The sequence below is a fragment of the Gibbsiella greigii genome, from assembly GCF_039540155.1.
Classification (GTDB): Bacteria; Pseudomonadota; Gammaproteobacteria; order Enterobacterales; family Enterobacteriaceae; genus Gibbsiella; species Gibbsiella quercinecans.
Genome location: NZ_BAABEM010000020.1, coordinates 1 through 57149, shown reverse-complemented (window position 1 = coordinate 57149; position 57149 = coordinate 1). Strand labels below are relative to the sequence as shown.

53 protein-coding genes are annotated in these 57149 nt (G+C 58.0%); 41 read left to right on the top strand and 12 right to left on the bottom strand.

Annotation, left to right across the window (positions count from 1 at the left end; genetic code table 11):
* The first annotated feature begins 94 nt into the window (after nt 1–94).
* The 4 genes from AC559G_RS13270 (at nt 95) to AC559G_RS13255 (ending at nt 4369) form a co-directional block, all read left to right on the top strand.
* Nucleotides 95–865 (top strand): IclR family transcriptional regulator, encoded by a 771-nt coding sequence (locus AC559G_RS13270; RefSeq protein WP_498912842.1) that lies wholly within the window; start codon nt 95–97, stop codon nt 863–865.
* Nucleotides 866–872: 7 nt separating this feature from the next.
* Entirely contained in the window at nt 873–1778 is a 906-nt protein-coding gene (locus tag AC559G_RS13265; protein WP_498912841.1) for a dihydrodipicolinate synthase family protein, read from the top strand.
* Nucleotides 1779–1793: 15 nt separating this feature from the next.
* Nucleotides 1794–3011, top strand: coding sequence for an L-rhamnonate dehydratase (gene rhmD / locus AC559G_RS13260; RefSeq protein ID WP_498912840.1), 1218 nt, complete (start codon nt 1794–1796; stop codon nt 3009–3011).
* A 65-nt stretch (nt 3012–3076) separates the two neighbouring features.
* Nucleotides 3077–4369, top strand: coding sequence for an MFS transporter (locus AC559G_RS13255; RefSeq protein ID WP_498912839.1), 1293 nt, complete (start codon nt 3077–3079; stop codon nt 4367–4369).
* A gap of 87 nt (nt 4370–4456) precedes the next feature.
* On the opposite strand, the gene panM is transcribed toward AC559G_RS13255, so the two are convergent.
* On the bottom strand, nt 4457–4849 hold the full coding sequence (gene panM, locus AC559G_RS13250) for a PanM family protein (protein WP_498912838.1): 393 nt from the start codon (nt 4847–4849) through the stop codon (nt 4457–4459).
* A gap of 464 nt (nt 4850–5313) precedes the next feature.
* On the opposite strand from panM, the gene AC559G_RS13245 reads away from it, so the two are divergent.
* The 11 genes from AC559G_RS13245 (at nt 5314) to ugpQ (ending at nt 16678) form a co-directional block, all read left to right on the top strand.
* Entirely contained in the window at nt 5314–6426 is a 1113-nt protein-coding gene (locus AC559G_RS13245) for a branched-chain amino acid ABC transporter substrate-binding protein (RefSeq protein ID WP_498912837.1), read from the top strand.
* 115 nt (nt 6427–6541) lie between these two features.
* On the top strand, nt 6542–7468 hold the full coding sequence (gene livH / locus AC559G_RS13240) for a high-affinity branched-chain amino acid ABC transporter permease LivH (protein ID WP_095846319.1): 927 nt from the start codon (nt 6542–6544) through the stop codon (nt 7466–7468).
* On the top strand, nt 7465–8739 hold the full coding sequence (locus tag AC559G_RS13235) for a high-affinity branched-chain amino acid ABC transporter permease LivM (RefSeq protein WP_346082617.1): 1275 nt from the start codon (nt 7465–7467) through the stop codon (nt 8737–8739). Before livH ends, AC559G_RS13235 begins: the two co-directional genes overlap by 4 nt.
* Nucleotides 8736–9506: a high-affinity branched-chain amino acid ABC transporter ATP-binding protein LivG gene (livG, locus tag AC559G_RS13230; RefSeq protein WP_279026065.1), complete on the top strand. Its 771-nt coding sequence runs from the start codon at nt 8736–8738 to the stop codon at nt 9504–9506. The genes AC559G_RS13235 and livG overlap by 4 nt, the downstream gene beginning before the upstream one ends.
* A gap of 6 nt (nt 9507–9512) precedes the next feature.
* The gene (gene livF, locus AC559G_RS13225) at nt 9513–10214 is read left to right on the top strand and encodes a high-affinity branched-chain amino acid ABC transporter ATP-binding protein LivF (RefSeq protein WP_279026064.1); all 702 of its coding nucleotides are present in this window, start codon (nt 9513–9515) and stop codon (nt 10212–10214) included.
* A 92-nt stretch (nt 10215–10306) separates the two neighbouring features.
* Nucleotides 10307–11494, top strand: coding sequence for an aminotransferase-like domain-containing protein (locus AC559G_RS13220; RefSeq protein WP_279026062.1), 1188 nt, complete (start codon nt 10307–10309; stop codon nt 11492–11494).
* A gap of 193 nt (nt 11495–11687) precedes the next feature.
* Nucleotides 11688–13007 carry an ABC transporter substrate-binding protein gene (gene ugpB, locus AC559G_RS13215; protein ID WP_498912836.1) on the top strand — a complete coding sequence of 440 codons (1320 nt, stop codon included), beginning with the start codon at nt 11688–11690 and terminating at the stop codon, nt 13005–13007.
* A 114-nt stretch (nt 13008–13121) separates the two neighbouring features.
* Nucleotides 13122–14009: a sn-glycerol-3-phosphate ABC transporter permease UgpA gene (gene ugpA, locus AC559G_RS13210; protein WP_095846313.1), complete on the top strand. Its 888-nt coding sequence runs from the start codon at nt 13122–13124 to the stop codon at nt 14007–14009.
* Entirely contained in the window at nt 14006–14851 is an 846-nt protein-coding gene (gene ugpE / locus AC559G_RS13205; protein WP_121552771.1) for a sn-glycerol-3-phosphate ABC transporter permease UgpE, read from the top strand. Before ugpA ends, ugpE begins: the two co-directional genes overlap by 4 nt.
* 13 nt (nt 14852–14864) lie before the next feature.
* Nucleotides 14865–15938: a sn-glycerol-3-phosphate import ATP-binding protein UgpC gene (locus AC559G_RS13200; RefSeq protein WP_279026059.1), complete on the top strand. Its 1074-nt coding sequence runs from the start codon at nt 14865–14867 to the stop codon at nt 15936–15938.
* Nucleotides 15938–16678, top strand: coding sequence for a glycerophosphoryl diester phosphodiesterase (gene ugpQ, locus AC559G_RS13195; RefSeq protein WP_498912835.1), 741 nt, complete (start codon nt 15938–15940; stop codon nt 16676–16678). Before AC559G_RS13200 ends, ugpQ begins: the two co-directional genes overlap by 1 nt.
* Here the strand turns inward: ugpQ and AC559G_RS13190 are convergent, their stop codons facing one another.
* Entirely contained in the window at nt 16679–16996 is a 318-nt protein-coding gene (locus AC559G_RS13190; RefSeq protein WP_498912834.1) for a hypothetical protein, read from the bottom strand. It lies immediately after the preceding gene.
* Nucleotides 16997–17279: 283 nt separating this feature from the next.
* Here AC559G_RS13190 and AC559G_RS13185 point away from each other — a divergent pair, with 283 nt between their 5' ends.
* Nucleotides 17280–18140, top strand: a complete 861-nt coding sequence (locus AC559G_RS13185) for a carboxylate/amino acid/amine transporter (RefSeq protein ID WP_121552768.1) — start codon at nt 17280–17282, stop codon at nt 18138–18140.
* Between the two features lie 323 nt (nt 18141–18463).
* Here AC559G_RS13185 and metR read toward each other — a convergent pair whose 3' ends face one another.
* On the bottom strand, nt 18464–19408 hold the full coding sequence (metR, locus tag AC559G_RS13180; protein WP_498912833.1) for a LysR family transcriptional regulator: 945 nt from the start codon (nt 19406–19408) through the stop codon (nt 18464–18466).
* Between the two features lie 104 nt (nt 19409–19512).
* Here metR and metE point away from each other — a divergent pair, with 104 nt between their 5' ends.
* From metE to AC559G_RS13165, 3 genes are read left to right on the top strand one after another with little or no spacing between them, the layout of a single operon-like run.
* Nucleotides 19513–21786, top strand: coding sequence for a 5-methyltetrahydropteroyltriglutamate--homocysteine S-methyltransferase (gene metE / locus AC559G_RS13175; RefSeq protein ID WP_498912832.1), 2274 nt, complete (start codon nt 19513–19515; stop codon nt 21784–21786).
* A 53-nt stretch (nt 21787–21839) separates the two neighbouring features.
* Nucleotides 21840–22058, top strand: a complete 219-nt coding sequence (locus tag AC559G_RS13170; RefSeq protein WP_498912831.1) for a hypothetical protein — start codon at nt 21840–21842, stop codon at nt 22056–22058.
* Between the two features lie 12 nt (nt 22059–22070).
* A complete protein-coding gene (locus AC559G_RS13165) occupies nt 22071–22931 on the top strand; it encodes a helix-turn-helix domain-containing protein (protein WP_438598177.1) in 861 nt (286 codons plus the stop codon).
* A gap of 4 nt (nt 22932–22935) precedes the next feature.
* On the opposite strand, the gene AC559G_RS13160 is transcribed toward AC559G_RS13165, so the two are convergent.
* From AC559G_RS13160 to AC559G_RS13140, 5 genes are all read right to left on the bottom strand, one after another.
* A complete protein-coding gene (locus tag AC559G_RS13160; RefSeq protein WP_095846305.1) occupies nt 22936–23280 on the bottom strand; it encodes a PTS fructose-like transporter subunit IIB in 345 nt (114 codons plus the stop codon).
* A 15-nt stretch (nt 23281–23295) separates the two neighbouring features.
* Entirely contained in the window at nt 23296–24189 is an 894-nt protein-coding gene (locus tag AC559G_RS13155; protein ID WP_498912830.1) for a radical SAM family protein, read from the bottom strand.
* Complete coding sequence (locus AC559G_RS13150) at nt 24155–26452, bottom strand: glycyl radical protein (RefSeq protein ID WP_498912829.1); 2298 nt, start codon at nt 26450–26452, stop codon at nt 24155–24157. Before AC559G_RS13150 ends, AC559G_RS13155 begins: the two co-directional genes overlap by 35 nt.
* 65 nt (nt 26453–26517) lie before the next feature.
* Nucleotides 26518–26838 (bottom strand): PTS fructose-like transporter subunit IIB, encoded by a 321-nt coding sequence (locus AC559G_RS13145; protein WP_095846302.1) that lies wholly within the window; start codon nt 26836–26838, stop codon nt 26518–26520.
* 62 nt (nt 26839–26900) lie between these two features.
* A complete protein-coding gene (locus AC559G_RS13140; RefSeq protein ID WP_095848991.1) occupies nt 26901–27977 on the bottom strand; it encodes a PTS fructose transporter subunit EIIC in 1077 nt (358 codons plus the stop codon).
* 364 nt (nt 27978–28341) lie between these two features.
* On the opposite strand from AC559G_RS13140, the gene ptsP reads away from it, so the two are divergent.
* The gene (gene ptsP, locus AC559G_RS13135) at nt 28342–30846 is read left to right on the top strand and encodes a phosphoenolpyruvate--protein phosphotransferase (RefSeq protein WP_498912828.1); all 2505 of its coding nucleotides are present in this window, start codon (nt 28342–28344) and stop codon (nt 30844–30846) included.
* 49 nt (nt 30847–30895) lie between these two features.
* Entirely contained in the window at nt 30896–31558 is a 663-nt protein-coding gene (fsa, locus tag AC559G_RS13130) for a fructose-6-phosphate aldolase (RefSeq protein ID WP_498912827.1), read from the top strand.
* Nucleotides 31559–31574: 16 nt separating this feature from the next.
* On the opposite strand, the gene AC559G_RS13125 is transcribed toward fsa, so the two are convergent.
* Nucleotides 31575–32417 (bottom strand): dienelactone hydrolase family protein, encoded by an 843-nt coding sequence (locus AC559G_RS13125; protein ID WP_498912826.1) that lies wholly within the window; start codon nt 32415–32417, stop codon nt 31575–31577.
* Between the two features lie 335 nt (nt 32418–32752).
* Here AC559G_RS13125 and udp point away from each other — a divergent pair, with 335 nt between their 5' ends.
* From udp to hemB, 14 genes are all read left to right on the top strand, one after another.
* Nucleotides 32753–33514 (top strand): uridine phosphorylase, encoded by a 762-nt coding sequence (udp, locus tag AC559G_RS13120; RefSeq protein WP_498912825.1) that lies wholly within the window; start codon nt 32753–32755, stop codon nt 33512–33514.
* Between the two features lie 166 nt (nt 33515–33680).
* Nucleotides 33681–34472 (top strand): tyrosine-protein phosphatase, encoded by a 792-nt coding sequence (locus AC559G_RS13115; protein ID WP_498912824.1) that lies wholly within the window; start codon nt 33681–33683, stop codon nt 34470–34472.
* 101 nt (nt 34473–34573) lie between these two features.
* The gene (locus AC559G_RS13110; protein WP_498912823.1) at nt 34574–35104 is read left to right on the top strand and encodes a DedA family protein; all 531 of its coding nucleotides are present in this window, start codon (nt 34574–34576) and stop codon (nt 35102–35104) included.
* A gap of 349 nt (nt 35105–35453) precedes the next feature.
* On the top strand, nt 35454–36236 hold the full coding sequence (locus tag AC559G_RS13105) for a histidine phosphatase family protein (protein ID WP_498912964.1): 783 nt from the start codon (nt 35454–35456) through the stop codon (nt 36234–36236).
* 95 nt (nt 36237–36331) lie between these two features.
* Nucleotides 36332–37657 (top strand): OprD family porin, encoded by a 1326-nt coding sequence (locus tag AC559G_RS13100; RefSeq protein ID WP_498912822.1) that lies wholly within the window; start codon nt 36332–36334, stop codon nt 37655–37657.
* Nucleotides 37658–37809: 152 nt separating this feature from the next.
* Nucleotides 37810–39354 carry a DNA recombination protein RmuC gene (gene rmuC, locus AC559G_RS13095; RefSeq protein WP_498912821.1) on the top strand — a complete coding sequence of 515 codons (1545 nt, stop codon included), beginning with the start codon at nt 37810–37812 and terminating at the stop codon, nt 39352–39354.
* Between the two features lie 75 nt (nt 39355–39429).
* On the top strand, nt 39430–40185 hold the full coding sequence (ubiE, locus tag AC559G_RS13090) for a bifunctional demethylmenaquinone methyltransferase/2-methoxy-6-polyprenyl-1,4-benzoquinol methylase UbiE (protein WP_462614927.1): 756 nt from the start codon (nt 39430–39432) through the stop codon (nt 40183–40185).
* Nucleotides 40186–40198: 13 nt separating this feature from the next.
* Nucleotides 40199–40807: a ubiquinone biosynthesis accessory factor UbiJ gene (ubiJ, locus tag AC559G_RS13085; RefSeq protein WP_498912820.1), complete on the top strand. Its 609-nt coding sequence runs from the start codon at nt 40199–40201 to the stop codon at nt 40805–40807.
* Entirely contained in the window at nt 40804–42435 is a 1632-nt protein-coding gene (gene ubiB, locus AC559G_RS13080; RefSeq protein ID WP_498912819.1) for a ubiquinone biosynthesis protein UbiB, read from the top strand. The genes ubiJ and ubiB overlap by 4 nt, the downstream gene beginning before the upstream one ends.
* 79 nt (nt 42436–42514) lie before the next feature.
* A complete protein-coding gene (tatA, locus tag AC559G_RS13075; RefSeq protein WP_279024605.1) occupies nt 42515–42775 on the top strand; it encodes a Sec-independent protein translocase subunit TatA in 261 nt (86 codons plus the stop codon).
* Nucleotides 42776–42778: 3 nt separating this feature from the next.
* Nucleotides 42779–43351: a Sec-independent protein translocase subunit TatB gene (tatB, locus tag AC559G_RS13070; protein ID WP_498912818.1), complete on the top strand. Its 573-nt coding sequence runs from the start codon at nt 42779–42781 to the stop codon at nt 43349–43351.
* Nucleotides 43352–43354: 3 nt separating this feature from the next.
* A complete protein-coding gene (gene tatC / locus AC559G_RS13065; protein WP_438597038.1) occupies nt 43355–44125 on the top strand; it encodes a Sec-independent protein translocase subunit TatC in 771 nt (256 codons plus the stop codon).
* Nucleotides 44126–44172: 47 nt separating this feature from the next.
* Nucleotides 44173–44955: an amidohydrolase family protein gene (tatD, locus tag AC559G_RS13060; RefSeq protein ID WP_498912817.1), complete on the top strand. Its 783-nt coding sequence runs from the start codon at nt 44173–44175 to the stop codon at nt 44953–44955.
* Nucleotides 44956–44969: 14 nt separating this feature from the next.
* Nucleotides 44970–45992, top strand: a complete 1023-nt coding sequence (gene hemB, locus AC559G_RS13055) for a porphobilinogen synthase (RefSeq protein ID WP_498912816.1) — start codon at nt 44970–44972, stop codon at nt 45990–45992.
* 71 nt (nt 45993–46063) lie between these two features.
* Here hemB and rfaH read toward each other — a convergent pair whose 3' ends face one another.
* Nucleotides 46064–46552, bottom strand: a complete 489-nt coding sequence (gene rfaH, locus AC559G_RS13050) for a transcriptional activator RfaH (RefSeq protein ID WP_498912815.1) — start codon at nt 46550–46552, stop codon at nt 46064–46066.
* 399 nt (nt 46553–46951) lie between these two features.
* On the opposite strand from rfaH, the gene ubiD reads away from it, so the two are divergent.
* Nucleotides 46952–48448: a 4-hydroxy-3-polyprenylbenzoate decarboxylase gene (ubiD, locus tag AC559G_RS13045; RefSeq protein WP_095848988.1), complete on the top strand. Its 1497-nt coding sequence runs from the start codon at nt 46952–46954 to the stop codon at nt 48446–48448.
* A gap of 50 nt (nt 48449–48498) precedes the next feature.
* Entirely contained in the window at nt 48499–49200 is a 702-nt protein-coding gene (gene fre, locus AC559G_RS13040) for an NAD(P)H-flavin reductase (RefSeq protein ID WP_095846284.1), read from the top strand.
* A 118-nt stretch (nt 49201–49318) separates the two neighbouring features.
* On the opposite strand, the gene fadA is transcribed toward fre, so the two are convergent.
* Nucleotides 49319–50482 carry an acetyl-CoA C-acyltransferase FadA gene (gene fadA / locus AC559G_RS13035; RefSeq protein ID WP_498912814.1) on the bottom strand — a complete coding sequence of 388 codons (1164 nt, stop codon included), beginning with the start codon at nt 50480–50482 and terminating at the stop codon, nt 49319–49321.
* A 10-nt stretch (nt 50483–50492) separates the two neighbouring features.
* Complete coding sequence (gene fadB / locus AC559G_RS13030; protein ID WP_498912813.1) at nt 50493–52682, bottom strand: fatty acid oxidation complex subunit alpha FadB; 2190 nt, start codon at nt 52680–52682, stop codon at nt 50493–50495.
* 318 nt (nt 52683–53000) lie between these two features.
* Between fadB and pepQ the strand changes: the two genes are divergently transcribed.
* From pepQ to hemG, 4 genes are read left to right on the top strand one after another with little or no spacing between them, the layout of a single operon-like run.
* Nucleotides 53001–54332 (top strand): aminopeptidase P family protein, encoded by a 1332-nt coding sequence (gene pepQ / locus AC559G_RS13025; RefSeq protein ID WP_498912812.1) that lies wholly within the window; start codon nt 53001–53003, stop codon nt 54330–54332.
* A complete protein-coding gene (locus AC559G_RS13020; RefSeq protein ID WP_498912811.1) occupies nt 54332–54946 on the top strand; it encodes an IMPACT family protein in 615 nt (204 codons plus the stop codon). Before pepQ ends, AC559G_RS13020 begins: the two co-directional genes overlap by 1 nt.
* Nucleotides 54947–54981: 35 nt before the next feature.
* Nucleotides 54982–56433 carry a Trk system potassium transporter TrkH gene (gene trkH / locus AC559G_RS13015; protein WP_095846279.1) on the top strand — a complete coding sequence of 484 codons (1452 nt, stop codon included), beginning with the start codon at nt 54982–54984 and terminating at the stop codon, nt 56431–56433.
* A 14-nt stretch (nt 56434–56447) separates the two neighbouring features.
* Nucleotides 56448–56981 (top strand): protoporphyrinogen oxidase, encoded by a 534-nt coding sequence (gene hemG, locus AC559G_RS13010; RefSeq protein WP_498912810.1) that lies wholly within the window; start codon nt 56448–56450, stop codon nt 56979–56981.
* The last annotated feature ends 168 nt before the right edge of the window (nt 56982–57149 follow it).

Here is a 57149-nt window from a genome sequence, read left to right as displayed (position 1 = left end):
TTAAGAGAGCTGTATCACAGCCAGGCATTCTGGTGCTTTAACCTGCTCAATATTCGTTCTATACATTGTCCATCACTCCAGAATGGATTCCAATATGATGGAATTAGCGATGAAGTCTAAAGTCCCGGCGTTATGCCGCGCCATGGCAATTCTCAATCTGGTGTCTGAGCACGGACACTGTTCCGCCAACCATATCGTTAGCACGCTGGCGTTGCCGAAAAGCACCGTTTATTTACTGCTGGAAGAGCTTAAACACCTGCGCTTGTTGGCTCAAGGCAAGGATGGCAGCTACCGGCTGGGGTTGAAACTGCTGGAACTGGGCAGCCAGGTAGCCCACCAGTTGGATCTACGCGCTATTGCCCTGCCGCATCTAACGGTTTTGATGAACAGCACCGGCCACCTTTGCCATCTGGGGGTGCTGGATGACGATGCGCCTATCTATCTGATCAAAGTTGAAAGCCAATCCAGCATTCAAGTCCGTACCTGGGAGGGTAAACGTCTTTCTTTATGCCGTTCATCGTTGGGCAAGTGCCTGTTGGCCTGGTGTGACAGAGAGCGGCAGGACATGTTGATCCGCAGCATCGTTTTCACCGATGGCTTACCGAATACCATTACCCATGAAGCCCAACTGCGCGCAGAGTTACAGAAAATTCGCCAGGCCGGCTGGGCTTACGATAACGAAGAAGACGTGGCCAATATCCGTTGCATCAGTGCGCCGGTTTTCAATGCCGCCGGGGATGTAACGGCCGCCATTTCCATCGTTGGCACTATCTTGCAGATCGGCGAAAGCAATCTGGCCGCGCTGGCGGAGAAAGTTAAAGAGAGCGCGTGGGAAATTTCCCAAGCGTTGGGCTACAGAGGATAAGGTGAATATGATAAAGCGACCACGCGGTGTGATCAGTGCCATGTTAACGCCATGGCAAGCAGCCGCCCCCAATCTGAACGAGTTACGGTCTATTGTTGATTTCCAGATCAACGGCGGATTAACTGCGCTTTTCCCCGTCAGTTCGGTCGGTGAGGCCGGTTATATGACGTTTGAGCACAAATGCGCGGTGGTTAAAACCGTGGTGGAACAGGCTGCCGGGCGTGTGCCCGTATGGGCCGGCATTCCGGCAACCACGCCGCAGGAAAGCATTGAGTTGGCGGATGCGGCGTACCGTGCCGGCGCCAGCGGCGTGGTGCTGATGCCGGCGGCGTTCTACCACTATGAACCCGAACGCCATACGCTTTATTTTGCCCAGATAGCCAGTGCCGTGGCGCTGCCGCTCTGCCTGTATAACATCCCCTTTTTCGCCGATCCGCTGAGTGCCGAACTGGTTGCCGGTTTGGCTGCGCATCCGAATATCGTTGGCATCAAGGACTCCAGCGGCGATGCGGTGGGCTTTATGAAAATGCTGGCGTTGTGCCCTGAAGCGGATAAGGATTTTAGTGTGATGACCGGGCGTGAAGAGTTTTTCTTTGCCGCGCTTTGTGCCGGCGCCCAAGGATGTGTGACCGGTACGGCGGGGGTAATGCCGGAGTTGATGCGCCGCATCTACGATCTTTTCCAGCAGGGGGATTTGGCCGCCGCACGTCAATTACAGATGATGGCGATACCTTTAATGAATCAAATGGCCAGTTTGCCTTTCCCATTGGGATATAAGCTGGCGATGGAGATACGCGGTTTTAATATGGGTGAACTGCAGGTACCTTTAACATCGCGTCAGCAAGAAAATCTGCAGAAATTAAAGCAATCGATCAATAAAGAAATGAACCATTTGTTATCCTACATTCAATAATACGAGGTTAATATTATGTTTCAGTCTACATGTTTACCAAAAATAAAACATATACGCGCCTATTTTATGGGTGGCGCAACAGCAGAAAAGGGATCGGGTGGTGCAGATTATCATGATCAACAAGGGAAACACTGGATCGACGATAAAATATGCACGCCGATGAGTAAATATAAAGAATATGAACAATCACGGCAGTCATTCGGTATTAATGTATTAGGCACGCTGGTCGTCGAAGTTGAGGCGGATAATGGTATCACTGGCTTTGCCGTTTCAACGGCGGGTGAAATGGGCTGTTTTATTGTAGAAAAGCATTTAAACCGCTTTATTGAAGGGCGTTGTGTCTCTGATATTAAATTGATCCACGATCAGATGCTGCGTTCTACCATGTTTTATTCCGGTGGCGGCGGGATGGTGATGAACACAATTTCCTGTGTTGATCTGGCGCTGTGGGATCTGTTTGGTAAATGTACCGATCTGCCGGTTTTCAAGCTGTTAGGCGGTGCGGTACGCGATGAGATCCAATTCTACGCCACGGGTTCACGCCCGGATTTGGCGAAGGAGATGGGGTTTATCGGCGGAAAAATGCCGACCCATTTTGGGCCGCATGATGGCGATATCGGCGTACGGGAAACGGCAAAAATGGTGGCCGATATGCGCGAGAAATGCGGCCCTGATTTCTGGTTGATGCTGGATTGCTGGATGTCGATGGACGTCAACTATGCCACCAAAGTCGCGCACGCCTGTGCGCCTTATAATCTGAAATGGATCGAAGAGTGCCTGCCGCCGCAACAGTATGAAGGCTATCGTCAGTTAAAACGGAATGCCCCATCAGGGATGTTGGTCACGACGGGCGAACATCATGGCACGCTGGAATCGTTCCAGACCCTATCAGACACGGGTATAGATATTATGCAGCCTGATGTTGGCTGGTGTGGCGGGTTAACCACGCTGTTGGAAGTGGCGGCAATTGCCAAAGCAAAAGGGCAGTGGGTAGTGCCGCATGGTTCTTCAGTATATTCCCACCATGCGGTTATTACTTTTACCAATACGCCATTCAGTGAGTTTTTAATGACATCGCCACAGGCGGATTCTATGCGCCCGCAGTTCGATCCCATTTTATTGGACGAACCGGTGCCAATTAAAGGGCGCATGCATAAGTCGGTATTGGATAAACCAGGATTTGGCGTTGAGTTGAATCCGGCATGCCAGTTAACCCGCCCTTATACTCATTAAGTCTGTTTCGAAAATTTCTGGTTTTTACTATCCGTATTAACCGGCGAAATAACGAGGCTTGAATTATGACCACTCAATTAATAACGGCGGTGGCAAAAACGCGTTGGCGTTTAATTCCATTTATGCTTTCTCTTTATATTCTGGCATTTTTGGATCGCGCAAATATCGGCTTTGCTAAAGAATCTTATCAGTTGGATACCGGGCTAAGTAATGAAGCCTATGCATTAGGGGCCGGGATATTTTTTGCCGCTTATGCGTTATTAGGCACGCCGGCAAATTTATTAATGCGTAAATTTGGCGCCAAAACCTGGATTGGCTGTACGACACTGGCCTGGGGCGTATTATCGTCGGCCATGGCCTTAGCCGATACGGAAGCCAAGTTTCTGCTGGTGCGCACCTTGCTGGGCGCGGCCGAGGCGGGGTTCTTCCCCGGCATGATTTACCTGACCTCGCTGTGGTTCCCGCAAAGTAATCGCGCTTCGGTCATGGGGTTGTTTTATATGGGCGCGCCGCTGGCGCTGACGTTGGGCAGCCCGCTTTCCGGAGCATTGCTGGAAATGCATGGTTTTGCCGGGCATGCGGGTTGGTTTTGGATGTTTATCATCGAAGGGATGTTGGCGGTGGCCGCCGGGATCTGGACTTTCTTCTACCTGGACGATGAGCCGGCCACAGCGCGTTTCTTAACGACTACGGAAAGGCAGGCGTTGATGGATGAATTATCGGCGGAAGAGAGTAAGAAAGGGGTTTCACGTATTCTTGATGGGGTGCGTATTCCGGCGATCTGGCATCTGGGGGTGATCTACCTGATTATCCAGATCAGCGTCTATGGCCTGATTTTCTTCCTGCCCACGCAGGTGGCTGGGCTGCTGGGCACCAAGGTGGGGTTTACCGCATCGTTGGTTACGGCGATTCCCTGGGTCGCCGCGATGTTTGGTACCTACTATATTCCCCGCTACGCGGATAAAACGGGGGCATTACGCAATATCGCGGCAATCACGCTACTGGTCGCCGCTTTAGGGATTGGTGCGTCGGCGCTGGTAGCCAGCCCGGCGTTGGCCATGGTTGCGCTGTGTTTTGCGGCCGTTGGTTTTATTGCCGTACAGCCGGTTTTCTGGACGATACCAACCATGTTGCTGAGCGGAAGCGCGTTGGCCGCAGGCGTGGGGTTTATCAACATGTTTGGCGCGATAGGCGGTTTTCTGGCGCCGATTATCCGTGTTACTGGCGATCGATGGTTTGGTAATGAGATTGCCGGGCTGTTGACGCTGTGCGGCATCACGCTGGTGGGGGTTGTCGCCATTATGTTGTTGAAACAAAAACGCCCTGATGTGGCAACGGGCGTGGCGGCGGTGAAATAGTGTGTGGCTAGCTAGCCTGAAGTGGCTATGTGCTGCTTAGGACGTTGCCGTGAGGTTGTGCTCCCCGCCCTTAAGGGCGGGGATTGCTCATTTCTGCCAGTCTTCACCTTGCTGCGTAAAATCGCAGGCGCGCATAAACGCCCCCAGCGCATCACGCGCCTCGGGTGGCAACTCCGCCGCAGACAGCCGCCAGTGCTTAACCGCCGGCATCTGGCGCTGCACATCCTCAATCAGATACAGCCCTACGCCGCGCCGGCGGGTCAACTCACGCACCTGCAGATCGTGCAACCGGGCATTGTCGCCATCAAGTTCGACTTTCACCGCTCCCAGCAGGCGTTCATTGAAACGCGCGCCAAACAGCGCCCGCCCCTCGCTGAGCCAGCGTTGCCAATCGCCCGGTTGCTGCTGCGGCCAAATTTTGCCCAAATCGATCAGATCTTGCGGCGATAGCGCCGCCAGGCGCTCTATGGTGAGTTTCATGCACAATTCCAGTCAGTTAGACGATCTTCCGCTATTGTACGTGGCGCCGCCCACCGGGCCAAGGATCGGGTAAAAAACGTGCATTTCCCGGGCGATTATCCTGCCCAGCGTATTGTGTAAGTTTTTCTGTACGTTTACTGTGGGAAATGTTTTTACTAAGCCTTATTTTTAGAGCAATGTGTTAGTTAACTGACAAAAGCCAAGAACAATTAACTATTAATTGCTGGTATCGTCACCAATTTAGTCCGAATTAAATCCTGTTTACACCGCTTGTTTCTGAGTATGTCAGTTGATTTGCAGCATAAAATTCCTGTTTAATAGCATGAAAAGTAAAGTTTTATTAAAAAATTTTACCCCAAAAACGCCTAAGCTATTATTACTTATGAATAAAAAAACGTAACTAACGATAATGGGCGACAAACACAACAGGTATGTTCACTACACGACAGATGGGGATTACGCGGATGAAATTAACAAAGGGTAAAGCACTGTTGGCCGGTTGTATCGCGATGGCGATGAGCCATGCCGCACTGGCTAAAGACATTAAAATCGCCATCGTTGGGGCGATGTCTGGGCCGGTTGCTCAATATGGCGATATGGAGTTCACCGGCGCGCGGCAGGCTATTGCCGACATTAATGCCAAGGGCGGCATCAAAGGCGATAAGCTGGTTGGCGTGGAATACGACGACGCTTGCGATCCGAAACAGGCCGTGGCGGTCGCCAACAAAGTGATCAATGACGGTATCCGCTACGTTATCGGCCACTTGTGTTCTTCCTCTACCCAGCCGGCTTCCGATATTTACGAAGATGAAGGCGTGATCATGATTACCCCGGCGGCCACCAATGCCGATCTGACCACACGCGGTTATCAGATGATCATGCGCACCACCGGCCTGGATTCCGATCAGGCCCCAACCGCTGCCAAATACATTCTGAACACGATTAAACCAAAACGCATCGCCGTTGTGCACGACAAGCAGCAATACGGTGAAGGCCTGGCGCGTTCCGTACGCGACAGCCTGAAAAAGCAAGGGACCGACGTGGTGCTGTTTGAAGGTATCACCGCGGGCGATAAAGATTTCTCCACGCTGGTGGCGCGTCTGAAGAAAGAGAACGTTGATTTCGTCTACTTCGGCGGTTATTACCCAGAGATGGGCCAGATCCTGCGTCAGGCTAAACAGGCCGGCCTGAACGCCCGCTTCATGGGGCCGGAAGGGGTCGGTAACTCGTCGCTGTCCAACATTGCCGGCGCCGCCTCTGAAGGCATGCTGGTGACCTTGCCGAAACGCTATGATCAGGTTCCGGCCAACAAACCGGTGGTCGATGCGTTGAAAGCCAAGAAACTGGATCCGACCGGGCCGTTCGTCTGGACCACCTATGCAGCGATTCAGTCCCTGGCTACGGGGATGGAACGCAGCGGCGCGGAACCGGCGGATATCGTCAAGGCGCTGAAAACCGGCGAACCGGTGGCTACCGTGATGGGGCCGCTGAGCTGGGATGAAAAAGGCGATCTGAAAGGCTTTGAGTTCGGGGTGTTCGAGTGGCATGCCGACGGCACATCAACCCCGGTGAACTAAATCACCAATAAGCAGTTTGCCTGATGGGGCAGGGGCGCGGCATTCGCGTTCTCTGCCCCTTGGGCCGTTGGGCCGGGCCGTTTTGGCCGCAACAACACCTCAAAAAGGTCAGAGTATGTCAGAGCAGTTTCTCTATTTCCTGCAGCAAATGTTCAATGGCGTGACCCTTGGCAGTACCTATGCCTTGATCGCCATTGGCTACACCATGGTGTATGGCATTATCGGCATGATCAACTTCGCCCACGGCGAGGTGTACATGATCGGTAGCTATGTGTCGTTTATTGTGATCGCCGCGCTGATGATGATGGGCATTGATGTCGGCTGGTTGCTGATCGGCAGTGCGTTTCTGGTCTCGATCGTCATCGCCAGCGCCTATGGCTGGAGCATCGAACGCGTGGCCTACAAGCCGGTGCGCAACTCCAAGCGCCTGATTGCGCTGATTTCCGCCATCGGTATGTCCATCTTCTTGCAAAACTACGTTAGCCTGACCCAGGGCTCGCGCGATCTGGCGCTGCCAAGTCTGGTCAGCGGCGGCTGGGTGCTGGGCGAAAGCAACGGCTTTGCCGCCACCATCAGCACCATGCAATTGACGATCTGGATCGTCACCTTCCTGGCGATGCTGGCGCTGACGATGTTTATTCGCTATTCGCGCATGGGCCGCGCTTGCCGCGCCTGTGCGGAAGATTTGAAAATGGCCGGCCTGTTGGGCATCAACACTGACCGGGTTATTTCGCTGACCTTCGTTATCGGCGCCGTGATGGCGGCGGTGGCGGGCGTGCTGCTAGGCCAGTTCTACGGGGTGATTAACCCGTATATCGGTTTTATGGCCGGGATGAAGGCCTTTACCGCCGCAGTGCTGGGCGGTATCGGCAGCATTCCGGGGGCGATGATCGGCGGCCTGATCCTGGGCGTGGCCGAAGCGCTGACGTCGGCCTATTTGAGCGCCGAGTATAAAGACGTGGTGTCCTTCGCCTTGTTGATCGTGGTGCTGTTGGTGATGCCGACCGGCATCCTTGGCCGTCCGGAGGTTGAGAAAGTATGAAACTCAATCTGCTTGGCGCTATCTTCGCCACGGTGGTGCTGTTTGTCATGGCGTCGTTCCTGATGGGGATGCAACTGAGCCTGGACGGCACCAAACTGGTGGTGCATGGCGCGGCGCAAGTGCGTTGGATGTGGATCGGCATTGCCTGCGTCGTGGTGTTTTTCTTCCAACTGCTGCGCCCGTTGGTGCAACAAGGGATGAAAAAAGTCTCTGGCCCGTCTTTCGTGCTGCCGAGCTTCGACGGCACCACGCCGCGCCAGAAACTGCTGGCCGCCGTCTTGATCGCCGCCGCCGTCGCCTGGCCGTTTCTGGTTTCGCGCGGCACGGTGGATATCGCCACCCTGACGCTGATCTATGTGATGCTCGGCCTTGGCCTGAACGTGGTGGTGGGGCTGTCTGGCCTGCTGGTGTTGGGCTACGGCGGGTTCTATGCCATCGGCGCCTATACCTACGCGTTGCTGAATCACTATTACGGCCTGGGCTTCTGGGAAAGCCTGCCGTTGGCAGGGATCGTGACCGCGATGTTTGGTTTCCTGCTCGGTTTTCCGGTGCTGCGCCTGCGCGGCGACTATCTGGCGATCGTCACGCTGGGCTTTGGCGAGATCGTGCGTATTCTGTTGCTGAACAACACGGAAATCACCGGCGGCCCGAACGGCATCAGCCAAATCCCGAAACCGACTTTCTTCGGCCTGGAGTTTAACCGCAGCGCGCGCGACGGCGGTTGGGATACGTTCCACAACTTCTTTGGCCTGCAATACGATCCGGGCGATCGCATTATCTTCCTGTATCTGGTGGCGTTGCTGTTGGTGGTGCTGACGCTGTTTGTTATCAACCGCCTGTTGCGCATGCCGCTGGGCCGCGCCTGGGAAGCCCTGCGCGAAGATGAGATCGCCTGCCGTTCGCTTGGCCTGAGCCCAACCAAAATCAAGCTGACCGCCTTTACCATCAGCGCCGCGTTTGCCGGCTTTGCCGGGACGTTGTTCGCGGCGCGCCAGGGCTTTGTCAGCCCGGAATCCTTCACCTTCGTGGAATCGGCCTTCGTGTTGGCGATTGTGGTGCTGGGCGGTATGGGCTCGCAGTTTGCGGTGATTCTGGCGGCGATCCTGCTGGTGGTGTCCCGTGAGCTGATGCGCGATCTGAACGAATACAGCATGCTGCTGCTGGGTGCACTGATGGTCTTGATGATGATCTGGCGGCCGCAGGGGCTGCTGCCGATGAAACGCCCGCAGTTGAAAGCGGTTATCCATTCCGGTAAGGGGGAACAGGCATGAGTGCGCAACCTTTACTGGCGGTGGAAGGGCTGTCGATGCGTTTTGGCGGCCTGTTGGCGGTCAACAACGTGGCGTTGGAACTGCATGAAGGCGAGATCGTCTCGCTGATCGGCCCGAACGGCGCGGGCAAAACCACGGTGTTCAACTGCCTGACCGGTTTCTACCGCCCCTCCGGCGGAACGATATTGCTGCGCGATCGGCACCTGGAAGGGTTATCCGGCCAGGCGATAGCCCGCATGGGCGTGGTGCGCACCTTCCAGCATGTGCGGTTGTTCCGTGAAATGACGGTGATTGAAAACCTGTTGGTGGCGCAACACCAGCACCTGAAAAGCGGTATTTTCGCCGGGCTGCTGAAAACCCCGGCGTTTCGCCGGGCGGAAGCGGACGCGCTGGATCGCGCCGCCGTGTGGCTGGAGCGCGTCGGCCTGCTTGAGATGGCCAACCGTTCGGCCGGCAACCTGGCCTATGGCCAGCAGCGCCGGCTGGAGATTGCCCGCTGTATGGTCACGCGGCCGGAGTTGCTGATGCTGGATGAGCCCGCGGCGGGCCTGAACCCGAAAGAAACCGACGAGCTGAATCACCTGATCGTCGAGCTGCGTGGCCAGCACAAGGTCTCCGTGCTGCTGATCGAGCACGATATGAAGCTGGTGATGGAGATTTCCGATCGCATCTACGTGGTGAATCAGGGAACGCCGTTGGCACACGGCACGCCGGAAGAAATTCGTAATAACCCGGATGTGATCCGGGCCTATCTGGGCGAGGCTTAACGCGTTATGTTGTCATTTAATCAAGTATCCGCCCATTATGGCAAAATTCAGGCGCTGCATCAGGTTAGTCTGAACATCCAGCAGGGTGAGATCGTCACCCTGATTGGCGCTAACGGTGCCGGCAAAACCACCTTGCTGGGCACGCTGTGCGGTGAACCGCGCGCCACCGAAGGCACCATCACCTTTTTAGGGCAGGACATCACCCAATGGCAAACCTCGCGCATTATGCGTGAAGCGGTAGCCATTGTGCCGGAAGGGCGGCGGGTGTTTTCCCGCATGACGGTAGAAGAGAACCTGGCGATGGGCGGTTTCTTTGCCGATCGCCAGCAGTATCAGCAGCGCATTGAACGGGTGTTCAGCCTGTTCCCGCGCCTGTTGGAGCGCCGTAGCCAACGTTCCGGCACCATGTCCGGCGGCGAGCAGCAGATGTTGGCGATCGGCCGGGCGCTGATGAGCCAGCCGAAGCTGTTGTTGCTGGATGAGCCTTCGCTGGGCCTGGCGCCAATCATTATCCAGCAGATTTTCGACATCATTCAGCAACTGCGCGAAGAAGGCATGACCATCTTCCTGGTCGAGCAAAACGCCAATCAGGCGCTGAAATTGGCGGATCGCGGATATGTGCTGGAAAACGGCCGCGTGGTGTTGGAAGATACCGGTGCCGCATTGTTGGCCAATGAAGCAGTGAGATCGGCTTATCTGGGGGGGTAACGAGATAACCCTTGCCAGACAACCAGGGTATACAAGAGAAGGGCGCAATGTATTGCGCCCGTTTTTGTTCATGATTACGAGAAAAGAGAACAATGAGTACCGAAGGACTCCTCGCGCAACGTATCGTTAATGTTAAAAGTTCGGCAATTCGCGAATTGCTTAAACACAGTAAAATGCCGCACGTTATCTCACTGGCCGGCGGCATTCCTTCTGACGCACTGTTCGATTTTGAAGGCCTGAGCATTGCCACCCAGCAGGCTATCACCGAGCAGCCGAAAAGCGCATTCCAGTATGGCCTGACCGAAGGCAGCCCGGTGCTGCGTGAGCGTATCTGCACGCTGTGCGCCGCACGCGGCATTACGGCGCGCCCAGAGGATGTGATGGTCACCGCCGGCTCGCAGCAGGCGTTGGATCTGGTGATGCGCGCGGTGGTGAACCCCGGCGATGTGTTTGTGGTAGAACGCCCGACCTACCTGGCAGCGCTGCAAACGCTGGAACTGGCGGAAGCCAACGTGATGTCGGTATCTTCCGACAGCGACGGCATGGTGGTTGATGAACTGGCCGAACTGCTGAAAACCCGCAAAATCAAGGGGGTGTATGTGGTGCCGAACTTTGGCAACCCCAGCGGCCTGACGCTGAGCGCGCCGCGCCGCGAGCAGTTGGTGAAACTGGCGGCCGAGCACCATTTCCTGATTATTGAAGACGATCCCTACGGCGAACTGCGTTTTACGCAAGAGCGCCACGCCACGCTGTTCCAGGTTGCGCAGCAGGTGTTGGGCCATACCGACAACATCATCTACACCTCGACCTTTTCGAAAATCCTGGCGCCGGGCCTGCGCCTGGGCTGGGCGATCATGCCGCCGGCGCTGTTGCACAAGGTGGCGATCATCAAGCAGGCGGCCGATCTGCACGCCAGCGCGTTATCGCAGAGCATCGTCGAATGTTATTTGGGGCTGGATCGCCTGCCGGGGCAGATCGACAAAATCCGCGCCGCCTATAAAGAAAAAGGCGAACTGCTGGCCGGGCTGATGGAGCAAGAGCTGGGCGATTACATCAGCTTCGTCCGGCCGAAGGGCGGGATGTTCCTGTGGGCGCGCTTCCGCCAGCCGTTCAACGCCACCGAGTGGTTGGCCACCACGCTGGAGCAGGGCGTGGTGTTTGTGCCGGGGGAATATTTCTTTGCGGATAACCCGGATCGCGCGACGTTCCGCCTGTCGTTCGCCACCGCTTCCGAGCAACAGATGCAGGAAGCGGTCGCCCGCCTGCGCCGTTCGCTGTAATGCCTGCGGCGGCAAGGGGCGCTTCCCTTGCCGCCGACATCAAATCGCAATCTGCACTTCACCCTGCTGTCACGCCGCTGTCATCTTTTGGTTATTTTTCTGTCATGCGCGCATGGCATGTTAGCTCCCGAACAAAAACTGATTCTTTTCGCTCACGCGCATATTGCCCCACCAGATTCTTCAGGAGTTAGGCATGCTCACCTACGCTATTCGTAAAACCACGCTGTGCGTTACGCTGGCCCTGGCGGTCAGTTCCCAGGCACTGGCGGCGACCGAGATCCCCTTCTGGCATTCGATGGAAGGCCAATTGGGCAAAGAAGTGGACTCCCTGGCGGAACGCTTCAACCAGGCGCACAGTGATTACAAAGTGGTGCCGGTCTACAAAGGCAACTATGAACAGAGCCTGGCGGCGGGGATTGCCGCTTATCGTTCAGGCAAATCGCCAGCTATCCTGCAGGTGTATGAAGTGGGCACGGCGACCATGATGGCGAGCAAGGCTATCAAGCCGGTGTACCAGGTATTCAGCGATGCCGGCATCAAGTTTGATGAGTCGGTTTTTGTGCCGACCGTCTCCGGCTACTACACCGACAATAAGAGCGGCCATTTGCTTTCGCAGCCGTTTAACAGCTCAACGCCGGTGCTGTATTACAACAAAGATGCGTTCAAAAAAGCCGGATTGGATCCTGAGCAGCCGCCAAAAACCTGGCAGGCTCTGGCTTCCGCCACCGCTAAGCTGCGGGCTGCCGGCGTGAAATGCGGCTATGCCAGCGGCTGGCAGGGCTGGATCCAACTGGAGAACTTCAGCGCCTGGCACGGCGTGCCGTTTGCTACGGAAAATAACGGCTTTGGCGGCACCAGCGCCCGGTTGGAATTCAACAAACCGCTGCAGGTGAAGCACATCGCTATGCTGGAAGCGATGAACAAGAAAGGGGATTTCACCTATTTTGGCCGCAAGGATGAATCGACCGAGAAGTTCTATAACGGCGACTGCGCCATTACCACCGCGTCTTCCGGCTCGTTGGCGGATATCAAACACTACGCCAAGTTCAACTTCGGCGTGGGCATGATGCCTTACGACGCTGACGTCAAAGAAGCGCCGCAGAATGCCATTATCGGCGGCGCCAGCCTGTGGGTGATGAACGGCAAAGATGCCGCAACCTACAAAGGCGTTGCTGAATTCCTGCAGTTCCTGGCGCAGCCGGAAATCGCCGCCGAATGGCACCAGAAAACCGGCTACCTGCCGATTACCACTGCCGCTTATGAACTGAGCAAGCAGCAGGGCTTCTACGGTAAGAACCCCGGCGCCGATGTGGCGACGCGCCAGATGCTGAATAAACCACCGTTGCCGTTCACCAAGGGCCTGCGTCTGGGCAATATGCCGCAGATCCGTACCGTGGTGGACGAAGAACTGGAAAGCGTCTGGACCGGCAAGAAAACCCCACAGCAAGCGCTGGATGCCGCCGTTCAGCGCGGCGATGCTTTGCTGAGCCGCTTTGAGGCCTCAACCAAGTAATGCGTTTGCCGGTTTATTTGCGGCAAATACGATCGATCCCCCTCCTCTCTCCTGCGGGAAGAGGGGGCAGTGCGGGCGGCGGCAACGCGGCCCAACTAACTAACGGTTAACTCTATGTCCTCGTCCCGCCCTGGTTTCGGCTGTAGCTGGCTGCCTTATCTGTTGGTGCTGCCGCAGTTGCTGATAACCGCCGTCTTTTTCTTATGGCCCGCCGGTGAAGCGCTGTGGTACTCGGTACAAACTCTCGATCCGTTCGGCATTTCCAGCCAGTTCGTCGGCCTGGAGAATTTCCGCCAACTGTTCAGCGATCCGCTGTACCTGGATTCGTTTTACACCACGCTGGTATTCAGCTTTCTGGTTGCGGGCATTGGGCTGGTGGTTTCCCTGTTTTTGGCGGCGCTGGTGGACTATGTGATCCGCGGCAGCCGCATCTACCGCACGTTGCTGATCCTGCCTTACGCGGTGGCGCCAGCGGTGGCGGCGGTGCTGTGGATCTTCCTGTTCAACCCCGGCCTGGGGCTGATTACCTATGTGCTGCATGGGCTGGGCTATGACTGGAACCATGCGCAAAACAGCGGGCAGGCGATGTTCCTGGTGGTGCTGGCTTCGGTATGGCAGCAGATCAGCTACAACTTCCTGTTTTTCCTGGCGGCGTTGCAGTCTATCCCACGCTCGCTGGTGGAAGCGGCGGCGATCGACGGTGCCGGCCCGGTGCGGCGTTTTTTCAACCTGGTGCTGCCGCTGATTACCCCGGTGAGCTTCTTCTTGCTGGTGGTGAACCTGGTTTACGCCTTCTTTGATACTTTCCCGGTGATCGATGCCGCCACCGGCGGTGGCCCGGTGCAGTCCACCACCACGCTGATCTACAAGATTTATCGCGAAGGCTTTGCCGGCCTGGATCTGGCCAGTTCGGCGGCCCAGTCGGTGATCCTGATGCTGCTGGTGATTGGCCTGACAGTGATCCAGTTCCGCTTTGTTGAGCGTAAGGTGCGTTACCAATGATTGAGAACCGACGCGGGCTGGATATCTTCAGCCATGTGGTGCTGATTATCGGCGTGCTGCTGGTGCTGTTCCCGTTGTACGTAGCCTTCGTGGCCGCCACGCTGGACGATCAGCAGGTGTTTCAGGTGCCGATGACGCTGGTGCCCGGCGGCCATCTGTGGGACAACATCAGCTATATCTGGCAAAACGGCGTGGGCAACCTCAAGGCGCCGTTCTGGTTGCTGCTGCTTAACAGCCTGATTATGGCGCTGGGCATTACCGTCGGCAAAATCGTCGTCTCGGTGCTTTCCGCCTACGCCATCGTTTATTTCCGCTTCCCGCTGCGCAGCCTGTTCTTCTGGCTGATTTTCCTCACCCTGATGTTGCCGGTGGAGGTGCGTATTTTCCCGACGGTCGAGGTGATATCCAACCTTAACCTGATGGACAGCTACACCGGGCTGACGCTGCCGATGGTGGCCTCGGCGACCGCTACCTTCCTGCTGCGCCAGTTCTTCATGACGCTGCCGGATGAGCTGTTGGAAGCGGCGCGTATCGACGGCGCCGGCCCGATGCGCTTTTTCTGGGACATTGTGCTGCCGCTGTCGAAGACCCATCTGGCCGCGCTGTTTGTCATCACTTTCATTTACGGCTGGAACCAATACTTGTGGCCGCTGCTGATCACCAGCGATGCGGAGATGGGCACCGCCGTGGCCGGTATCAAAAGCATGATTTCCACCTCCGGCGCGCCGACGCAGTGGAACCAGGTGATGACGGCGATGTTCCTGACTTTATTGCCACCGCTGGCGGTGGTGCTTCTGATGCAGCGCTGGTTTGTGCGCGGCCTGGTTGATAGTGAGAAATAAGGGTATACCCGCAATGGCAGGTTTAAAATTACAGGCAGTCACCAAATCTTATGACGGCAAAACCGCGGTGATTCAGCCTTTTGATCTCGATGTGGCCGACGGCGAGTTTATTGTGATGGTCGGCCCATCCGGCTGCGGCAAATCCACTCTGCTGCGTATGGTGGCCGGCCTGGAGCGCGTCAGCAGTGGCGATATCTATATTGATACCGAGCGGGTAACCAACCTGGAGCCCAAGGACCGCGGCATCGCCATGGTGTTCCAGAACTATGCGCTGTACCCGCACATGAGCGTGTACGACAACATGGCCTACGGCCTGAAGATCCGCGGCTTTGGCAAAGCGCACATTCGCCAGCGGGTGGAGGAAGCGGCGCGCATTCTGGAACTGGGGCCGCTGCTGTTGCGCAAACCGCGCGAGCTGTCCGGCGGCCAGCGCCAGCGCGTGGCGATGGGGCGCGCGATCGTGCGCGAACCCGCGGTGTTCCTGTTTGATGAGCCTTTGTCCAACCTGGACGCCAAGCTACGCGTGCAGATGCGCCTGGAATTGCAGCAACTGCACCGGCGGCTGAAGACCACCAGCCTGTACGTGACGCACGATCAGGTGGAGGCGATGACGCTGGCGCAGCGGGTGATCGTGATGAACAAAGGCGTGGCCGAGCAGATTGGCACGCCGAGCGAAGTGTACCAACGCCCGGCTTCGCTGTTCGTCGCCAGCTTTATCGGTTCGCCGGCGATGAACCTGTTGCCGGGGACCGTCAGCATCAACGGCCAGCAGTTGCAACTGGCGGATGGCACGCTGCTGCCGTTGCCGCAGGCCCGGCCGGAATGGAGCGGGCGCCAGTTGACGTTGGGCATTCGGCCGGAGCATATTCAACTGACTACGCATGAGCAGGGCGGCCTTCCGCTGGTGATGCAAACGTTGGAACTGCTCGGCGCCGATAATCTGGCGCACGGGCAGTGGGGCGGCAACGGTGTGATCGCGCGTCTGAGCCATGAAACCATGCCGTCTGTCGGCAGCACACTCTATGTGCAGCTGCCCGCGCAGGCGCTGCACTTTTTTGATACCCATAGCGGGTTACGGATTGAATAATGACGACTGCCTGGCCTTATCCTCACATCGTCGCCCACCGCGGTGGTGGTTCTCTGGCGCCGGAAAATACGCTGGCGGCGATCGATGTCGGCGCCCGCCACGGACACCGGATGATCGAATTTGACGCCAAGTTGGCCCAGGATGGGCAAATTTTCCTATTGCACGACGATACCCTGGAGCGCACCAGCAACGGCTGGGGCGTGGCGGGCGAGCTGCCCTGGGAAAAGCTGGTGCAACTGGACGCCGGCAACTGGTATAGCGCTGCGTTTAAAGGCGAAGCCCTGCCGCTGCTGACGCAGGTGGCCGAACGTTGCCGGCAACACGGCATGATGGCTAATATCGAGATTAAACCGACCACCGGCGCGGAAGAGGTGACCGGCCGCACGGTGGCGCAGGCGGCGCGTTTATTGTGGCAAGGGCAGGCCGATCCGTTGCTGTCATCCTTTTCCGTTGAGGCGTTGGCGGCGGCACAGGCGGCGGTGCCTGAATTACCACGTGGCCTGCTGCTGGATGCCTGGGACGACTGCTGGCGCGCATTGACCGAACGGTTGGGCTGCGTGTCGCTGCACATCAACCATCGTGAACTAACGGCGGAGCGGGTTAATGCGCTAAAAGCCGCCGGGCTGCGGATCCTGGTTTATACCGTCAATAGCCCGGAACGTGCGCGCCAATTGCTGGGCTGGGGCGTTGATTGCATCTGTACCGACCGGATCGATTTGATCGGCCCTGACTTTGCGTGATTAACCGGCGGGGGCGGTAGGCAGCGGCGCCTGCGGCACGGACGGCGCGCTGCGATCAAACGGGGAGCGCGGTTGATTGTTGTTAGGGATCAACCGGCTATTACCGGGGGATGTTTGCTGCAGCCGCTGTTGGTTAGCGTCAAACTGGCGTTGCTGCTGCAAACGGCGCTGTTCCCGCTGTTGGTTATCCAACATACGCTGCTGTTGTACGCTGTCCTGATTTAACGGTTGCATGCCGGCAGCGGCATTCAGATTTTGTGCTCCGGCCTGCCAGGCCAGCAGTAGCAAAGCGATAAAGAGTGCTGGTGTTTTCATCATGTTCTCCCTGCCTTAAGCATAACCCAACGCGCTAAATTTGCGATAAGAGTAATTTTCAAACAGACGTCAACCGCCTTTGTGCCACATGGCCGCCCGCCTTCCGTTACAATCGCCTTTTCTGACTCATACTCTAAATAATTCGAGTTGCAGGACAAAAACGAAAAAGCGTTTTTGAACAGCGCTAGCGCTGGCCCCAAAGGGGTGAGGCCCAGGGATGGGCCGAGTAACCAAGCCAACGTACCTGCAACTTGAAGTATGAAGGGTATATTAGGGTGAAACTGACGTGTTTCTTCTAGTTATTACCACCATTTTATGGGCGTTCTCGTTTAGCCTGATTGGCGAATATCTGGCGGGGCAGGTGGATAGCTGGTTTTCGGTGCTGATACGCATCGGGCTGGCGGCGCTGGTGTTTCTGCCGTTCTTGCGCTGGCGCAACATCCGGCCGCGCGTGATCCTGCTGTACATGATCGTCGGCGCTTTCCAGCTTGGCATTATGTATTTGTTCAGCTTCCGCGCTTACATGTACCTGACGGTGCCGGAATTCCTGCTGTTTACCGTGCTGACGCCGCTGTATGTCACGCTGATTTACGATGTGATTAGCCGCCGGCGCCCACGCTGGAGCTATGTGTTGAGCGCGCTGCTGGCGGTGCTGGGCGCGGCGATTATCCGTTATCACCAGGTGAGCGAGCATTTCTGGTGGGGGCTGCTGCTGGTGCAGGCGGCGAATATCTGCTTTGCTATCGGCATGGTGGGCTATAAGCGCCTGATGGAAGTGCATCCGTTGCCGCAGCATACCGCCTTTTCCTGGTTCTACCTGGGGGCGCTGATCGTGGCGGTATTCGCCTGGTGCCTGTGGGGCAACCCGCAGCAACTGCCGACCACCGGCCTGCAGTGGGGGGTGTTGATCTGGCTGGGCGTCGTGGCCTCTGGGTTGGGCTACTTCATGTGGAACTACGGCGCTACCCAGGTGGATGCCGGTACGCTGGGCATCATGAATAATATGCATGTGCCCGCCGGGCTGCTGGTTAACCTGGCGATCTGGCAGCAGCAGCCGCATTGGCCGAGCTTCCTGATCGGCGGCGCGGTGATTGTCGCTTCGTTATGGGTGCACCGCCGCTGGGTGGCGCCGAACAGCAAAAGCTGAGTCGCGCTTCCCTCACCCCAACCCTCTCCCACAGGGAGAGGGAGTAAAGCCGTCCGGTGCTCAAAAGGGAAGCCGCGTTTGCTGTAATACGCACTGCAATGGCCAAACCCAACGCCAAACAGTCCCCTGAAGGCCACGGTGAGGGCCACCACTCAACACCGAACGGTTCCCTCTCCCTTTGGGAGAGGCCAGGGTGAGGGCCACAATCGATGCCGAACGATTCCCTCTCCCTTTGGGAGAGGGCCAGGGTGAGGGCCACAACCGACGCCGGACGATCCCCTCTCCCTGTGGGAGAGGGTTAGGGTGAGGGGTATCGAAGAAAGCTAAGGTGAGGCCTGTAGCGTGGTCAGCGCCGGTGCCCCTGGGCGGCCGGCGTCGCGTACGAACGGCAGGTGCTGGCACGCATGCTGGCGCGCCGAGCGAATAAAGGCCTCGGTTACCGCCTGGCGCTGTTCGCCGTCGCGCACCGCCGCATACAGCCGGCTCCACAGACCGTCGCCCAAGGTTTTGGTGACGATCAGCCCCTGGCGCTCGAAGCTTTCCACCACCCAGTGCGGCAGGGCGGCAATGCCCATGCGGGCGGACACCATCTGAATCAGCAACAGCGTATTATCGACGTTTTTCAGCGCCGGGCTGATGCCCGCCGGCTGCAAAAAGTGGCGCCAGATGTCCAGCCGTTGGCGCTGCACCGGGTAAATCATCAGCGTTTCATCCGCCAGATCCTCCGGTTCAATCCGCGCCTTGGCCGCCAAAGGATGGTCCGGCGCCAGCACCAGCCGAACTTCAAAATCGAACATAGGCGAATAGTGCAGCCCGCTGCGCGGCAGAATGTCGGATGTCATCACCAGATCCAGCTCGCCCTGCTGCAGCGCCGGCTGTGGATCAAACGTCACGCCGGATTTAAAATCCATGACCACCTGCGGCCAGCTCTGGCGGAAATTGTCCAGCGCCGGCGTGAGCCACTGGATACAGCTGTGGCACTCAATGGCGATGCGCAGCGTTGCCTGATGCGGCTCGCGGCAGTCCTGCAGCGCCTGCTGGATCTGCGGTAAAACCTGTTCTGCCAACTGCAGCAGGATCTCGCCCTGGGCGGTAAAACGCAGGGGGTGGCTTTTACGAACGAACAGTTTGAACCCCAGGCGCTGCTCCAGATCGCTGAACTGGTGCGAAAGCGCCGATTGGGTTTGATGGAGTTGTGCAGCGGCAGCGGCCAGCGAACCAGTATTGCGCAGTGCCTGCAATGTCCTTAAGTGTTTCAGTTCGATCATGAGAGTCCTTCACAGTGACAGTGAATAAATTGCGCTTGTGGTTAATACAGTACCTGCTGATTATAGATGTGTAAACATCTGGACGGCTAAATGGGAATATGACGATGGCAATTTTGAATCACACACTGGGTTTTCCACGCGTTGGTCTGCGTCGTGAACTGAAAAAAGCGCAGGAAAGCTACTGGGCAGGTAACTCAACGCAGGAAGAACTGTTAGCGGTTGGCCGCGAGCTGCGCGCTCGCCACTGGCAACAGCAGCAGCAAGCCGGGGTGGATCTGGTGCCGGTCGGCGATTTCGCCTGGTACGATCACGTATTGACCACCAGCCTGCTGCTGGGCAACGTGCCTGCCCGCCACCAAAACAAAGAGGGCTCTATCGATCTGGATACGCTGTTCCGCATCGGCCGTGGCCGTGCGCCAACCGGCGAACCTGCCGCCGCAGCGGAAATGACCAAGTGGTTTAACACCAACTACCACTACATGGTGCCTGAATTCCAAAAAGGCCAGCAGTTCAAACTGGGCTGGACCCAACTGCTGGACGAAGTTGACGAAGCGCTGGCGCTGGGCCACAAAATCAAGCCTGTGCTGCTGGGGCCGGTAACCTACCTGTGGCTGGGCAAAGTGAAAGGCGAGCAGTTCGATCGCCTGTCATTACTGAAAGACATCCTGCCGGTTTATCAGCAAGTGCTGGCCGAACTGGCGAAACGCGGCGTTGAGTGGGTGCAGATTGATGAGCCTGCGCTGGTGCTGGAGCTGCCGCAGGAATGGCTGAACGCCTTCAAACCGGCGTATGAAGCGCTGCAAGGCCAGGTAAAACTGCTGTTGACCACCTACTTCGACAGCATCGGCCATAACCTGGACACCATCCGTGCGCTGCCGGTACAAGGGCTGCATGTGGATCTGGTTGCCGGCCACGACGACGTTGCCGCGCTTAACCAAGCGCTGCCACAAGATTGGCTGCTGTCCCTGGGCGTGATCAACGGCCGCAACGTTTGGCGTGCCGATCTGAGCAACTGGTCTGATCGTCTGCAACCGCTGGTGGGTAGCCGCCCGCTGTGGATCGGCACTTCCTGCTCATTGCTGCACAGCCCTATCGATCTGAGCGTGGAAACCCGCCTGGACGATGAAGTGAAGAGCTGGTTTGCCTTCGCACTGCAAAAATGTGCCGAGCTGGCGCTGCTGACCCAGGCGTTGAATGCGCCGGATGCCGATAAACAGAAACAACTGGATGCCTACAGCGCGCCAATCCGTGCACGCCGTGAATCCACCCGTGTGCACAATGCGCAGGTGGAAAACCGCCTGGCCGCCATTACCGCCCGCGATATCGAACGCCAGCATGCGTATGTTGAACGTGCGAAAGCGCAGCGTGCGCGTTTCAATCTGCCGGCCTGGCCGACCACCACCATCGGCTCTTTCCCGCAGACCACTGAAATCCGCGGCCTGCGCCTGGACTTCAAACAGGGCCGCCTGGACGGCAACAACTACCGCACCAGCATTGGCGAGCACATCAAGCAAGCGGTCGCCGAGCAGGAACGCCTGGGGCTGGACGTGCTGGTGCACGGCGAAGCCGAGCGTAACGACATGGTGGAATACTTCGGTGAAAACCTGGACGGCTTCGTCTTTACCCAGAACGGCTGGGTGCAAAGCTACGGTTCCCGCTGCGTGAAGCCACCGATCATCATCGGTGATATCAGCCGCCCGCAGCCGATCACCGTCGAATGGGCCAAGTTTGCCCAGTCGCTGACCGACAAACCGGTGAAAGGGATGCTGACCGGGCCGGTAACCATCCTGTGCTGGTCGTTCCCGCGTGAAGACGTCAGCCGCGAAGTGATCGCCAAGCAGATCGCCTTGGCGCTGCGTGACGAAGTGGCGGATCTGGAGAAAGCCGGTATCGGCATCATCCAGATCGATGAACCTGCACTGCGCGAAGGCCTGCCTCTGCGCCAATCTGATTGGGCGGCTTACCTGCGCTGGGCGGTGGATGCCTTCAAGCTCAACGCAGCGGTTGCACAAGATGATACGCAGATCCACACCCATATGTGTTACTGCGAGTTCAACGACATCATGGACTCTATCGCGGCGCTGGATGCAGACGTGATCACCATCGAAACCTCACGTTCTGATATGGATCTGCTGGAAGCGTTCAAAGAGTTTGAATACCCGAACGAAATCGGCCCAGGCGTTTACGATATTCACTCACCGAACGTGCCAAGCGTGGAATGGATCGAAGCGTTGCTGCGCAAAGCGGCGCAGAACATCCCGGCTGAGCGCCTGTGGGTGAACCCGGACTGCGGCCTGAAAACCCGCGGCTGGCCGGAAACCCGGCTGTCGCTGGAAAACATGGTGCTGGCGGCCAAACGCCTGCGCGAACAGGCATAAGTACCGCGCTACGGCCGCTGGGCCGTAGCGTATTGTCATTTGATGGATACACGATGTTGGGCGCTTCGGCGCCCTTTTTTGTGCCTGTGGTTCTGACCGGCTATCGCGCCACAGAAAACGACGGCGTTATGACGACGACATTATCGCCGCGTCAGCTAAAAGCCATGCTTAAAGTGCCGCTACTTGCACCATTATTGCTCAAATTGTTGCTCTGCCCCCACTTTTTGCTCGCCGCTATCCGTTATCATCTGGCGTTATCTTTTCTGGGATGAAAGGTGTGACACATGAAACATCCGCTTGAAGCGGTGCTGACGCCGTTGCTTGACGATCCGTCGGGGGTTCGGCAGGTCTATTTTGCGGGTAACCAGCAGCCGGCGCCAGCGCTGGCCTACCAGGTAAACTTTCCCCGCCTGGAGCTGGTGCTGAGTGGGGAACTGGATATGACGTGGCAAGGCAGCCAGGGTGATGGGCAGCAACAGCGGCTGTTGCCGGGGGATGTGCTGTTTGTGCCGGCGCGCGGCTGGAACAACCCCAACTGGCAGCGGCCGGTCACGACGCTGAGCCTGCTTTTCGGCAAACAACAGTTGGGCTACAGCCTATTACAATGGGATGGGCAGAACACGGTGCCGCTGGGGAAAGGCAACGTCGGGCGCCGTGGGCCACGCGTCGGTTCATTTATGCTGCAGGCGTTGACCGAACTGGCCTGGCACCAGAGCGATCAGCCCACCGCGCGTTTTCTGGTCAAAGGGTTGCTGAGCCATGCGCTGGATCTGTTCAGCTCTTCGGTACAAACCGCCTCGCGCAGCCAGGCATTGTTTGGCGCGGTGCGCGACTATCTGGAAGAACACTACCGCGAGCCGCTAACTCGTGAATCGGTGGCGCAGGCGTTTTATATCTCCCCGAACTACCTCTCCCACCTGTTCCAAAAATCCGGCGGCGTCGGGTTCAATGAATACCTGAACCATGTGCGCCTGGAGCAGGCCAAACACCTGCTCAAGCGTTACGATATGAAGGTGAAGGAAGTGGCGCACGCCTGCGGCTTTGTCGACAGCAACTATTTCTGCCGCATCTTCCGCAAAAACACCGAACGTTCGCCATCGGAATACCGCGGGCAATACCGCAGCGAACTGAGCGAACGGGAATAGGCGGCTATTCCACCAGAATATGGGTTTCCTGCGGTGAGGTAGCCGCTTTACGCACCGCGCTGAAAGCTTTTTCCGGTTGGCACAGGAAGGTGTTGATGGCGGTTTGCACGCAGCGGCGGTGGGTGAAGCGCTCGCTGCCTTCCAGTTGGATATCGGTGATCAGCAGCACCACATCGGCCTGTGCCAGATCCTGCTCCGTCAGGGGGTTTTCAATCCCCAGCGCCCCCTGGGTTTCGACCTTCAGCGGCCATTTTTCCTGCGCGCACAGCTTTTCCAGCTTTTCGGCCGCCATATAAGTGTGCGCAACGCCACTGACGCAGGCGGTTACCGCCACCAACTTAATCGACATGCCAACCCCCTTGCGTTAACCCCCGGTCACCACCCGGTATCCTGCCGCTTCGGCCATGGCGCGCAACGGCGCAATGTCCCGCTCGGTTGGCGGCGCCACGTCGCGCAGCGGGTAATCGCGCCCCAGCAGTTCATACTTGGCCGCGCCGTATTGGTGGAACGGCAGCAGATGGATCTCTTTTAACGCGAAAGGGGCCAGAAAAGCCAGTATCTGCGCGACATTTTCCTGGCAGAGGGTGTAGCCGGGGATCAGGGGAACGCGAGGGGTGAGGGCCACGCCGCGTGCAGCCAGGGCGGCGAAGTTGGCCAGCACCCGCGGTTGGTTGATGTTCAATACGCGCCTTGCGGTGCTGGCGTCCATGATTTTCAGATCGAACAGCACCTGATCGCAATGTTCCGTCAGCAGCAACAGCCTGGGCAGCGGCGCGTCGCCGGCGGTCTCTATCGCCGTGTGGATGCCGTACCGGCGCAGGCGCTGGAGCAGTTGCCCGGCGAAGGGCGCCTGCATCAGCACTTCGCCGCCGGAGAGCGTTACGCCCCCGCCGGAGGTGCGGTAAAACACCTCGTCTTTCAGTAACTGTTTCAGCAGGGCCTCCAGCCCGATGAATTGCCCGATGCGCTCCAGCGCCCCGCTTGGGCATTCGTCCGGATCGTTCAAACAGGGCTGGCAGTGCAGGCATTTGGCCATGCGCCGCACGATGTGCTGGCGCGGCGACATGGATTCCGGGTTGGCGCACCACGGGCAGGTGTGCGGGCATCCTTTGAAGAACACTACGCTGCGGATGCCGTGGCCATCATTCAGCGAATAGCGCTGAATGTTGAAGATATGGCCCTGCGGCCCGCTGGGTGCCCGGTCTGCACCGGGCGCAATCAGGCTACAGTTGATGCGCTGTACGGCGGATGATGTCATCCTGGATCTCCTTCGACAGCTCAACGAAGAATGCGCTGTAACCGGCGACGCGCACCACCAGCCCGGCGTAGTCCTGCGGCCTGGCCTGGGCGGCGCGCAGCGTCTCGGCGTTCACCACGTTGAACTGGATATGCTGCAGTTTGAGCTTAGTGAAGGCGCCGAGGAAATCCGCCAGCTTGTTCAACCCGGCCTGGCCTTCCAGCGTGCTGGGGGTGAACTTCACGTTCAGCAGGGTGCCGTTGGACAGCAGGTAGTTGTCCAGCTTACTGACCGATTTGAGCACCGCCGTTGGCCCCTGCGCGTCTTGGCCCAGCATCGGTGAAAGCCCGCCGTCCGCCAACTGCTCGCCCGCCAGCCGCCCGTCCGGCGTCGCGCCGACCACCGCCCCCAGCGGGACGTGGGCGGAAACGGTATACGAACCCGGTGTGAACTGGCCGCCGCGCGGGTTACGGTATTGTTCCACCTCTTTGCAGTAAAAACGCAGCAGTTCGGCGCTGATCAGGTCAACTTCGTCAATATCATTGCCATATTTATCAAAGCGGTTGATCAGCCGCGCGCGGATTTTCTGCCCTTCCTGGCTGGCAAAGTTATCTTTCAGCGTGGCCAACAACTGATCGAAGCTCAGGCGCTGTTGATCAAACACCAGTCCCTTAAGGGCATACAGTGAGTCGCTTAGGTTGGCGATACCGATACCCTGCACGCCGGAGAAGTTATAGCGGGCGCCGCCGGCGGTAATGTCTTTGCCGTTTTGCAGGCAATCCTCCACGAACGACGACAGCAGCGGCACCGGTGCCCAGTCGCGGTGGCCGATATCGCAGACGTTGCTGCCTTCGGCCATCAGCCTGACATAGTGGCGGATTTTTTCCCGGATCTGGCTGAGTAACTGCGGATAGGTCAGCGCGGCGTTGCCTTCGTTTTCCAGCAGCGCCAGCTCCATCACCTTCAGCAGGTTGAACATCGCAATATCATGCAGGCCGTAGGTGCGGCCGGGGATCGACAGCTCCACGCAGCCCACCACCGAGTAATCGCGCGCGTCTTCCAGCGTGACGCCGCGGTTGAGAAATGCCGGCACCACCACCTCATCGTTGAACACCTGCGGGATACCGGTGCCCAGGCGGATGGTTTCGGCGGTTTTCAGCAGGAACGGCCGATCGATAAATTCATTCACCCGCACGCCAAGGTTCGGTTGCGGCAGGCGGATGCTTTGGTAGGCGTCCAGGCACAGGAACGACAGCACGTTGACTGCGCTGCGCCCGGTTTCCGTCAGGCCGCCCAGCAAAATGGTGTAGCCGGTAGGGAAGCCGGCGAAGTAGCGTGCGCTGGCGGTGGAACGCAGCAGCACGATGTCGTTGCACTTCACCCACAGGCTTTCCAGCAGTTCGCGCAGGAAGGCCGGATCGTCACCCTGGTTGAGCGAAGCCTGGTAGAACGGCAGCATGTACTGATCGAAGCGGCCGAGCGACAGCGAACTGGCGTTGGATTCATACTGCAGGATGATGTTCATGTACCAGAACAGCTGGCAGGCCTGATAAAAATCCTGCGGCCGTTGATGGGCCACCCGTTCAGAAACGTCGGCGATTCGCAGCAGTTCCGCCTTGCGCGCGGTGTTTTCGCACGCCGCCGCCATCTGCTGCGCCAGGCAGGCGTAGCGCAGGATATGGCGCTGTGACGCTTGCAACAGCAGCAGCGCCGCCTGGTAAAAGGCGTTGTCCGGCTGCTGCGCCACATAGTGCTGCAGTTCGGCCAGCAGGGCATCCAGGCCGTTATTCAATAAACGCGGGTAATCAATGATGATATGCCCCTGGCCTTTATCGGTCTGGTTGATACTGAAAATTTGGGTCTGGGTGGCGGCCTTGACCGCCGCCGGCATCTGGTCGTTGATGAAATCCTTCATGGAGCGCTGTGCCCAGTAAGGGTAGAGCTGTTCGCGGTATACGCGCTTATCCTGTTCAGAAATGGCGAAGCGATCCTGTGGGCGGGTAGGGAAGGTATCAAGCTCCTGCAGCAGCCAGTAGGGGTCCATCTCCGGCGACACAATGCCGGCGCGCGGTTTGACGGTACGGTTGCCGGCGATCAGTTCATCATCACGGATGCCGATCGCCACGTGATCGAGGATATGCGCCGTGGCTCTGGCCCGCCGCAGCAGGGTGGGTTGCCCTTCGGTCTGGCGGTGGCTGGCGGTGTACAGCAGCGCCCGCTCCAGCGAGATTTCGCGCGGGGCGGAAAACAGGGCGGCTTTCAGGCGTTCGATACGGGATGTCATGAGGGTAATCCTTCTTCCTACGGAACGGGCAAACAACCCCGGCGCAGGCGCACCGGGGCTGGCGGTCAGGCGGTTTGCGCCAGGTGTGCGGCGATCTTGTCCATGATGGCGTCGGCACGTTTCACCGCGTCGCTGATCGCCACGCGCACCACGGTTTTGCCTTTGAAGCGTTCTTCAAGCTTGATGCCGATGTCTTTGGTCAGGATCACCAGATCGGCAGCGGCCACGTCTTGCGGCGTGAGTTCGTTTTCCAGCCCGATGGAACCCTGGGTTTCTACCTTGCATTGCCAGCCCTTGGCCTTCGCCGCGCGTTCAATGGCTTCGGCGGCCATGTAGGTGTGGGCGACGCCGGATGGGCAAGCGGTTACAGCAATAATGTTAGCCATGATTATCTCCTTCGTATGCAAAGCGCCGTCTTATCGGCGTTTGCCGCCCGCACGGGCGCGGTTTAGTTGATTTCAAAATCCAGATCCAGATCGCTCTCTTTTGCCGCCGCCGCCTGTTTTTTGGCAGCGAAACTTTTGAGCAGGTTAACCAGCAGTGCCGTTACCGTCATACCGACCAGCAGCGCGATGATGAAGCCCAGCTTGCCTTCCACCACCGGCAGCACGATAAGCCCGCCCCAGCCGGCATAGCACTGTGCGCCCAGCAGGGCCGCAGTGGTGGCCGCGCTGGCGGCGCCGATCATAATCGCCGGGATCACGCGCAGCGGATCGGCGGCGGCGAACGGGATTGCCCCTTCGGTGACGCCGACACAGCCCATCAAAATGGCGGCCTTACCGGCTTCGCGTTCTTCTACGGTGTAATATTTCCGGCCGATCAGGGTGGCGAACCCCAGCCCGAGCGGTGGGGTGGCGATCGCCACGGCGGCGATGGCGACCACGGTGTAAACCCCCTGCGCCACGCAGATCAGCATGAAGGCATAGGCCACTTTGTTCACCGGGCCGCCCATATCGAAGGCCAGCATCAGCCCCATAATGATCGCCAACACCACGATGCTGCCTTGCTGCATGCCCTGCAGCCATTCCGTCAGGCCGGTGGTCAGCGCGCCGATTGGCGCACCCAGCCCCCACATCATGATGCCGGCCGTCAGCAGCGTGCCGATGATGGGGATCACGAAGATCGGCATCACCGAACGCAGGATCTTCGGCACCGGGATCTTCTTCAGGTAAAACACGATCGTCCCGCCCAGCAGGCCGGCGATAATGGCGCCAAAGAAGCCGGCGCCGAAGGACGCGCCCACCCAGGCGCCGATGGCTGCCGGGGCCAACGCGGAGCGATCGGCGATGGAGTAGCCGATGTAAGCCGCCAGGAAAGGCACCATCAGCGTCAGGCCGGCGACGCCGATATCAAACAGCTTTTTCAGGTTGGGATCGGTTGCGGCGTCCGGCACCGCCCCTTTGCCGTACAGCATGACGGAAACCGCCAGTAAAATGCCGCCGGCCACCACAAACGGGATCATGTGGGATACGCCGGTCATCAGGTGCTGGCGCGTATTTTTTAGGATGTTTATCAGCTCTTTCATCATTCATTCCCCCGGTGTTAACCAGCGTGCTCTGAGTACAGAAACCATCAGGAACAATAACCCTTGCTGGAGAAAGGTTGTTGCCTAACACAATAGGCAAGCGCCCTGTGCGCCAACAGTGGATAAAGTTGCCATTTACTGGATTTTTGTAATGTCAGGGGAAAAGTGAGATCCAACGCAAATTGTGCGGCGGGATAAAAATCCGCCTGTGTGAACCGCTTTGTGAGCCAGTTCGCATTTATGCCGATATCTTACATTTGTCCAGTTTTTGGCATTTTTGTCCGCTAGCCGTTGCCGGGCGGCGGCTCTTATCCTTGTGGCAAACCGGTGCTTTCCGGCACTGCTTTGATATGAGGAAATATCAATGGCCAAAATCGTGACGTTTACCTGCTCGCTGCCCAATGGCATCCATGCCCGCCCGGCCAGCCACATTGAAAGCCTGTGCAACGGGTTTAGCTCGCACTTTCACTGGCATAACCCGCGTACCGGCATCACGGGGGATGGTAAAAGCGTGCTGTCGCTGATCGGTGCCGATATCCTGCTCGGTGACCAATGCCAGGTGACGATTGAAGGGGAAGATGAGCAGGGTGCCTTTGAGCGCCTGAGCCACTTCATTACCCATGAATTCCCGCATTGCGACGAACCGCTGCCGCAGGAAGCGGGGGCTGATGAACTGGAGCTGGTGCCGGCCGCGCTGGCCAACCTGCAACCCACCTTGCTGCGCGCTAAAGCGGTGAGCCAGGGATCGGCGCTCGGCAAACTGGTGCATTTGGCGCGGGTCGATCTCAGCGCGCTGGGCGAGCTGCCGGCGTCGGCCGGGGTTGAGCAGGAACAGCAACGGCTGGCCGACGGCCTGGCCTGTTTAAGCAAAGCGTTGGAGCTGCAACTGATGGCCGGCGCTGGCACCGCCACGGCCGTGCTGGAGGCGCACCGTTCACTGCTGCGCGATGCGGCCTTCCGCCAGCACCTGCTGGACGGCGTGCTGCAAGGCGCCAGCTGCGCCGCGGCTATCGTCGCCACCGCCGCCCACTTTAGCCAGCAGTTGGCGCAGTCCGCCAGCGCCTACCTGCGCGAGCGCGAACTGGACATCCGCGATCTGTGCTTCCAACTGCTGCAGCAGATTTACGGCGAGCAGCGTTTCCCCTGCCAGCAGGCGCTGCATGAAGACAGCATCTGCCTGACTGACGATCTGACGCCGAGCCAGTTTCTGGAGCTGGACAAACGCTATCTGAAAGGGCTGCTGTTGGGCAGCGGCGGCAGCACCTCGCATACCGTAATTTTGGCACGCTCGTTCAATATCCCGACGCTGGTGGGCGCTGACGCCGCCGCGTTGCAGCCCTACCTGAATCAACAGGTACAGATCGACGGCGATCTGGGGCTGGTCGCCTGCGATCTTAACGAACCGGTACGGCGCTATTACCTCCAGGAACAATGGCTGCGTGAACAGCTGCGCCAGCAGCAAAGCGCCTATCTGGCCGCACCGGCCCACACCGCCGACGGCGTGCGGATGGAAGTGGCGGCCAACATCGCCCATGCGGTGGAGGCCAAAGCCGCGTTTGCCAACGGCGCCGAATCGATAGGCCTGTTCCGCACGGAAATGCTGTATATGGACCGCACCACGGCGCCGACGGAAGACGAGCTGTACAACATTTATTGCCAGGCGGTGGAAGCGGCCGCCGGCAAACCGATTATCGTGCGCACCATGGATATCGGCGGCGACAAACCGGTGGATTACCTCAACATTCCGGCGGAAAACAACCCGTTCCTCGGCTATCGCGCAGTGCGCATCTATCAGGAATTCTTGCCGCTGTTTCGCACCCAGCTGCGTGCCATCCTGCGCGCTTCCGCCCACGGCCCGCTGAAGGTGATGATCCCGATGATCTCTTCGATGGAAGAGATCCTGTGGGTGAAGGATCAACTGGCCGAAGTAAAACAGGCGCTGCGCGGCGGGCAGGTGCCGTTTGATGAAAAGATCCCGCTCGGCATCATGTTGGAAGTGCCTTCCGTGCTGTTCATCATTGAACAGTGCTGCGAAGAAATAGATTTCTTTAGCATCGGCAGCAACGATCTGACGCAGTACCTGCTGGCGGTGGACCGCGATAACGCCAAGGTGACCAAGCATTACAACAGCCTCAACCCGGCGTTTTTGCGCAGCCTGGATTATGCGGTGCGCGAAGTGCATCGGCAGGGCAAATGGATTGGCCTGTGCGGCGAACTGGGGGCAAAAGGCTCGGTGCTGCCGCTGCTGGTGGGGATGGGGCTGGACGAAATCAGCATGAGCGCCCCGGCGATCCCGGCCACCAAGGCGCGGCTGGCGAAGCTCGACAGCCGCGAGTGCCGCCTGTTGCTCAACCGCGCCATGGCCTGCCGCACGTCGCTGGCGGTGGAACACCTGCTGGCGCAGTTCCGTATGGAACAAAGCGATGCGCCGTTGATCACCCCTCAATGCATTGCCCTTGATGCCGATTGGCGCAGCAAGGAGGAAGTGATCAAAGGCATGGTGGATAACCTGCTGTTGGCCGGGCGCTGCCGCTATCCGCGCAAACTGGCGGCCGATGTATGGGCGCGCGAGGCGGTCTTCTCTACCGGGCTGGGGTTTGGCTTCGCTATCCCGCACACCAAATCGGAGCACATTGAACAATCGACCATCAGCGTGGCCAAACTGGCCCGCCCGGTGGCGTGGGGCGATGAAGAAGCACAGTTCGTCATTATGCTGACGCTGAACAAACACGCCGCGGGCGATCAGCACATGCGTATTTTCTCCAAACTGGCCCGGCGCATTATGCATGAAGGCTTTCGCGCCGCACTGGTCAACGCAGACTCCGCCCAGCAGGTGGTTAGCCTGCTGCAACAGGAACTTGAACTGTAATTTATTCCGGGCGCACGGGCGCCCCTTTGTTTAGCTGTGGGGAACCATTATGGAACTTTATCTCGATACCGCCGATGTCAGCGCCGTCAAGCGTCTGGCGCGCATTCTGCCTCTGCAAGGGGTGACGACGAACCCGAGCATCGTCGCCAATTCACGCACTCCGTTGTGGGACGTGCTGCCGGCGCTGCGTGATGCGTTAGGCGGTGAAGGCCGGCTGTTTGCCCAAGTTTTGGCCAATAACGCGGCCCGCATGGTGGAAGAGGCGGTATTACTGCATGAACGGGTACCGGAGCTGGTGGTGAAAGTCCCGGCCACGGCGGAAGGGCTGGCGGCCATCAAGGCGCTGAAGGGCATGGGCATACCGACGCTGGGCACTGCGGTGTACGGCGCCGCGCAGGGGCTGTTTTCGGCGTTGGCGGGGGCGCAGTACGTGGCGCCTTACGTCAACCGGCTGGATGCGCAGGGCGGCAACGGCATTGCCACCGTACGCGAATTACAACAATTGCTCACGCTGCATGCGCCGCACGCCCAGGTGCTGGCGGCCAGTTTTAAAACACCGCGCCAGGCGTTGGATTGCCTGCTGGCGGGCTGCGGGGCGATAACCTTGCCGGTCGACGTGGCGGAACAGTTCATCACCGCGCCGGCGGTGCAGGCCGCGGTGGAAAAGTTTGAGCACGACTGGTGCGGCGCATTCGGCGCTTTGCAGCTATAACATGCGCCGCCGCGGCTTAGGCCTGGGGCTCGCCGGTGACGCCGTGCCGGGCAAACCAGGCCAGCATCCGTTGCCAGCCATCGGCGGCGGCTTCGGCATCGTAGCTGGGGCGATAGTCGGCGTTAAAGGCGTGGCCGGCTTCGGGATAAACCACGATCTCGGCGTCGGCATTCGCCGCGCGGATCGCCTGGCGCATGGTTTCCACCGTGTTCAGCGGGATGCCGGTATCCTGGCCGCCATACAGCCCCAGCACAGGCGCTGACAGTTCGGTGGCGATATCCACCGGGTGTTTCGGCGTATTGAGGGTTTTCTCACCGACCAGCTTGCCGTACCAGGCGACGGCCGCTTTCAACTGCGGGTTATGCGCTGCATACAGCCAGGCGATGCGCCCACCCCAGCAAAAACCGGTGATCGCCAGCTTACCTGGCGCCCCGCCGTGCTGCAGGGCCCAGTGGGCGGTATGATCCAGATCCATCAGCACCTGGTTGTCCGGCACTTTACTCACCAGATTCTGCAACAGTTCACTGATATCGCTATAGTTACTGGCATCCCCCTGGCGGAAGTACAGCTCCGGGGCGATTGCCAGATAGCCCTGTTTGGCCAGCCGCCGGCACAGATCCCGAATATGTTCATGAACGCCAAAGATCTCCTGAACCACCAGTACCACCGGGAAGGGGCCTCGTTGGTTATCGGGCCGGGCAAGGTAGGCCGGCAGGGATTCATTCTGCACCGGGATCGTGGTTTCGCCGGCGTGAATGCCCTGTTCGTCGGTGTGCCGGGTGGTGGCGGCCAACGGTTTGACGGCCGGGCTGAAGCCCTGCTGGCTTTGCTGTTGCGTCGTTTGGCTCTCGGTTTTCATCGTGGTCTCCGTGTAAAAGGAAAACGGGCGGGATCTTATTAACTATAGGCTCGATTCCGCACGCTGGTAGCCCCACCCTGTTCGCCGCCGGGCAATGGCGTTGGGCGCGCTTAGGCTACCGCGTGCAAGGCCGCTGCGCCTGGCCTGCCGCTTGGCCACGCGGACACTGTGCCAGGGGGTAATGGTCGTTAATTTTGTGATGATAATTACAATAAAAATGTATTCTGAAATTCGTTTTCTGTTAACAAGTGATTCACGTCACGAAATTGGCGATGGATTTTCAGTAGAGTGCTTTTTTGTTCCTCCGACTAAACATGAATAATGAGGGCTCCGGTATGTCTCAATCAGATGTCTTCCATCTTGGCCTGACCAAATCCGATTTGCAGGGGGCGCAATTGGCGATCGTCCCCGGCGATCCGCAACGTGTAGAAAAAATCGCCAGGCTGATGGAAAACCCGGTGCATCTGGCTTCCCACCGTGAATTCACCACCTGGCGGGCGGAACTCGACGGCAAGCCCGTCATCGTGTGTTCAACCGGCATCGGCGGCCCTTCTACTTCGATCGCGGTGGAAGAATTGGCACAGTTGGGCATCCGTACTTTTTTGCGGATCGGCACTACCGGCGCGATCCAGCCTGAAATCAACGTGGGCGATGTGTTGGTGACCACGGCGGCGGTGCGCCTGGATGGTGCCAGCCTGCACTTTGCGCCGATGGAGTTCCCGGCGGTTGCCGATTTTGCCTGTACCACCGCGCTGGTCGAGGCGGCGAAAGCCAGCGGCGCCACGACCCATATCGGCGTGACCGCTTCTTCCGATACCTTCTACCCCGGCCAGGAACGTTACGATACGTATTCCGGCCGGGTGGTAAGCCGTTTCAAGGGCTCAATGGCCGAATGGCAGGCGATGGGCGTGATGAACTATGAAATGGAATCCGCCACCCTGCTGACTATGTGCGCCAGCCAAGGGCTGCGCGCCGGGATGGTGGCCGGGGTGATCGTCAACCGCACCCAGCAGGAAATTCCGGATGCGCAAACCATGAAGCAAACCGAAACCCACGCGGTGCAAATCGTGGTGGAAGCCGCACGCTGCCTGCTGTAACCCGCCTCGTTGCCAATGGGCCGCCGCTGCGGCCCATTTTTCATTTCATCATAATCTGTTACGGTGGCAGGCACTGGCGCCATCTGCGCAGCCTGCTGTGTATTGTGATGGGATGTATCCGCTGCCTGTATCGCGCTGTTTGTCGACAACAATAACGAGGATGTCTATGACCGCTCAGATTCTGCTTCACCCTTCACTGGCTCCGCTCGAGGGCGGCATCAACTTTCGTGATTTAGGCGGCAACAGCGTTGCTAATGGCCGCCGTATCAAGCGTGGGTTGCTGTTCCGCGCTGGCGCGCTCGATCGCTTAACGCCGCGTGACTGTGCGTTTTTGGCCAGCGTGCCGGTCAGCGCCGTGCTGGATTACCGCGACAGCGATGAAGTGCAGGATAAGCCGGATGTGCTGTGGCCCGGCGCCGATTACCATCATTTCCCGGCCAACCCGTTGAGCAGCGAAGTGAATGCCAATCTGGAAAAGCTGAACAACGAGGTGCTGGCGGCTTTTGACAGCCGGGCCTTTATGCTGCAGCTGTATCGCCGCCTGCCGTTCAATAACCCAGCCTACCGGCAATTGGCCGCTCTGCTGATGCAAACGGAAAACGGCGCTATTGTGCAGCACTGCGCCGTGGGCAAAGACCGCACCGGCATCGGTTCTGCGTTGGTGCTATTGGCCCTTGGGGCGGATGAGGCCACGGTGCTGGAGGATTACCTGCTGACCGAAACCACGCTGGCGGCCTTCCGCGAACAGATGCTGGAACAGCTTTCGTGCCGCCTGAACGCCGCGGCGCTGGCCCAGTTTGCCTACGTGCTCGGCGCGCGCGAAGAGTTCCTGACCACCGCCCTTGGCTGCATCCGCGAACAGTACGGTTCGCCGGCGCGCTGGCTGGAAGCGGAGTATGGCCTGGGGCCGCAACAGCGTGACGTGCTGCAAGAACGCTATCTGGAGCCTGCCGTTTAGCCCGCCCGCCGGGAAATACGTTATGTTTAACCGGTGTTTAAACGGCACGGGGCGCGATTCCTTATTCTGTGCGCAGGACAGCCCCATTGAAGGAGTGTGCATTGAGTCTGAATGATGTGATCCACTGGGTCAGCGAAATGGTACGTCAGCATGAAGGCTGGGCGATCCCGATTATCTTTTTCCTGGCATTTGGCGAATCCCTGGCTTTTCTGTCGCTGCTGTTGCCGGCCACGGTGATCCTGCTGGCGCTAGGGGCGCTGATCGGCGAAAGCGGCATCGCTTTCTGGCCGGTCTGGGCGGCGGCGGCGGCCGGAGCGTTTTTCGGCGACTGGCTTTCCTACTGGGTGGGCTACCACTATCAGGATCGCGTGGCGCATATGTGGCCGCTTTCCCGTAATCCCAAGCTGTTGGCGCGTGGCCATGCGTTCTTTGCACGCTGGGGCGTGATGAGCATTTTCTTCGGCCGGTTCTTTGGCCCGCTGCGGGCGGTGGTGCCGTTGGTCGGGGGGATCTGCGCCATGCCGCAGCGTTACTTCCAGCCGGCCAATCTGGCTTCGGCGATGATTTGGGCCTTCGGCATTCTGGCGCCGGGCGCGTTTGGCATCCAGTGGATCAGCCGTTGGATGGGCTAAGGCCGCCATCGCGATATTTTTGCTGCTGGGTTGTTTTATTTGGCCGTAAGCGCCAGGCGCTTACGGCGTTACACTTTTCTATTACCTGAATTATTTGGGGCAGAAAATAAATAAAGAGTGCGAAACCGATCACGAAACTACCCCCGATGAAAACAAAGTATATTTTCTTCTTTTCCTGATGTGTTAGTCTCACTGAAACTGGATTGTTACTGTTTAACGACAGGCAAAACCCAAACCTATTCGCCACTGGTCATATAGGGTTGGGTTTTTTTTGCTTTTAATAAATTCATTTTTATCTGTAGTACCTGTTTTTCTGTGCCTATTATTCAATGAGGAATATAAGATGAACATAAAAAAATGGTTATTCATTTCTTTGCTTGCCGTTTCAACGGCATTAATCAATAACGCGGCCGCCGCAGGGGAAGACTGCGTTAATATTTACTTTGCCCGCCACGGGAAAACGGTGCTCAATAATTACGATCGCGTGCAAGGGTGGGTTGATTCGCCATTGACCGCTCCCGGCATTGAGACCGCCCGCTACCTTGGCGCCGGGTTAAAGGATATCCCGTTCAGCCGTTATTACACCAGTGATGCCGGGCGGCAACGGGAAACCATGCAGATTATCCTGCAGGAAATGGGCCAGCCCCAGGCGCCGGTGGTGGAGCTTCGCGGTTTGCGCGAGGTGTTCTTCGGCGGTTTTGAAGGGCTGCCGAACGCGGATATGCTCAATGCTACCGCGAAAAAATTAGGCTTTGCCGACAGTAAGGCTATGCTGGCGGCGATGACGGCGGGCGATATAACAGTGCCTATCGTGATAGACGCCATCAGCCAAATTGACGAGAAACAAGCAGCAGAAAACGCTGCCCAGGTGAAAGTCCGCACGCAGCAGGCGTTGCATACGATGGTGCAGGATGCGTTAAAAGCCGGGGATAAAAATGTACTGGCCGTCTCTTCCGGGCTTTCCATGCTGATGATGATTTCAGATATGACCGACAGCCCGGCAAAGAATATGCCACTGGCCAACGCTGCGGTAGTCAAAATTACCTATAAAAATGGTAAATATACTGTAGCCGATATTGGCGATATGCAATATGTCGCCAAAGGAAAGGCGGTGCTGGAAAAAACGCCGTAGCTTAGGGCGCAGAAATAGCAAAAGTGTGTGATAAGGCGGGGGGATCATTCCCCGTCAATGGATTGCTATTTTTTATATCAGGGAGAGTCATTACAATGAAAATTTATGCCGCCCCGCGCGTTATTCATATCCTGCTCTTGTTTTTCATCACAAACGCTGCTGCGGAAAGCACGCTCAGTGCAATGGTTGCTTCGCCTTTTTTCACCGACAGCCAGGCGGAAATAACGTTAAAGAATTACTGGAAATATTTAAAGGAAGATGCCGCCAACCCAAAGGCGGTGCATAACGCTTGGGGGCAGGGGGCCGATTTGGGTTATCAGTCCGGCTATCTGGCTGACACGATCGGCGCCGATATCCATTACTATGGCGCGGTAAAGTTGGGGGCCAGCGATTATTTTAATTCCCGTGGCGTGCTGTACAGCACCGATAGCGCCAGCAGCAAACACAATGCTGCTGGCTACAGCAAGTTCGGCCAGCGTTATATCAAGCTGAAGGGGAATATCGGCGGCGCCGATCTCAACGCGCGTGTCGGTTGGCAAATGTTGCGCAATGATGGCGTGATTACCACCTCGAACCGCCTTTCTCCGACCACCTATTTGGGCTGGAACGGCGGGGTGAGGCATGCCGGCTTTTCGCTGCACGGCGCCTATGTTGAACGCAGCATGGAACGCAACTCACCGAATAGTCTGCGCCTGCAAACCAACGATGGGCGTTACATCCAGCATCTGTTTAGCGGTGAGCTGGGCTATGAGGGCAATGCGTTTACCGGCCAACTGGCGTACGGTGAATCGCAAAACTACCTGCGCCGCCAGATCCTGCGTATAGCGTTCAAGCCGGAGGCAACGCTTAGCCTGGGCAGCCAGATTTATACCACGCAGGCGCTGGAAGGTTACCAAGCGATGGCGTTGAGCAAACGCCACTTTGACCGGCACGCCAATCATTATGCCCTTGACGCCAAATGGCAGGCGCCGCGCTGGAGCCTTAAGCTCGGTATTGGCCATACGCGGGCACCAAAGGGCGGCGGCGAGCTTGGTTTTTATCCACGCCATATGACGAAGAATTCTCGCGGCACGTTCACCTCAATGGCCTATGCGGGTGAAGACTATATGCGTGACGGGGAAACCGTGTTGGCTGCGCTGGCCGAATACCGTATTACACCCGAGTTCACTGCCGGCGTAACGGGCACCTTTGGGCAGTTCAGCTATCAGGGCGTCGTCGTGCGTACCGGCGAGCTCAACGTTTTTGGCCGCTGGGCGCCTTCTCATCCTACATTAAACAATCTGACGGTGTTCGCCATGGTTGGGCCGGGCTGGTCTTATAAAAACGTGAATAAAACGCCGGTGATAGCCAACGGGCATTACCGGACGGCGCATACCCTGGGCGCCGAGTTTATCGCCGAGTATCGCTTTAAATTATTTTAGCCCGGCGTATCGCCCAGGTTGCCGGTGCGTCGGCGTGGTTATTCGGCCCACTTCTTGATAAAAACAAACTGGACATCCATACAGCAGCCCTTTAACGTGGCAGGCAGCAGGCGCGTTTGCGCCGAAACGGCATTGCGTATACAGGAGGCAGGGTGGATACCAGCGTGATTTATGGTATTGGCGGCGTGGCGATCGGCCTGTTGCTGGGGTGGCTGATCGCCAACCTGCAGGTGCAGCGGCACCGGGCGCAGCATGAGACGGAACTGCGCCTGCGGGAGCAGGCGTTGCAACAGGCGCAGCAGGAAATCGCCGCGCGCCAGGAACAACAGCTGCGCCATGAACAGCAACTGCGGCATAACGATCTGGAACTGCGCAACCTGCACAGCCAAATGGCCGCCGGGCAGGAGAAGCTACAGCAGCTTAACCACTGGCGCAGTGAATGCGAACAGCTCAATCAGGAACTACGCGCCCAGCGTGAAGTGAACAGCGCCCAGGAAGCCGAACTGCGTGAGGTGACCATTCGCCTGGAAGAAACGCGCATGGCGGCGGAAGAAAAACAGCGCTTGCTGCTTAACAGCGAGCAGCGCCTGACCACCCAATTCGAGAACCTGGCCAACCGCATCTTCGAGCACAGTGGCCGCAAGGTGGATGAGCAGAACAGGCAAAGCCTGGATCGGCTGTTGTTGCCCTTGCGTGAACAACTGGACGGTTTTCGCCGCCAAGTGCAGGAAAGCTTCGGCCAGGAAGCACGCGAGCGCCATACCCTGACCCACGAAATCCGTAACCTGCAACAACTGAATGCGCAAATGGCGCGCGAAGCCATTAACCTGACCAAGGCGCTGAAAGGGGATAATAAAACCCAGGGCAATTGGGGCGAGGTGGTGTTGAGCCGGGTGCTGGAAGCCTCTGGCCTGCGTGAGGGCCATGAATACGAAACCCAGGTTAGCGTGCGGCTGGATCACCAAAGCCGGATGCAGCCAGACGTGATCGTCCGCCTGCCGCAGGGCAAGGACGTGGTGATCGACGCCAAAATGTCGCTGGTGGCCTATGAGCGCTATTTTAACAGCGAAGACGATCTGGCGTGTGAAGCGGCGCTGAGTGAGCATATTGCCTCATTGCGTAACCATATCCGCATGCTGAGCCGCAAGGATTACCAGCAGTTGCCCGGTTTGCGTTCGCTGGATTATGTGCTGATGTTTATCCCGGTTGAGCCAGCGTTCCTGTTGGCGATCGATCGCGAGCCGGAACTGATCGGCGAAGCGTTGCAGCACAATATCATGCTGGTCAGCCCCACGACGCTGCTGGTGGCGCTGCGTACCATCACCAATCTGTGGCGCTATGAGCACCAAAGCCAGAACGCCCAGCGCATCGCCGAACGGGCTGCAAGGCTGTATGACAAAATGCGGCTGTTCGTTGACGATATGTCCGCGCTGGGGCAAAGCCTGGATAAGGCCCAGGGCAGCTACCGCCTGGCAATGAACAAGCTGAGCGAAGGGCGCGGCAACCTGATCGGCCAGACCGAAGGGTTCCGGGCGTTGGGTGTTGAAGTGAAGCGGCCGATTAACCCATCGTTGGCGCAACGGGCCCGCGAGCAAGACGTGGGGGAGACCGGCGGCGATGCGGTGGTTAGCTCGCTGCCCACGGCGAGCGAAGATGAAAATGGCGATGAACAATCGCGCAGCGCATCACAGGGATGATACGCGTTAGGTGGGGAATTGCGCGCCGTTCTGATACACTTCATAGACTAAATTGACTCAATAGCAGGCGGGACAATGGCAGATCAATCGCAGGAAACGACCGATTTCGGTTTTCGCACCGTAGCACGCGAAGAAAAACAGGCTATGGTGGCTAACGTTTTTCATTCGGTCGCGGCCAAGTATGACGTGATGAACGACCTGATGTCGTTCGGTATCCATCGCATCTGGAAGCGTTTTACCATTGATTGCAGCGGCGTGCGCAGCGGCCAGCGCGTGCTGGATCTTGCCGGCGGAACGGGCGATCTGGCGGCCAAATTCTCCCGCATGGTGGGTGAGCAGGGGCAGGTGGTGCTGGCGGACATCAACGACTCCATGCTGAAGATGGGGCGCGAAAAACTGCGCGATCGCGGCATTGTCGGCAATGTCAGCTATGTGCAGGCCAATGCCGAAGCGCTGCCGTTCCCGGATAACTACTTTGATTGCATCACCATCTCTTTCGGCCTGCGCAACGTGACCGATAAGGATAAAGCGCTGCGCTCGATGTTCCGCGTGCTGAAGCCCGGCGGCCGTTTGCTGGTGCTGGAGTTCTCCAAGCCACTGTTGGCGCCGCTCAGTAAAGCCTATGACGCCTACTCCTTCCACGTGTTGCCGAAAATCGGCGAGTTGGTGGTGAAAGATCCCGACAGCTACCGCTACCTGGCCGAATCCATCCGTATGCACCCGGATCAGGAAACCCTGAAAGGCATGATGCAGGAAGCCGGCCTGGAAAATGTATCCTACTTTAATCTGACCGGGGGCATTGTGGCCCTGCACAGGGGCTTCAAGTTCTGATATGGATATGCCGATGCTGCTGACCCCGCTGTTGACTGGTGTGCTGGAAACGTCGCTGAACGGCTTGTTGTTTCGTGAGCGTAGTCTGAAACCGGCGCGCCAGCGCCTGGCGGGCAAAACGCTGCGCATTGAGCTGCGGGAATTGTCTTCCCCGCTGGTGCTGGTGTTCAGCGAGCAGCGGGTTGATGTGCTCGGCCAGTTCGAGGGTGACGCCGATTGCACGGTGCGCACCCGGATCCCAGCGCTGCTGAAGCTGCGCGATCGTCAGCAGCTTTCGCAGCTGATGCGCTCGGGCGAATTGATCGTTGAAGGCGATATACAGGTGGTCCAGCAATGGGTTGGGCTGCTTGATTTGGCCGAATGGGATCCCGCCGAATGGTTGGCACCCTACGTTGGCGATATCGCCGCGCAGGGTATCACCCAGGCGGTGGCCAAAGGCGCCGGCCTGCTGAAAACTGGCCTGCAGCGGCAACAGCGTTATGTGGCCGAAACCCTGACCGAAGAGTGGCGCGGTGCGCCGGGGCCGCTGGAAGTGGTGTGGTTCAACGAAGAGGTGGATGCCGTGGCGCGCCGTGTTGAGGCCTTGTTTGCCCGGCTGGGCCAACTGGAGGGTAAACGATGACCCCGGGGGAACTGCGCCGTCTGTATTTTATTGTTCGCGTTTTTCTCAGCTACGGCCTGGATGAACTGATCCCAAAGATGCGCCTGACGTTGCCGCTGCGCTTTGCTCGCCGGCTGCTGTTCTGGATGCCTAACCGCCATAAGGAGAGGGTGCTCGGCGAACGCCTGCGCCTGGCGTTGCAGGAGCTTGGGCCGGTGTGGATCAAGTTCGGCCAAATGATGTCGACCCGCCGCGATCTGTTCCCGCCGCAAATTGCCGATCAGCTGGCGCTGTTGCAAGACCGCGTGGCGCCGTTTGACGGCGCGCTGGCGCGCAAGCATATGGAACAGGCAATGGGCGGCCCGCTGGAAACCTGGTTTGACGATTTCGAGCCCAAAGCGCTGGCTTCCGCCTCGATTGCCCAGGTGCATACCGCCCGGCTGAAAAGTAACGGCCAACAGGTGGTGCTGAAAGTGATCCGCCCGGATATCGGCCCGATTATCAAAGCCGACGTGCGCCTGATGTATCGGCTGGCCGGCTGGGTGCCGAAGCTGCTGCCCGATGGCCGCCGCCTGCGGCCGCGGGAAGTGGTGCGCGAATACGAAAAGACGCTGCTCGATGAGCTGAACCTGCTGCGCGAAGCGGCCAACGCCATTCAACTGCGGCGCAACTTCGACGGTAGCCCGATGCTGTATGTGCCGGAAGTGTATTCCGATTATTGCCGCGAAAGCGTGCTGGTGATGGAGCGTATCTACGGTATCCCGGTATCAGACGTTGCCGCACTGGAACAGCAAGGCACCAATATGAAACTGCTGGCGGAGCGCGGGGTGCAGGTGTTCTTCACCCAGGTTTTCCGCGATAGCTTTTTCCACGCCGACATGCACCCTGGCAATATTTTTGTGAGCTATGAGCACCCGGAAGATCCTTGCTACATTGGCATTGACTGCGGCATCGTCGGCTCGCTGAACAAAGACGACAAACGCTACCTGGCGGAAAACTTCATCGCCTTCTTCAATCGTGATTATCGCAAGGTCGCTGAATTGCACGTCGATTCCGGCTGGGTGCCGCGGGATACCAACGTCGAAGACTTCGAGTTCGCGATCCGCACCGTGTGCGAACCGATTTTTGAAAAGCCACTGGCGGAGATCTCTTTCGGCCATGTGCTGCTTAACCTGTTTAATACCGCGCGCCGTTTTAATATGGAAGTCCAGCCGCAATTGGTGTTATTGCAGAAGACCTTGTTGTATGTTGAAGGCTTGGGGCGGCAGCTTTATCCACAGTTGGACCTGTGGACCACGGCCAAACCGTTCCTGGAAAGCTGGCTGCGCGATCAGGTCGGCATTCCGGCAGTGCTCCGCGCGCTGAAAGAAAAAGCGCCATTTTGGGCGGAGAAACTCCCTGAATTGCCTGAATTATTTTACGATAGCCTGCAGCAGCATAAATTGCTGCAGCAAAGCGTGGATAAGCTGACTGGCCAAATGCAGGCGCAGCGCGTGCGGCAAGGGCAATCGCGTTATTTGCTCGGCGTTGGCGCTACACTGTTAGTGAGTGGTACGATTCTCCTGCTCGGTGGTGTTGAAACCGTGCCGGCGTGGTTGATGGCGGCAGGTATTGTCGCCTGGCTGGTCGGCTGGAAGCGTACCGCCTGATTTGGCGCTATATCCTGTTTTTATATGGCCGTAGAATGTGGTAACCAGAATAACCCCTGTAAATATAGAGGTAATTGGAATGGGCGGTATTAGTATTTGGAATTTGTTGATCATCGCGGTGATCGTGGTGTTGCTGTTTGGTACCAATAAGCTTCGTTCGCTGGGTTCCGATCTGGGTGCATCAATCAAGGGGTTTAAAAAGGCGATGGGTGACGACACGCCCCCACCGGCCAATACCTCTGAAAAAACTACCCATGATGCTGATTTCACGGCAAAGCCTATCACGGATAAGCAGCCGGAAACCAAAGCTGAAGAGTCGAAGAACAAAGAGCAGGTATAAACCGTGTTTGACATAGGGTTTGGTGAACTGCTGCTGGTGCTGGTGATTGGTCTGGTGGTGCTTGGGCCAGAGCGGCTACCGGTGGCGGTAAGAACGGTTTCGGGTTGGATTCGGGCGTTGCGTTCGATGGCGGCATCGGTGCAGAGCGAACTTGCCCAGGAGCTGAAGCTGCAGGAACTGCAAGACAGCCTGAAAAAGGCCGAGAAAGCCGGCTTGCAGAACCTAACGCCGGAACTGAAAGCGTCCATGGATGAGTTGAAAGACGCCGCGGAATCATTGAAGCGCTCTTATCATGGCAGCCAGATTGATGAACCTGCGCACACCATCCAGAATCCGCAGGTGACCGATCCGGAAGCTCAACACGATGGCGTAACGCCGGCGGAGGCCGCCACCACGGCTTCGGCGCCGGTGAGCGCGCCGGCACCAGCCCCCGAACCGGCCGCGCAGCTAGCCAAAGCGCCGGTTGAACCGGCACAGGCCGCGCCGCAGGCTCCGGCTGGCGCAGCAACGCCGGCGGCGAATGAGCCCGCTGCGGCGACTTCCTCAGCGTCTTCCCAACCTAGTGGCGATCGTTAAAACATGGCAGTTGAAGATACCCAACCGCTTATCAGTCATCTAATTGAACTGCGTAAGCGGCTGTTGAACTCGATTATCAGCGTGCTGGTGATCTTTCTGGTGCTGGTTTATTTTGCGAATGATATTTACCAGTTGGTTTCCGCCCCGTTAATCAAGCAGTTGCCTGCCGGGGCCAGCATGATCGCCACCGACGTGGCGTCGCCTTTCTTTACCCCGATTAAACTGACGATGATCGTGTCGGTGTTCGTGGCCGCCCCGGTGATCCTCTACCAGGTCTGGGCGTTTATCGCGCCGGCGCTGTATAAACATGAACGCCGCCTGATGATGCCGTTACTGGTGTCCAGCAGCGCGCTGTTTTATCTCGGCATGGCGTTCGCCTACTTCATTGTGTTCCCGCTGGCCTTTGGTTTCTTTGCCAAAACGGCACCGGCCGGGGTGCTGATCGCCACCGACATCAACAATTACCTCGACTTCGTCATGGCGTTGTTTATGGCGTTTGGCGTGGCGTTTGAAGTGCCGGTCGCCATCATCCTGCTGTGCTGGAGCGGGGTCACATCGCCGGAAGATCTGAAGAAGAAACGGCCGTATGTGTTGGTCGGGGCTTTTGTGGTCGGGATGCTGCTAACGCCGCCGGACGTGTTCTCGCAAACGCTGTTGGCGATCCCAATGTACCTGCTGTTTGAAGTGGGCGTGTTCTTTGCCCGTTTCTATGTTGGCAAACGGCGCCCACGGCCAGAAGAAGAAGACGAGGGCGACGAAACTCCCGCCCCATAACGTGTTAACAGGCCGCCCGAATGGGCGGCTTCTGATTTGGAAAGCGCATGTTTGATATCGGCGTTAATCTCACCAGCCCACAGTTCGCCAAAGATTACCCGCAGGTGGTGGCGCGCGCGCAGGCCGCGGGCGTGCGCGGCATGCTGATCACCGGCACCAACGCCCAGGAAAGCCAGGCCGCCAGCGAGCAGGCTTTGCAGTATGCCGGCTACTGTTGGGCGACGGCTGGCGTGCACCCCCATGATGCCAGCAGTTGGTGTGAGGAAACCGCCCAGCATATCCGCGCGCTGGCTGTGCAGCCGCAGGTCGTGGCTATCGGCGAATGCGGCCTGGATTTTAACCGCAATTTCTCCACGCCGGCCGAGCAGGAAGCGGCGTTCAGTGCCCAGCTTGCGCTGGCGGCCGCGTTACAGATGCCGGTTTTCCTGCATTGCCGCGAAGCACACGCACGTTTTGCCGCATTGTTGGCGCCGTGGTTGGATAAACTGCCCGCGGCCGTCGTCCACTGCTTTACCGGCACGGCGGAAGAATTGGCCGATTGCCTATCGCATGGGCTGTCGGTGGGTATTACCGGCTGGGTATGTGATGAGCGCCGCGGCCAGGGGTTGCGCGCGCTGTTGCCGCACATTCCGGCCGATCGGTTGCTATTGGAAACCGATGCCCCCTATCTGTTGCCCCGGGATTTACACCCAAAACCTGCATCTCGCCGCAACGAACCCTGTTTTTTGCCCCATATCGTCCAACAGGTCGCCGCCTGGCGAAAAGAAGATCCCGAATGGCTGGGGCACAAAACTGATGAGAACGCCCGCCGGTTATTCCGGCTGGTTTGAGTGAGGAGAATACAATGAGCTATGCATTTCCGGGTACTTTTCCAGGGCGCCGCATGCGCCGCGTGCGCCGTCATGATTTCAGCCGCCGCCTGGTGGCAGAGAACCAACTGACGGTTAACGATCTGATCTACCCGGTATTTGTTATGGAAGGCACCAATCACTACGAACCGGTGGCTTCCATGCCAGGCGTATCGCGCATGACCATCGATCTGCTGATCAAAGAAGCTGAAGCCATCGCTAAGCTGGGCGTACCGGTACTGTCGCTGTTTCCAGTGATTGAGCCGGGCCTGAAAACGCTGCATGCGGAAGAAGCCTACAACCCGCAAGGCCTGGTGCAGCGTACCGTGCGTGCGTTGAAAGACGCGGTGCCGGAGCTGGGTATCCTGACCGATGTGGCGCTCGATCCTTACACCACGCATGGCCAGGATGGCGTGATTGATGAAGACGGCTATGTGATTAACGATGTAACCAAGGACATTCTGGTGCGTCAGGCGCTGTCCCATGCCGAAGCCGGGGCCGAGATCGTGGCGCCGAGCGATATGATGGATGGCCGTATCGGCGCGATCCGCGATCGCCTGGAAGACAGCGGCCTGATTAACACCCAGATTATGGCCTATTCCGCCAAGTACGCCTCTTGCTACTACGGCCCGTTCCGCGACGCGGTTGGTTCCAGCAGCAACCTGAAGGGCGGCAATAAGAAAACCTACCAGATGGATCCGGCCAACAGCGACGAAGCGCTGCAGGAAATCGCTCAGGACCTGCAAGAAGGCGCGGATATGGTGATGGTGAAACCGGGGATGCCCTATTTGGATGTGGTGCGCCGGGTGAAAGACAGCTTTGGCGTGCCGACCTTCGCCTATCAGGTTTCCGGCGAGTATGCGATGCATATGGCGGCGATTCAGAACGGCTGGCTGAAGGAGAAACCGGCGATCATGGAGTCGCTGCTGTGCTTCAAACGCGCTGGCGCCGATGGCGTGCTGACCTATTTCGCCAAACAGGTCGCCGAGTGGCTGCACGATGAGGCCATGCAGCGCTAACCCACAGGGCCATCTTCTTGGCCCTTAGCCGAACTGATCGGGCGGCGTGCGCGTTGCTGGCACGCCAACCGTTACAGTTTCTGGAACTGCCGGTTATCCAGGCTTTGGCTCACCTGCTTGTTAATCAGGTTGAGCAACAGGATAGAGCGCGCTTCGCCATCGGGTTCGGTGTAAATCGCCCGCAGCCCTTCAAACACCCCATCGGTGATCAGTACCGTGTCGCCCGGCACCGGCGTTTCAGGGTCCACATAGGTTTCGCTGGTGTGCGCCTGCAATTCCTCTATCACATTAAGCGGAATGACAGCCGGCAGCGAACCAAAACGCACAAAGTGGCTGACGCCACGGGTCGCGCTGATGGTGGTGGTATGGATACGCTCAGGATCGAACTCCACGAACAAATAGTTGGGAAACAGTGGCTCGCTGACGGCGATGCGCTTGCCTCGCACGATCTTCTCCAGCGTGATAATCGGGCTCAGGCAGTTTACCTGTTGCCGTTCCAGATGTTCCTGCGCCCTGAGCAATTGGCCGCGTTTGCAATACAGTAAGTACCAAGATTCCATAATTTCACATGCCTTTCTGCCAGCCGGCAAGCATATCAAAAGCCATAGCGGATACCTAGGCCATAGCCGGTATTTGATCGCGATATCGCCGCAGATCTGCTAATTTTTGTGCAGGATCGTTCAGCGGCGGCGCATTCTGATAACGCGGTTATAGCAAGAGCTGAACATGAATGACAGCGCGGCGCGCGCGCACTGTACATGGCGCCATCGCCATGTAGTATGGCAAGGCCGTATGACGCCCTGTGTGACGCTACTCATCATTCTGCTAGGCGGAAGGCGAAACTGGCTGCGGCAACCCCATTCGTGCGCGGCAGGCAATCTTGTCTTTACGGGCGTTTAACAAAAGTGCAGCAACAAGCGTGAAGAGCGCTTATAATGCCTTTCTCACTGGCCGTTATAATGATCAGCATGAAATACCGTGACTTACGCGATTTCCTCTCGTTGCTGGAGAAGAGAGGGGAGCTTAAACGCATCAGCCAGCCGATTGATCCCTATCTTGAAATGACCGAGATTGCCGATCGCACGTTGCGTGCGGGCGGCCCTGCATTGCTGTTCGAAAATCCGCAAGGGTATACGATGCCGGTGCTGTGCAACCTGTTTGGCACGGCAAAGCGCGTGGCGATGGGGATGGGGCAGGAAGATGTTGGCGCGCTGCGCGACGTTGGCAAGCTGTTGGCTTTCTTGAAGGAGCCGGAGCCGCCGAAGGGCTTTCGCGATCTGTTCGATAAAATGCCGAAGTTCAAGCAAGTGCTGAACATGCCGACCAAAGTGCTGGGCGCCGCCCCTTGCCAGGAGCAGGTATGGCAAGGCGATGATGTTGATCTCAGCCGTATTCCCGTGATGCATTGTTGGCCGGAAGATGCCGCGCCGCTGATCACTTGGGGGCTAACCGTTACCCGGGGGCCGCACAAAGAGCGCCAAAATCTGGGGATTTATCGCCAGCAGGTGCTGGGCCGCAATAAAGTGATTATGCGTTGGCTGTCGCACCGCGGCGGCGCGCTGGATTACCAGGAATGGTGCCAGGCCCACCCCGGTGAGCGCTTCCCGGTCGCGGTCGCGCTGGGGGCTGATCCTGCCACCATCCTCGGGGCAGTGACGCCGGTGCCTGATAACCTTTCCGAGTATGCCTTTGCCGGGCTGCTGCGCGGCAATAAAACGGAAGTGGTGAAGTGCCTGTCCTGCGATCTGGAGGTGCCGGCCAGCGCCGAGATCGTACTCGAAGGTTATATCGAACCTGGCGAAGTGGCGCCGGAAGGCCCCTATGGCGATCACACCGGTTATTACAACGAGATCGACCATTTCCCGGTGTTTACCATCACCCACATTACCCAACGGCGCGATGCGATATACCACTCCACCTATACCGGCCGGCCGCCGGATGAACCGGCGGTGATGGGCGTGGCGCTGAATGAAGTGTTTGTGCCGATTCTGCAAAAGCAGTTCCCGGAAATCGTCGATTTTTACCTGCCGCCGGAAGGCTGTTCCTACCGTCTGGCGGTGGTGACCATCAAGAAGCAGTACCCTGGCCATGCCAAACGCGTGATGATGGGCGTTTGGTCCTTCCTGCGCCAGTTTATGTACACCAAATTTGTTATTGTCTGTGATGACGACGTAAATGCCCGCGACTGGAATGATGTAATTTGGGCGATCACCACACGAATGGATCCAGCAAGGGATACCGTTATGGTGGAGAATACGCCAATTGACTATCTGGACTTCGCTTCGCCGGTGTCCGGGTTGGGATCGAAAATGGGCCTGGACGCCACCAATAAATGGCCGGGGGAAACCCAGCGCGAGTGGGGCCGCCCGATCGAAATGGATGAGAAGGTGCGTGCGCGCGTCGACGAAATCTGGGATGAGCTCGCAATTTTCAGTGGCAGGGAGCCGACGCTGTAGCGTTCGGCACTGTTCTCGGTTTTGCATTGATGACCCAACAGAGGGAACGCATGACAATATTGAGCTGTAAAGTGACCTCCGTGGAGGCCATTACCGATACCGTTTACCGGGTGCGTTTGGTGCCAGAAGCGCCGTTTAGTTTCAAGGCAGGGCAATATTTGATGGTGGTGATGGATGAGCGGGATAAACGCCCGTTCTCTCTGGCCTCTACTCCGATGCAGCAGGACCATATTGAGTTGCATATCGGCGCTTCGGAACTGAATCTGTATGCGATGGCCGTGATGGATCGCATCCTGAAAGAACGGACGATCACTGTGGACATTCCGCACGGCGAAGCCTGGCTGCGTGAAGAGGGCAGCCGCCCGCTGGTGTTGATTGCCGGCGGCACCGGCTTTTCTTACGCCCGCTCTATCCTGCTGACGGCGCTGGAGCAGCAGCCCGATCGCGACATTTCCATTTACTGGGGCGGCCGTGAGTTGAAACACCTGTACGATCTCAGCGAGCTGGAAACGCTCTCGTTGCAGTACCCCAACCTGAAAGTGATCCCGGTGGTTGAACAACCGGAGGATGACTGGCGCGGGCGCAGCGGCACGGTATTGAGTGCGGTGCTGCAGGACTTTGGCTCATTGGCGGAGCATGATATCTATATCGCCGGCCGTTTCGAAATGGCGAAAATCGCCCGCGAGCGTTTCTGCGCCGAGCGCGGCGCGCAGGAAGCCCGTATGTTCGGCGATGCATTTTCGTTTATCTAACGTGCGGCACGGCCTCATGCCTGATACAGCGGGCTGCCATCGGCAGCCCGTTTTTGTTGGCATAAAAAACCCGCCCCTGACAGGCGGGAAGTACGGCAATCTGTGGTATCCCTGATTGTTACAACCGTTCAAACACCGTGGCGATTCCTTGGCCCAATCCGATGCACATGGTCGCCAGGCCAAACTGCGCGTCACGGCGTTCCATCAGATGCAACAACGTGGTTGAAATGCGTGCGCCGGAGCAGCCCAACGGGTGGCCGAGCGCGATGGCGCCGCCGTTCAGGTTGACCTTGTCGTCCAACTGTTCCAATAAGCCCAAATCCCGGATACAAGGCAGCGCCTGGGCGGCAAAAGCCTCATTCAATTCAAACAGATCGATATCCTGCAGTGCCAGGCCGGCGCGCTGCAACGCCAGTTTGCTGGCGGGCACCGGGCCGTACCCCATGATGGAAGGATCGCAGCCAACAACCGCCATCGCGCGGATGCGGGCGCGGGCTTTCAACCCTAGCGCCCTGGCTTGCGTTTCACTCATCAATAACATGGCGGCGGCCCCGTCGGACAGCGCCGATGCGCTGCCGGCGGTGACGGTGCCGTTGGCCGGATCGAACGCCGGGCGCAGTGCGGCCAGGCTTTCTACCGTGGTTTCCGGGCGGATCACTTCATCATAGTCATAGCGCGTCAGCACGCCGTCAGCGTCGTGGCCGGTGGTGGGGACGATCTCGGTTTTAAAGTGGCCGGCCTGCGTTGCTGCAGCGGCCCGCTGGTGCGAGCGGGCGGCGAACTCATCTTGCATCTGGCGGCTGATATTGTGCATTTTGGCCAGCATTTCAGCCGTTAGCCCCATCATGGCGGCGGCCTTGGCCACGGTACGGCCCAGGCCCGGATGAAAATCCACCCCGTGGTTCATCGGCACGTGGCCCATGTGCTCCACCCCACCGATCAGGCAAATCTGCGCGTCGCCGACCATAATCATGCGGGCCGCGTCGTGCAGCGCCTGCATGGACGAGCCGCACAGCCGGTTAACCGTGGTTGCCGGCACGCTATGAGGGATCTCGGCCAACAGCGCCGCATTGCGGCCGATGTTAAAGCCTTGTTCCAGCGTTTGCTGCACGCAGCCCCAGTAAATGTCATCGATGTCGGCGGCTTGCAGCGCCGGGTTGCGGCTCAGTACGCTGCGCATCAGGTGGGTTGAGAGATCCTCGGCACGCATCTGGCGGAATGCGCCCCCTTTGGAACGGCCCATCGGCGTGCGGACGGCATCAACAATAACAACGTTTTCCATTTTTATGACCTCATGCCGGTTGGCCCGTGGCGATATCGGGTTGGGGTGTGGGCTGCGGGTAGTAGCTTTGGTTCTCCGCCGCTTTGGCGCGCAGCCCAGCCGGAACCTGATACAGTGGGCCCAGATGGGCGTAGCGTTGCGCGAGTTCGACGTAATTTGCCGTACCGATCGTATCCAGATAGCGCAGCGCACCGCCGCGGAACGGCGGGAAGCCAAGGCCGTACACCAACGCCATATCGGCTTCTGCCGGGCTGGCGATGATGTTCTCCTCCAGGCAGTGCACCGCTTCGTTGACCATTGGGATCATCATCCGGGCGATAATTTCGTCATCGCCGATCTCCTGCCCGGGCCGGCGGATGGCTGCCAGCAGGGTATCTGTTTGCTCATCAGGGGTTTTGCGCGGTTTGCCGTTGCTATCCAGGCCGTAGCGGTAAAAACCCAGCCCGTTTTTTTGGCCGAAGCGCTGGTTGTCAAACAGCACGTCAATCGCGTCACGGCCATCTTTCGCCATCCGCTGCGGGAAGCCGGCGGCCATAAAGGCCTGGGCATGGTGGGCGGTATCAATGCCGACCACGTCCAGCAGGTAGGCCGGGCCCATCGGCCAACCAAACTGCTTTTCCATCACCTGGTCGATGCGGCGGAAATCGACGCCGTCGCGCAATAACAGGTTGAAGCCGGCAAAGTAGGGGAACAGCACCCGGTTGACGAAGAAGCCGGGGCAGTCGTTAACGATAATCGGGGTTTTTCCCATTTGAATGGCATAGGCCACGATGCTGGCCAGGGTGCGATCGCTGGTGTGCTCGCCGCGGATGATTTCCACTAACGGCATGCGGTGCACCGGGTTGAAAAAGTGCATGCCACAGAAGTTCTGCGGGCGTTTCAGCGCGTTGGCCAACTGGTTGATGGGGATGGTTGAGGTGTTGGATGCCAGCACGGTCTCTTCCCCGATCAGGCCTTCCACCTCGGCCAACACCGCGGTTTTAATCTGTGGGTTTTCCACCACGGCTTCGACGATCACCTGCGCCCGCTCTATGCCGGCGTAATTGAGCGTGGGCTGTATAGTGGCAAGCACCTGCGCCATTTTCATGCCGTCCAGCCGGCCGCGTTCCCACTGTTTGTTCAGCAGTTTGGCGGCTTCCGTCATGCCCAGCGCCAGCGCCTTATCGCTGATATCTTTCATGATGACCGGCACGCCCTTGCGTGCAGATTGATAGGCAATGCCGCCCCCCATAATGCCTGCGCCAAGAACCGCGGCCTGCTTAGGCGCCGTGCTCCCTTGCGCCAGCTTTTTCGCCCGGCTTTTAACAAACTGTTCGTTGAGGAAGATCCCTACCAGCGCGCGTGTTTCATTGGTGCGGGCCAGCGGTACAAAGCTGGCGGTTTCCAGCTTGAGTGCCGCATCACGCCCCAGCCGGGCGGCGCTTTCGATGGTTTTTATCGCGGCCATCGGCGCCGGGTAGTGTCTGCCGGCCGTTTGCAACACCATGCCTTTGGCGGTGGTGAAGCTCATCGCGGCTTCAATCGCCGTCAGCTTCAACGGCTCCAGTTTGGGGTGGCGGCTGGCGCGCCAGTCGAGCCGGCCATCTATCGCCTGTTGAAGCATGTGCAGCGCGGCGTGCCGCAGTTTTTCCGGCGCCACGATCGCATCGACCAGGCCGACTTTCAGCGCCTCTTGGGCACCAAGCTCCTTGCCGGCGGCGATGATCTCCAGCGCGCTGTCATTGCCCAGCAGGCGTGGCAGGCGTACCGTACCGCCAAAGCCAGGGATGATGCCCAGCCGGGTTTCCGGTAGGCCGATGCGAGCATCCGGCGTGGCGATACGGAAATCGGTCGCCAGTACGCATTCGCACCCGCCGCCCAGCGCATAGCCATTGATGGCGGAGAGCGTGGGGACGGGCAGATCTTCGAGGCGGTTAAAGATGGCATTGGCAAACGCCAGCCACTGTTGCAGCTTTTCGGCCGGCGCGGCAAATAAAGGAATGAATTCATTAATATCAGCGCCGACAATAAATGCCGCCTTGTTGGAGCGCAGCAACAGCCCCTGAAGGCCGGGCAGTTTTTCCAGCACGTCAAGCGCCGTGCCCAGGCTGGCGACGGTATGGGTATCCAGTTTATTAATTGAGCCAGGGGCATCGAATACCAGCTCGACAATGCCATTATCAAGCTGGATCAGTTGTAAGTTTTCGCCTTGGTAGAGCATGTCTGTCTCCTTAATCAGCGCGCGATCTGGTATGACCAGATGATAAGGAGTGTGGTTTTTATGTTAAAAATATGCAAATTAAATATTGCATATTTGCAGCATTGATCACGGAGCGCCGGTGGGAACTATTTATTTAACATCAGGTTATGTTTTTTACTGTGTTACCGGTCTGTTTTGCTTTTTGCAGGGATAGGCCGTTAGTCATACTTGCCGTAAGCGGCCGGTTTTTTGCTTTGCGCTGCCGGTGCTGATGGGGTTGGAGCATAAGGGCAGTGTGATAAGATGAACCCTCCATATTACGGGCATAAGGGTATTGTGATGGGAACGTTGGCTTCTTTGTATAACGATCACCTGGCGGCACTGCAGCAGCGCGCGCAAGAAATATTACAGCGCAATGAGCTTGATGCATTGCTGATCCACTCTGGGGAACTGCAGCCGGTATTCCTGGATGACCATCACTACCCGTTCAAGGTTAACCCACACTTTAAAGCCTGGGTGCCGGTGACCACCGTACCGAACTGCTGGTTATGGGTGGATGGGGTTAACAAACCAAAGCTGTGGTTCTATTCGCCGGTGGATTATTGGCACAGCGTTGATCCATTGCCGAATAGCTTCTGGACCAGCGCGGTGGAACTGCTCCCGTTGGCCAACGCCGGCGACATCACCGGGCAGTTGCCGCCGCAGCGCGGCCGCGTCGGCTACATTGGCTGCGCCCCGCAGCGGGCGCGCGATTTGGGCATTGCTGCCGCGAACATCAACCCGCAGCCGGTGTTGAATTACCTGGATTATCACCGCGCGGTGAAAACCGATTATGAGTTGGCCTGCATGCGTGAAGCGCAAAAAACGGCGGTGATCGGCCATCGCGCCGCCCATGAAGCGTTTCTTTCCGGCATGAGCGAGTTCGATATTAATCTGGCTTATCTCACCGCGACCGGGCATCGTGATACCGATGTCCCTTATGACAACATTGTGGCATTGAATGAGCATGCGGCGGTGCTGCACTATACCCGGCTGGATAATCAACCGCCGGCCGAACCGCTAAGCTTTCTGATCGATGCCGGTGCGGAATACAACGGCTACGCGGCTGATTTAACGCGTACGTATTCAGGGCAAAGCGGCAACGCCTTTGCCCTGTTGCTCAAAGATCTCAACGATGAACAGTTGGCGCTGATCGAAACCATCAAAGCCGGGGTGCGCTACACCGATTACCATGTGCAGATGCACCAGCGCATTGCCAAACTGTTAAAGAAACACCAACTGGTCAACGGCATCAGCGAGGAAGCCATGGTGGAGCAGGGGATCACCTGCCCGTTCCTGCCGCATGGGTTAGGGCACCCGCTGGGCCTGCAGGTGCATGATGTTGCGGGTTTTATGCAGGATGAAAATGGCACATCGCTGGCTGCGCCGGCCAAATACCCATTCTTGCGCTGCACCCGGGTGCTGCAGCCAGGAATGGTGATGACGATCGAACCCGGTCTGTATTTTATCGAGTCGCTATTGGCGCCGTGGCGCAGCGGCGAATTCAGCAAGCATTTCGCCTGGGATCGGATTGATGCGCTGAAGCCGTATGGCGGTATCCGCATCGAAGATAACATCGTTATCCATGAAAAACGGGTGGAAAACATGACGCGCGATCTGCACCTGGCCTGATGCAAGCGTATCCGATCCCTGCCGCGCCCGTTAGCGTCAGCGAAGAAATCAAAAAAAGCCGCTTTATTACCCTGATGGCGCCCACCTGTGGGGTTGAGGCGGCCAAAACGTTTATCCAGCACGTGCGGCAGGAGCATCCGGCGGCGCGTCACCATTGCTGGGCCTTTGTCGCCGGCGCGCCCAATGATTCTCAACAGTTGGGTTTCTCCGATGATGGCGAACCTTCCGGCACGGCCGGCAAACCGATTCTGGCGCAGTTGATGGGCAGCGGCATTGGCGAGATTACCGCGGTGGTGGTGCGCTATTACGGCGGCACCAAGCTGGGCACCGGTGGGCTGGTGCGCGCCTATGGCAATGGCGTGCAGCAGGCGTTAAAGCAATTGCAACTGATTGAAAAAGTGCCCCAGCGCGAATACCGGCTGAATTGCGACTATGCACAGCTGGCGCTGATCGAAAATGCGTTGCAGCACATGCAAGGGCGGATAGTACATGGGGAATACGGTGCAGAAGTGATGCTGCAGCTAGCATTGCCGGCGAGTGGCGTTGAGGCGTTTGAGCGGAAATTACGTGATCTGAGTCGCGGTAATTTGCAATTAACCCCTATTTCGCAATAATTCCCTCCAATTGAATTGCTAAGGATCGTGCTGAAATGCATTTTCGCGCCATAACCCGTATCGTTGGTCTGCTGGTCATCCTGTTTTCCGGGACCATGTTTATTCCTGGCCTGGTGGCGCTGATTTATCGCGATGGCGCCGGGCGGGCATTCAGCCAGACCTTCTTTGTGGCGCTGGTGATTGGGCTGGCGCTCTGGTGGCCCAACCGTAAGCAGAAACATGAACTGAAATCCCGCGAGGGGTTTCTGATCGTCGTCCTGTTCTGGACGGTGCTGGGCAGCGTAGGGGCGTTGCCCTTTCTGTTTGCCGAGCGGCCAAACCTGTCTTTCACCGATGCCTTCTTTGAGTCTTTCTCTGGGCTGACGACCACCGGAGCGACAACGCTGGTGGGGTTGGACTCGCTGCCCAAGGCAATTCTGTTTTATCGGCAGATGTTGCAGTGGTTGGGGGGCATGGGGATCATTGTGTTGGCGGTGGCCATTCTGCCCATCCTCGGCGTTGGGGGAATGCAGCTTTACCGTGCTGAAATGCCCGGCCCACTGAAAGATAATAAAATGCGGCCGCGCATAGCTGAAACCGCCAAAACCCTGTGGCTGATTTATGTATTGCTCACGGCAGCCTGCGCGTTTTCACTCTGGGGCGCGGGGATGTCGGTGTTTGACGCCATCGGCCACAGTTTCTCTACCATCGCCATCGGCGGCTTTTCCACCCACGATGCCAGCATCGGCTATTACGCCAGCCCCACTATCAATACGATTATTGCCGTTTTTCTGCTGATTTCCGGCTGTAACTATGGCCTGCATTTCGCGCTGTTGAGCGGGCGCAACCTGAAGGTCTACTGGCGCGATCCAGAGTTCCGCATGTTTATTTTTGTGCAACTGACGCTGGTTGTGGTGTGCACATTAATCCTTTGGTGGCATGACGTTTATCGCAGCGGGATGGAAACCATCAACCAGGCGTTTTTCCAGGTGGTCTCCATGGCAACCACCGCCGGCTTCACCACCGATAGCATCTCCAAGTGGCCGCTGTTCCTGCCGATGCTGCTGCTTTGTTCGGCCTTCATTGGCGGCTGTGCCGGTTCAACCGGCGGTGGCTTGAAAGTGATCCGTATCCTGCTGCTGTACTTACAGGGCTCGCGCGAACTCAAAAGGCTGGTGCACCCGAATGCGGTCTACACGATAAAGCTGGGGAACCGGGCGTTGCCGGAGCGCATACTAGAGGCGGTATGGGGTTTCTTCTCTGCTTATGCATTAGTGTTCATCGTCAGCATGTTGGCGATAATCGCCACCGGCGTGGATGATTTCTCGGCCTTCGCCGCCGTCACTGCGACGCTAAATAACCTGGGGCCGGGGTTGGGGGTTGTGGCGGATAACTTCACCTCCATGCCGCCTGCGGCAAAATGGATCCTGGTGTTGACGATGCTGTTCGGCCGTTTGGAAGTATTCACGTTGCTCGTGCTCTTTACGCCAACGTTCTGGCGTGACTGATAAAAGGGGTTGCCATGAAGGCACTGATTCTCTATTCAAGCCGCGATGGACAAACGTGGGCTATTGCTTCGTATATTGCAACGCGTTTGCAGGGGGTGCTCGATTGCACCGTGGTCGATCTGCTGCAGGCTGAGCGTATCGATCTGGCGCAATACCAACGGGTGTTGATTGGCGCCTCTGTGCGCTATGGCCATTTTCATCCGGTACTGGCGCGTTTTGCCAAGCGGCACGCTGCGCAGCTCAACGGGATGCCCTCGGCTTTTTTCGCCGTCAATCTGACGGCTCGGAAAGCAGAAAAGCGCTCACCTGAGACCAATGCCTACACGCAAAAGTTTTTGCACTCTTCCCCCTGGCAGCCAACGCGGTGTGCCGTGTTCGCCGGCGCGCTGCGTTATCCGCGCTACCGCTGGTTCGATCGCATCATGATTCAACTGATTATGCGCATGACCGGTGGTGAAACCGACACCCGTAAAGAAGTGGAATATACAGATTGGCGGCAGGTGGATCGTTTTGCCGATGAGTTTCGCGATTTACCGTACGAAAAATGACAAAAATGCCGGCTATGCCGGCGTTTTGTTGAAAAAACACCCGGTTGAAAAGTTTTTTTAAATTAGGGGTTGCAGGCTGCCGGGAAGTCCCTATAATGCGCCTCCACTGACCGGGAACAACGACTGACAAGCCGCCGGGTCAGCAAGACGAAAGCGAAATAAACGCTT

What these genes read in the sequence shown, in the direction of transcription:
- AC559G_RS13220 (WP_279026062.1), top strand. Translation starts at nt 10,307, where the DNA reads ATGAGTACCGAAGGACTCCTCGCGCAACGTATCGTTAATGTTAAAAGT.
- ugpQ (WP_498912835.1), top strand. Translation starts at nt 15,938, where the DNA reads ATGACGACTGCCTGGCCTTATCCTCACATCGTCGCCCACCGCGGTGGT.
- AC559G_RS13100 (WP_498912822.1), top strand. Translation starts at nt 36,332, where the DNA reads ATGAAAATTTATGCCGCCCCGCGCGTTATTCATATCCTGCTCTTGTTT.
- AC559G_RS13145 (WP_095846302.1), bottom strand. Translation starts at nt 26,838, where the DNA reads ATGGCTAACATTATTGCTGTAACCGCTTGCCCATCCGGCGTCGCCCAC.
- rfaH (WP_498912815.1), bottom strand. Translation starts at nt 46,552, where the DNA reads ATGGAATCTTGGTACTTACTGTATTGCAAACGCGGCCAATTGCTCAGG.
- AC559G_RS13020 (WP_498912811.1), top strand. Translation starts at nt 54,332, where the DNA reads ATGCAAGCGTATCCGATCCCTGCCGCGCCCGTTAGCGTCAGCGAAGAA.
- hemG (WP_498912810.1), top strand. Translation starts at nt 56,448, where the DNA reads ATGAAGGCACTGATTCTCTATTCAAGCCGCGATGGACAAACGTGGGCT.
- livF (WP_279026064.1), top strand. Translation starts at nt 9,513, where the DNA reads ATGTTGTCATTTAATCAAGTATCCGCCCATTATGGCAAAATTCAGGCG.
- hemB (WP_498912816.1), top strand. Translation starts at nt 44,970, where the DNA reads ATGAGCTATGCATTTCCGGGTACTTTTCCAGGGCGCCGCATGCGCCGC.
- tatD (WP_498912817.1), top strand. Translation starts at nt 44,173, where the DNA reads ATGTTTGATATCGGCGTTAATCTCACCAGCCCACAGTTCGCCAAAGAT.
- livG (WP_279026065.1), top strand. Translation starts at nt 8,736, where the DNA reads ATGAGTGCGCAACCTTTACTGGCGGTGGAAGGGCTGTCGATGCGTTTT.
- AC559G_RS13125 (WP_498912826.1), bottom strand. Translation starts at nt 32,417, where the DNA reads ATGAAAACCGAGAGCCAAACGACGCAACAGCAAAGCCAGCAGGGCTTC.
- AC559G_RS13155 (WP_498912830.1), bottom strand. Translation starts at nt 24,189, where the DNA reads ATGACATCATCCGCCGTACAGCGCATCAACTGTAGCCTGATTGCGCCC.
- tatA (WP_279024605.1), top strand. Translation starts at nt 42,515, where the DNA reads ATGGGCGGTATTAGTATTTGGAATTTGTTGATCATCGCGGTGATCGTG.
- metE (WP_498912832.1), top strand. Translation starts at nt 19,513, where the DNA reads ATGGCAATTTTGAATCACACACTGGGTTTTCCACGCGTTGGTCTGCGT.
- ubiJ (WP_498912820.1), top strand. Translation starts at nt 40,199, where the DNA reads ATGCTGCTGACCCCGCTGTTGACTGGTGTGCTGGAAACGTCGCTGAAC.
- ugpB (WP_498912836.1), top strand. Translation starts at nt 11,688, where the DNA reads ATGCTCACCTACGCTATTCGTAAAACCACGCTGTGCGTTACGCTGGCC.
- AC559G_RS13200 (WP_279026059.1), top strand. Translation starts at nt 14,865, where the DNA reads ATGGCAGGTTTAAAATTACAGGCAGTCACCAAATCTTATGACGGCAAA.
- pepQ (WP_498912812.1), top strand. Translation starts at nt 53,001, where the DNA reads ATGGGAACGTTGGCTTCTTTGTATAACGATCACCTGGCGGCACTGCAG.
- ugpE (WP_121552771.1), top strand. Translation starts at nt 14,006, where the DNA reads ATGATTGAGAACCGACGCGGGCTGGATATCTTCAGCCATGTGGTGCTG.
- metR (WP_498912833.1), bottom strand. Translation starts at nt 19,408, where the DNA reads ATGATCGAACTGAAACACTTAAGGACATTGCAGGCACTGCGCAATACT.
- AC559G_RS13165 (WP_438598177.1), top strand. Translation starts at nt 22,071, where the DNA reads ATGAAACATCCGCTTGAAGCGGTGCTGACGCCGTTGCTTGACGATCCG.
- trkH (WP_095846279.1), top strand. Translation starts at nt 54,982, where the DNA reads ATGCATTTTCGCGCCATAACCCGTATCGTTGGTCTGCTGGTCATCCTG.
- AC559G_RS13270 (WP_498912842.1), top strand. Translation starts at nt 95, where the DNA reads ATGATGGAATTAGCGATGAAGTCTAAAGTCCCGGCGTTATGCCGCGCC.
- fsa (WP_498912827.1), top strand. Translation starts at nt 30,896, where the DNA reads ATGGAACTTTATCTCGATACCGCCGATGTCAGCGCCGTCAAGCGTCTG.
- AC559G_RS13235 (WP_346082617.1), top strand. Translation starts at nt 7,465, where the DNA reads ATGAAACTCAATCTGCTTGGCGCTATCTTCGCCACGGTGGTGCTGTTT.
- AC559G_RS13170 (WP_498912831.1), top strand. Translation starts at nt 21,840, where the DNA reads ATGTTGGGCGCTTCGGCGCCCTTTTTTGTGCCTGTGGTTCTGACCGGC.
- ugpA (WP_095846313.1), top strand. Translation starts at nt 13,122, where the DNA reads ATGTCCTCGTCCCGCCCTGGTTTCGGCTGTAGCTGGCTGCCTTATCTG.
- AC559G_RS13245 (WP_498912837.1), top strand. Translation starts at nt 5,314, where the DNA reads ATGAAATTAACAAAGGGTAAAGCACTGTTGGCCGGTTGTATCGCGATG.
- ptsP (WP_498912828.1), top strand. Translation starts at nt 28,342, where the DNA reads ATGGCCAAAATCGTGACGTTTACCTGCTCGCTGCCCAATGGCATCCAT.
- AC559G_RS13150 (WP_498912829.1), bottom strand. Translation starts at nt 26,452, where the DNA reads ATGACATCCCGTATCGAACGCCTGAAAGCCGCCCTGTTTTCCGCCCCG.
- AC559G_RS13140 (WP_095848991.1), bottom strand. Translation starts at nt 27,977, where the DNA reads ATGAAAGAGCTGATAAACATCCTAAAAAATACGCGCCAGCACCTGATG.
- fre (WP_095846284.1), top strand. Translation starts at nt 48,499, where the DNA reads ATGACAATATTGAGCTGTAAAGTGACCTCCGTGGAGGCCATTACCGAT.
- AC559G_RS13115 (WP_498912824.1), top strand. Translation starts at nt 33,681, where the DNA reads ATGACCGCTCAGATTCTGCTTCACCCTTCACTGGCTCCGCTCGAGGGC.
- AC559G_RS13255 (WP_498912839.1), top strand. Translation starts at nt 3,077, where the DNA reads ATGACCACTCAATTAATAACGGCGGTGGCAAAAACGCGTTGGCGTTTA.
- panM (WP_498912838.1), bottom strand. Translation starts at nt 4,849, where the DNA reads ATGAAACTCACCATAGAGCGCCTGGCGGCGCTATCGCCGCAAGATCTG.
- livH (WP_095846319.1), top strand. Translation starts at nt 6,542, where the DNA reads ATGTCAGAGCAGTTTCTCTATTTCCTGCAGCAAATGTTCAATGGCGTG.
- ubiB (WP_498912819.1), top strand. Translation starts at nt 40,804, where the DNA reads ATGACCCCGGGGGAACTGCGCCGTCTGTATTTTATTGTTCGCGTTTTT.
- fadB (WP_498912813.1), bottom strand. Translation starts at nt 52,682, where the DNA reads ATGCTCTACCAAGGCGAAAACTTACAACTGATCCAGCTTGATAATGGC.
- AC559G_RS13265 (WP_498912841.1), top strand. Translation starts at nt 873, where the DNA reads ATGATAAAGCGACCACGCGGTGTGATCAGTGCCATGTTAACGCCATGG.
- ubiE (WP_462614927.1), top strand. Translation starts at nt 39,430, where the DNA reads ATGGCAGATCAATCGCAGGAAACGACCGATTTCGGTTTTCGCACCGTA.
- rhmD (WP_498912840.1), top strand. Translation starts at nt 1,794, where the DNA reads ATGTTTCAGTCTACATGTTTACCAAAAATAAAACATATACGCGCCTAT.
- tatC (WP_438597038.1), top strand. Translation starts at nt 43,355, where the DNA reads ATGGCAGTTGAAGATACCCAACCGCTTATCAGTCATCTAATTGAACTG.
- udp (WP_498912825.1), top strand. Translation starts at nt 32,753, where the DNA reads ATGTCTCAATCAGATGTCTTCCATCTTGGCCTGACCAAATCCGATTTG.
- ubiD (WP_095848988.1), top strand. Translation starts at nt 46,952, where the DNA reads ATGATCAGCATGAAATACCGTGACTTACGCGATTTCCTCTCGTTGCTG.
- AC559G_RS13160 (WP_095846305.1), bottom strand. Translation starts at nt 23,280, where the DNA reads ATGTCGATTAAGTTGGTGGCGGTAACCGCCTGCGTCAGTGGCGTTGCG.
- AC559G_RS13190 (WP_498912834.1), bottom strand. Translation starts at nt 16,996, where the DNA reads ATGATGAAAACACCAGCACTCTTTATCGCTTTGCTACTGCTGGCCTGG.
- fadA (WP_498912814.1), bottom strand. Translation starts at nt 50,482, where the DNA reads ATGGAAAACGTTGTTATTGTTGATGCCGTCCGCACGCCGATGGGCCGT.